Below are 54,709 nucleotides of genomic sequence, written 5' to 3' on the forward strand. Positions count from 1 at the left end.
GGCCCCCGGGAGGAATCCCGGGGGCCGGCGTCGTACAGGTACTGCGAGGAGCTGCTGATCCCGAGGGATCAGAAGTCCATGTCACCGCCCGGCATGCCGCCCGGAGCGGCCGCAGAGGCCTTCTCCGGCTTGTCGGCGATGACGGCCTCGGTGGTGAGGAAGAGCGCGGCGATGGACGCGGCGTTCTGCAGAGCGGAGCGCGTGACCTTCGCCGGGTCGATGATGCCCTCGGCGATCATGTCGACGTACTCGCCGGTCGCGGCGTTGAGGCCGTGACCGATCGGCAGGTTGCGCACCTTCTCGACGATGACGCCACCCTCGAGACCACCGTTGACGGCGATCTGCTTGAGCGGGGCCTCCAGCGCGAGCTTGACGGCGTTGGCTCCGGTGGCCTCGTCACCCGTCAGGTCGAGCTTCTCGAAGACGGCCGTGGCCTGCAGCAGCGCGACGCCACCACCGGCGACGATGCCCTCTTCGACAGCGGCCTTGGCGTTGCGCACCGCGTCCTCGATGCGGTGCTTGCGCTCCTTGAGCTCCACCTCGGTCGCGGCGCCGGCCTTGATGACGGCCACGCCGCCGGCCAGCTTCGCGAGGCGCTCCTGGAGCTTCTCGCGGTCGTAGTCCGAGTCGGAGTTCTCGATCTCGGCACGGATCTGCTTGACGCGGCCCTGGACCTGGTCGCTGTCACCCGCTCCGTCGACGATCGTGGTCTCGTCCTTGGTGATGACGACCTTGCGGGCCTTGCCGAGCAGGTCGACGCCGGCGCTCTCGAGCTTGAGACCGACCTCCTCGGAGATGACGGTGCCACCGGTGAGGATGGCGATGTCGCCGAGCATGGCCTTGCGGCGGTCACCGAAGCCCGGAGCCTTGACGGCGACGGACTTGAAGGTGCCACGGATCTTGTTGACGACCAGGGTCGACAGGGCCTCGCCCTCGACGTCCTCCGCGATGATCAGCAGCGGCTTGCCCGACTGCATGACCTTCTCGAGCAGCGGAAGGAGGTCCTTCACGTTGCTGATCTTGGAGTTGACGATGAGGATGTACGGGTCGTCGAACGACGTCTCCATACGCTCCATGTCGGTCGCGAAGTACGCCGAGATGTAGCCCTTGTCGAAGCGCATACCCTCCGTGAGCTCGAGCTCCAGACCGAAGGTCTGGGACTCCTCGACGGTGATGACGCCTTCCTTGCCGACCTTGTCCATCGCCTCGGCGATCTTGGCGCCGATCTCGGTGTCGGCAGCGGAGATGGAGGCCGTCGAAGCGATCTGCTCCTTGGTCTCCACGTCCTTCGCCTGCTCCAGCAGAGCGGCGGAGACGGCCTCGACGGCCTTCTCGATGCCACGCTTGAGAGCCATCGGGTTGGCACCCGCGGCGACGTTGCGCAGGCCCTCGCGGACGAGCGCCTGGGCGAGAACGGTTGCGGTGGTCGTACCGTCGCCGGCGACGTCGTCCGTCTTCTTGGCGACCTCCTTGACCAGCTCCGCACCGATCTTCTCGTACGGGTCCTCGAGCTCGATCTCCTTGGCGATGGAAACACCATCGTTGGTGATCGTGGGCGCGCCCCACTTCTTCTCGAGGACGACGTTTCGGCCCTTGGGGCCGAGGGTGACCTTGACGGCGTCGGCGAGCTGGTTCATCCCGCGCTCGAGACCGCGCCGTGCCTCCTCGTCGAACGCGATGATCTTGGCCATGTGAAGTGGTCCTCCCGGACAGGGGTGGATTTCTCCGGACCGAGAGGCGCCCGCGACGGACGGCCAGCGTGCTCAGCGGTTCCTTGCCCCACCGAGCCTGCGGGCCTCACCGGCCCGGTCCAAGTTTCTGTCACTCTCACCTGGAGAGTGCTAACGCCAATGATTAGCACTCGACCCCTGCGAGTGCAAGCGTCCCCCTCCAGATGTGGACAACCGCCGGGGGGCGCGCGGGACGCACGCAGGGCCCGTACCCCTCTTCGGAGGTACGGGCCCTGCGTGTGTGAGTAGTGTCGTTGGCCGACCGCGCCGAGCTCAGCCGACGGCGAGCTTGACCATGTCCGCCTGCGGCCCCTTCTGGCCCTGCGAGATTTCGAATTCAACTCGCTGACCCTCTTCGAGGGTGCGGTACCCGTCCATCTGGATCGCGCTGTAGTGGACGAAAACATCCGCACCACCGTCGACCGCGATGAAGCCGTACCCCTTCTCCGCGTTGAACCACTTGACGGTGCCCTGAGCCATGCCTAACTCCCCTATTACTGGCCCTTGCACAGGACCGCACTTCGCGGGCCCGGGTCAGAACTCACCCTCCGACAGGAGAGGGTGGCGTGCGCCGGAACGCGTCGACCGCGGCCGAATGTATCTGCCCAACTGCCCTCTGCAACAGGGCAATCGGACGAGAATTCTGGGCACAGCTGAACGCCCGGATAGGTGGAACTCGTGAGATTCCAGGGCAAGTCGGGCCTGACAAAGGCCACTTATGTCGCAAGGAGTTCACGTACTTTGGCTGCTTCTTATCGCGACCGGGCGCATTCTCATATGCGGGCGGCACAGGCAGCGGAGGGGACTTCCCCAACTGTACCGCGCTCAACCATGCAGAATTGCCCCCTCCGCTTCTCTTGCGGAGGGGGCAACAGTGCTCACGCTGTGAAGTCGTACAGGAGGCTCGGCCTCCGGCACGGGTGCTCGATGATCAGCCTCCGGCGACGGCCGGGATGATCGAGATGCCGGCGCCGTCGGGGGTCGCCGTCTGCAGGCCGCCCTCGAAGCGCACGTCGTCGTCGTTGACGTACACGTTCACGAAGCGGCGCAGCTTGCCCTGGTCGTCCAGGACGCGGGCGGCGATGCCCGGGTGGCTCTTCTCCAGGGACTCGATGACCTCGGAGAGGATCGTGCCCTCGGCCGGGACCTCGGCCTGACCGCCCGTGTAGGTGCGGAGGATGGTGGGGATGCGGACCTTGACGCTCATGGGGTGCCTTCCTTCGGTCTCGGGTGGTCAGCTGGCGGCGAGGCCCGCGTCGCGGAACGCGTCCAGGCTGGGCCGGATCGTGGCGGACAGGCCGGTCGTCGGGGCGACGGCGTCCAGTGTCTTCAGGCCGTCACCGGTGTTCAGGATGACGGTGGTCAGCGCCGGGTCGAGCAGACCGGCGTCGATCAGCTTCTTCGTCACACCGACCGTCACCCCGCCCGCGGTCTCCGCGAAGATGCCCTCGGTGCGGGCCAGCAGCTTGATCGCGTCGACGACCTGCTCGTCGTTGACGTCCTCGACGGCACCGCCGGTGCGCCGGGCGATGTCCAGGACGTACGGGCCGTCGGCCGGGTTGCCGATCGCGAGGGACTTGGCGATCGTGTTCGGCTTCTGCGGCCGCACGACGTCGTGCCCGGCCTTGAAGGCGGTGGAGACCGGGGAGCAGCCCTCGGCCTGGGCACCGAAGATCTTGTACGGCTTGTCCTCGACGAGACCGAGCTTGATCAGCTCCTGCAGGCCCTTGTCGATCTTCGTGAGCTGCGACCCGGACGCGATCGGGATGACGATCTGGTCGGGCAGCTGCCAGCCGAGCTGCTCGCAGATCTCGTACGCCAGGGTCTTGGAGCCCTCGCCGTAGTACGGGCGGAGGTTGACGTTGACGAAGCCCCAGCCCTCGCCGAGCGGGTCGCCGATGAGCTCCGAGCAGAAGCGGTTGACGTCGTCGTAGTTGCCCTCGATGCCGACCAGTTCGCCGCCGTACACCGCGGCCATGACGACCTTGCCCTGCTCCAGGTCGTGCGGGATGAACACGCACGAGCGGAAGCCGGCGCGGGCTGCCGCGGCACCCACCGCACCGGCGAGGTTGCCGGTGGAGGAGCAGGAGAGGGTGGTGAATCCGAAGGCGCGGGCGGCCTCGACGGCGATCGCGACGACACGGTCCTTGAAGGAGTGCGTCGGGTTGCCGGAGTCGTCCTTGACGTACAGGCCGCCGGTGACACCCAGCTCACGGGCGAGGTTGTCGGCCTTGACCAGCTTCGTGAAGCCGGGGTTGATGTTGGGCTTGCTCGCGACATCGGCCGGAACGGGCAGCAGCGGCGCGTAGCGCCAGATGTTGTCGGGGCCTTCGGCGATGCGCTTCTTGAGCTCTTCGGGGGAGCCGCTCGGCAGGTCGTACGCCACTTCGAGCGGCCCGAAACAGGACGCACAGGCGAAAATGGGACCGAGCTCGAAACGCTCGCCGCATTCGCGGCAGGAAAGTGCTGCGGCGGAACCCAGGTCCACGGCAGAAGAATCGGTGTTTGCTGCAACTGTCTGAACAGACATGATGGCGGAGCCCTTTCTCCTCATCTTCCTTGGGGCGTATTTCGCCACAAGACGGAATTGGCACCTTCCCTACCGTGACCTATCGGTCGGCAGGGGGGTTGCCGGGACTTCAACGGGCCGTTCCCTCAGTCCCTCTGGATGAGCGCTATGGCACCGGACCATCGATCCGGGCATTTATTCGCGGACCGACCCCGACATGCGAGGGTCATCCGCGTTGTTCAAGACTGTAACCGAAGCCCTGGACGATTGAGATAGTCGTCCGAACCGCGAGATGGATCACATACAGGGAGTATCGACCGTGCTGGAAGAGGTGGAACGCTGGCTGACCAGGCGTTCCTGGTCGGCCGACGACCGCCCGCTCGACCGCCTCACGGCCGCGCGTGCGAGGGATCCGCACCGCGCCCGGGTGAGCGTCGTACTGCCCGCCCTGAACGAGGAGGAGACGGTCGGCGCGATCGTCGAGGAGATCAGGCGCGAGCTGATGGAGAAGGTCCGGCTCGTCGACGAACTGGTGGTGATCGACTCCGGTTCCACCGACGCCACCGCCGCGGTGGCCCGCCGGGCGGGTGCCAGGGTGGTGCACCGGGACGCGATACTCCCCCGGATACCGGCCGTGCCCGGCAAGGGCGAGGTGCTGTGGCGGTCGCTGCTGGTGACCAGCGGCGAGATCGTCTGCTTCATCGACGCCGACCTCAAGGACTTCTCCGCGGACTTCGTCTCCGGGATCGTCGGCCCCCTGCTGACCGACCCCGAGGTCCAGTTCGTCAAGGCCATGTACGACCGCCCCCTGGGAGAAGCAGCAGGCCAGGGCGGCCGGGTCACCGAACTGGTGGCACGCCCGCTGCTCAATCTCCACTGGCCGCAGCTGGCCGGCTTCGTCCAGCCGCTGGGCGGCGAGTACGCCGTACGCCGCTCCCTGCTCGAACAGCTCCCCTTCCCCGTCGGTTACGGAGTGGAGCTGGGCCTGCTCGTCGACGCGCTGCACACGGTGGGCCTGGACGCGCTGGCGCAGGTGGACGTCGGCGTACGCAAGCACCGCCACCAGGACGGCCAGGCGCTCGGCCGGATGGCGGCGGCGATCTACCGCACCGCCCAGCTGCGGCTCTCCCGGGGGCATCTGGTGCGGCCCGTGCTCACCCAGTTCGACCGGGGCGAGAACGGCTTCGTACCGCGCACCCATACGGTGGACACCGAGGAGCGGCCGCCGATGCGCGAGATCGCCGAGTACGCGTCCCGCCACGCGGCGTGACGTTTCGCGGTGGGCTTTCGCGTTTGGCGGCTTCCCGAACGGGCTAGGTTCGGGTACATGGTCTCCGAGCACACTGCCAAGGTCCTCGTCGCGTCCAACCGCGGCCCCGTGTCCTACGCGCTGCGCGAGGACGGCACGCTCGACGCGAAGCGGGGCGGGGGCGGCGTCGTCTCCGGCCTGAGCGCCGTCGAGGACAAGCTGTGGGTGTGCGCGGCCCTCGGTGACGGCGACCGCGAGGCGGTCCGGCGGGGCGTGGCGGAGCCCGGCGTCCGCATGCTCGACATCGACGCCGGAGTCCACGACGACGCGTACAACGGCATCGCGAACTCGGTGCTCTGGTTCGTCCACCACATGCTCTACCAGACGCCGCTGGAGCCGGTCTTCGACGCGGAGTTCCGGCGGCAGTGGGCGTCCTTCGAGGCGTACAACCGTGCCTTCGCCGAGGCCCTTGCCGAGGAGGCGGGCGTGGGCGCGGCGGTCCTGGTCCAGGACTACCACCTGTCGCTGGTGCCCGGCATGCTCCGCGAACTCCGCCCCGACCTGCGGATCGGCCACTTCTCGCACACCCCGTGGGCCCCCGTCGACTACTTCCGGCTGCTGCCCGACGACATCGGCGAGCAGCTGCTGCGCGGCATCCTGGGCGCCGACCGGGCCGCGTTCCTGACCCGCCGCTGGGCGGACGCGTTCATCAGCTGCTGCACGGAGGTCCTTGGCGGCACCGGCCGCACCCGGATCGGGGTGCACGGGCTGGGTGCCGACGCGGACTTCCTGCGCCGCCGCTCCCACGAGGCGGACGTGGACGAGCGGATGGAGACGCTGCGGGAGCAGGTGGGTCCCGGCAGGCGGACGATCGTGCGGGTGGACCGCACCGAGCTCTCCAAGAACATCGTCCGCGGGCTGCACGCCTACCGCGCGTTGCTCCAGGAGCGCCCCGAATGGCGTGAGCGGGTGGTGCACGTGGCGTTCGCCTACCCCTCCCGGCAGGACCTCGCGGTCTACCGCGACTACACCGCCGAGGTGCAGCGGGTCGCCGACGGGATCAACGCGGAGTACGCCACGGAGGGCTGGACCCCGGTCGTCCTCCACGTCGACGACGACTTCGCCCGCTCGCTCGCGGCGTACCGGCTGGCGGACGTGGCGCTCGTCAACCCGATCCGCGACGGCATGAACCTCGTCGCGAAGGAGGTCCCGGTCGTCTCCGACAACGGCTGCGCGCTGGTGCTGTCGCGGGAGGCGGGGGCCTACGAGGAGCTCGGCGAGGACGCCCTCGTGGTCAACCCGTACGACGTGTCGGCCACGGCGGCGGCGTTGCACGAGGCGCTGACGATGGAGGACGACGAGCGGAGCGCGCGCACGAAGCGGCTGGCCGCCGCGGCGACCGCGCTGCCGCCGCAGCAGTGGTTCCTGGACCAGCTGGACGCGCTGCGGGGTTAGGCCTCCGGGCCCCGGGGCTTCCCCAGGGCCCGCGCCAGGGCTTCCAGCAGGCCCACCACGGCTGCCGGACCCGGCAGCAGCAGATCGGCACGCTCGGCGAGTTCGGGGACCTCGGTGCCGCTGCAGACCAGCAGGCCCGGGGTGCCGTCCGGCCCCTCGGCGCGGAGCTTCTCGACGGCCGCATAGGCGGCGAGGTCGCCCAGATCGTCCCCGGCGTACAGGACGGACTCGGCGTCGGCCTCCCGTACGTACTCCGCGAGTGCCACTCCCTTGTCCATGCCCGGCGGGCGCAACTCCAGGACGAGGCGGCCCGGTTCGACGATCAGCCCGTGCCGGGCGGCCAGGTGCCCGAGGGGTTCGCGCAGGGATTCGAACGCCGCCTGCGGGTCGTCGGCGCGCCTCGTGTGCACGGCGACGGCCTGCCCCTTCTCCTCGATCCAGGTGCCGTGCCAGGCACCGACCTCGTGCAGGACGCCGGGGAGTTCGGCGCGGACGGCGGCGACGCCGGGGTGCGGGGCCGGGGCGTGCACGGTGCCGGTGACGGCGTCCCAGCGTTCCGCGCCGTAGTGCCCGAGGACGACGAGGTGGTCGAGGCCCGGCACCCCGGCGAAGCCGCCGTACCGGACCGCGACGCCCGCGGGGCGGCCGGTGATCACGGCGACGGAGGCGACCTGCGGCGCGAGCGCGGCGAGGGCGGGTACGGCGCCGGGATGGGCGCGGGACTGCTCCGGGTCGGGCACGATGTCGGCGAGGGTGCCGTCGAAATCGAGCGCGATCACGGCGCGGTCGGGGCGCGCGAGGAGTGCGGCGAGGCCTTCACGGCCGGCCTGGGTGGACGGGGTCGGCAGGGGGTGGTCCGGGTTGCTGCCCATGCTCCGAGCGTATCGGTGACGGGGCGCTCGTGGTGGGGCCACGATCAACCCGGTCCGGCGGCGAGGACATCCGTCCGGCGGTGCCGTGGGCTCAGCGCCGTCCGCGTCTCGCGTCCCGGACCCTCCGCAGCCGGTTCACCGTCACCGGGTCCTCGGCGAGCGCCCGGCGGTCGTCGATCAGGGCGTTGAGGAGCTGGTAGTAGCGGACCGGCGAGATGCCGAGCTGTTCCCGGATCGCCCGTTCCTTCGCACCGGGTCCGGCCCAGGAGCGCCGCTCCAGGGCCAGCACCGCACGCCCCTCGTCGGGGAGCGGGTCGTCGGCGGCGGCGGTCATATCAACCAACCTACTCCGCGGCCTCCGCCCGACGCGCCTCCTCCGAGATCTGCCCGAGGATGCCCTCCGGGTTGCCGTTCGGCTCAACGGCCGAGCCGATCTTCTCCTTGATCGCCTCGCTGGCCGTCGCCCAGGACGTCTTGCCGAACGGGTACAGCTGGGAGTTCGGCAGCGCCTCCAGGAAGTCGTACAGCGCCTTGTACTTCTCGTCCGCCTCCATCACCGCGGACGCGCTGCCGGTCACGGGCAGCAGGTCGTACTGGTCGGCGAAGGCCAGCACGTTGTCGTCCGTGTACGCGAAGTCGAGGAACTTGCCTATCTCTTCGCGGTGGCCGTTCTCCTTGAAGCCCATCATCCAGTCGGCGACGCCCATCGAGCCCTTGGAGGGTCCGTCGACCCCGGGCAGCGGGACCATGCCGACGTCGATGCCCTTCTTCTCGGCCTCCTGCATCAGCGTCGGGTGCCCGTTGAGCATCCCGACCTGGCCCTTGGTGAAGGCGTCGAAGGCCGTGGCCCGGTCGAGCTTGCCGGGGGCGACGGGGCCGGTGAGGCCCTTGCCGACGAGGTTGTTCTTCAGCCACTGGAAGGTGGCGATGTTCTGCGGGGAGTCGATGCTGTACGAACCGACGTCGTCGGTGTAGCCGCCGCCGCCGCTGAGCATCCACATCATGGTCTCGGCCTGGGACTCCTCGGGGCCGAGCGGCAGGGCGAAGGGGTAGTTCACGTCGCGCTGCTTGAGCGCGGCGGCATCGCTCTGGATGTCGTCCCAGGTCTGCGGGGCGTCGATGCCCGCCTTCGCGAACAGCTCCTTGTTGTAGAAGAGCAGCCGGGTGCTGGCCACGAACGGCAGACCGTACAGCTCTCCGTCGACCTTGCCCGCGTCGCTGAGCGAGGGAAGGAAGTTGGCCGAGGTGCGGATGGCGAGCATCTCGTCGGCGTTGTACAGCTTGCCCGCGCTGGCGTAGTCGGCGTACGCGCCGATCTGCGCGATGTCGGGGGCGTCGCCGGCCTTCACCATGGCGGCGACCTCGCGGTCGACGTCCTTCCAGGAGAGGACGTTGACGTCGACCTTGATGCCGGGGTTGGCCTTCTCGAACTTCCCGGCGACGTCGTCCCAGTACTTCTCGGAGCTGTTCTCCGCGCCCGTGCCGTAGTCGGCCGCGACGAACTTCAGGGTGACCTCCCCCGAACCGCTCTCCGTGCCGCAGCCGGACAACGTTGCCGTCATGCCGAGTGCGGCCACCGCCGCGGTCAGACCCACCAAGCGCCGCTGCACAGACCTGTCCATCCCTCTGGGGTTCGCACCGATGACCGATCCGGCGATGAGCCGCGATCCTGCCTCACGTCCACTGCGGAGGTCTACACCACCGGAGTATCGATTCGGCAATCTATCCGACCCGTCTGGGCCGGTCGGAGGGGGGACGGACGGGTGCGCACACAGGTCATTTTGTATGGATGGTCAACAAACCACGATAGTGGACTAGACCTTTTAGGGGTCGCCGGGCGAAACTGTCTCCCGTGAGACACGTCATCGCCCTCGATGTGGGCGGCACAGGAATGAAGGCCGCACTGGTCGGGGCCGACGGCACCCTGCTCCACGAGGCGCGCCGGGCCACCGGCCGCGAGCGCGGGACCGAGGCAGTGGTCGAGACCATTCTCGGGTTCGCGGCGGAACTGCGCGCGCACGGCGAGGAGCGGTTCGGTACGCCCGCCGTCGCCGTCGGGGTCGCCGTGCCCGGGATCGTCGACGCCGAGCGCGGGATCGCGGTCTACTCCGCCAACCTGGGCTGGCGGGACATGCCGCTGCGGAAACTGCTCGGCGAGCGGCTCGGCGGCCTGCCCGTCGCGCTCGGTCACGACGTCAGGGCCGGCGGCCTCGCCGAGGGCCGGATCGGCGCGGGCAAGGGCGCGGACCGCTTCCTGTTCGTGCCGCTGGGCACCGGCATCGCCGGGGCCATCGGCATCGCGGGCACCATCGAGGCGGGTGCCCACGGATACGCGGGCGAGATCGGCCACATCGTGGTCCGGCCGGACGGCCCGGACTGCAACTGCGGCCAGCGCGGCTGTCTGGAGACCCTGGCCTCCGCATCCGCGGTGACCCGGGCCTGGGCCGCCGCGTCCGGGGACCCGGACGCCGACGCCGCGGACTGCGCGAAAGCGGTGGAGTCGGGCGATCCCGCCGCACAGCGCGTGTGGCAGAACGCCGTCGACGCGCTCGCCGCCGGACTGGTCACCGCGCTGACCCTGCTGGACCCCCGCACGCTCATCATCGGTGGCGGTCTGGCCGAGGCGGGGGAAACCTTGTTCACACCACTGCGTGCGGCTGTCGAGGAACGCGTCACGTTCCAGAAGCTGCCTCACATCGTCCCGGCGGCCCTCGGGGACACCGCCGGATGCCTGGGCGCAGGGCTGCTCGCCTGGGATCTTCTCTCCACGGAGGTATCCGCCTGATGGCCGGACGCGCAGACAGCACAGTTCTCGCAGGTGCCCGGGTGGTGCTTCCCACCGGCACGGTCGAGGACGGCCGGGTGATCGTCGAGGGCACCCGGATCGCCGGCAGTACGCCGGAGGGCGCCCGGACCGTCGACCTTTCGGGCCACTGGGTGGTCCCCGGTTTCGTGGACATGCACAACCACGGCGGCGGCGGCGCGTCCTTCGCCACCGGCACCGCCGAGGACGCCCTGACGGGAGCGCGCACCCACCGCGAGCACGGCACCACGACCGTCGTCGCCTCCACGGTCACCGGCGACATGGACTTCCTGGCCCGACAGGCCGGCATGCTCTCCGAGCTGGTGGAGCAGGGCGAGCTCGCCGGCATCCACTTCGAGGGGCCCTTCATCGCCCCCTGCCGCAAGGGCGCCCACAGCGAGGAGCTGCTCCGCCACCCCGACCCGGCCGAGGTCCGCAAGCTGCTCGACGCGGCACGCGGCACGGCCAAGATGGTCACCCTCGCCACCGAACTGCCGGGCGGCATCGAATCCGTACGGCTGCTCGCCGAGCACGGGGTCATCGCCGCCATCGGGCACACGGACGCGACGTACGAGCAGACCGTCGAGGCGATCGACGCGGGCGCCACCGTCGCCACGCACCTCTTCAACGCGATGCCGGCGCTCGGCCACCGCGCACCGGGTCCGATCGCCGCCCTCCTGGAGGACGAGCGGATCACCGTCGAGCTGATCAACGACGGTACGCATCTGCACCCCGCCGCCCTGGAGCTCGCCTACCACCGCGCGGGCGCCGACCGGGTCGCCCTGATCACGGACGCCATGGACGCGGCAGGCGTCGGCGACGGCCGCTACGTGCTCGGCCCGCTCGCCGTCGAGGTCAAGGACGGTGTCGCACGCCTGGTGGAGGGCGGCTCGATCGCGGGCTCCACGCTGACCCTGGACACGGCGTTCCGCAGGGCCGTCACCGTCGACAGGATCCCCGTCGAGGACGTCGTGCGCTCCATCTCCGCCAACCCGGCACGTCTGCTCGGCCTGTACGACAGGGTCGGCTCGCTCGACCCGGGCAAGGACGCCGACCTCGTGGTCCTGGACGCGGACTTCGCGCTCAAGGGCGTCATGCGCAGGGGCGAGTGGATCGTCGAGCCCCCTCTCGGATGAAGGCAGCCACGAGTGCGCCCGAGAGGGTGTCCCCGAGGACGTCCCCTGTTGACGCCCTGTTGAACACGTAACGAAGAGACGGCGGTTGGCCCGGAGGTCTGGGACGGCCGCCGTCTCTTTGACATGATCGCCGGGACGGCGCCGCGGAGGAGACGGCGCGCAGGGACGAACGACCAAGGAACCGGGGGCCGGTACAGGTGATACTGACCGTCACGCTGAACACGGCGCTCGACCTCACGTCCACCGTCCCCGCCCTCGTCCCGCACACCAGCCACCGCATCGGCGAGATGTCCGAACGCCCTGGCGGCAAGGGCCTCAACGTGGCCCGGGTGCTCTCCGCACTGGGACACGAAACGGTGGTCACGGGCTTCGCCGGAGGCACCACCGGAGCCGTCCTGCGCGACCTGCTCGCGGCACTCCCCCACCGCCCCACCGACGCGCTCGTCACCATCTCCGGGAACACCCGCCGCACCCTCGCCCTGGTCGACCTCTCCACCGGCGACACCACCCAGCTCAACGAGCCCGGACCGCACATAGGCGCCGACGAGTGGACCGCCTTCCTGCGGACGTACGGGGAACTGCTCCCGGGAGCGCAGGCGGTCGCCCTCTGCGGCAGCCTGCCGCCCGGCATACACGTCGGCGCGTACGCCGAACTGGTCCGCCTCGCCCGCGGCGCCGGCGTCCCCGTCCTCCTGGACACCGGCGGTGAGCCGCTGCGCCGCGGCATCGCGGCCCGGCCCGACCTCATCAAGCCGAACGCCGACGAGCTCGCCCAGCTCACCGGCGCACGCGAACCCCTGCGCGCGACGCATGACGCCCGCCGCCGCGGCGCGGCCGGGGTCGTCGCGTCACTGGGTGCGGACGGCCTGCTCGCCGTCACCCCCGAGGGCACCTGGCAGGCCGCACCCCCGTCCGCCGTGCGCGGCAATCCGACGGGTGCCGGCGACTCCGCCGTCGCCGGACTGCTGTCCGGCCTCGCGGACGGACTGAGCTGGCCGGACCGGCTGGCGAGGGCGGTCGCCCTGTCGACGGCGACCGTACTGGCCCCGGCGGCCGGTGAGTTCGACCGCGCGGCGTACGAGGACCTGCTGCCCCGCGTCACGGTCGAGCGGCACGCGCCCGCCGCCTGAACCCCGAACCACCCGGAAAACACCGCGTCCCGGCTCGCGAGGCGATGACCGGGACGGTGGTGGTTCTGCTGAACGGGCCTACTTGATGTGACCCGACTTCAGCGACAGCTGGTCGAGGTTGGCATCGCACTGGTCGCCCTCACGGCACGACAGCATGAGCGTGTTCGACCCCTTGTTGAGCTGCACCCACGCGTACGTGGTCGTCCAGCCCTTCTCCAGGTCGCCCTCCGCCGCCTTCGCGAAGTTCTTCATGTTGATGGAGCGGGGCTGCTCGGCGTTGACCGTGAGCGAGGTCTTGGCGTCCTTGCCCGGCACCCCGTACGTCACATAGAGCGTGTACGGGCCGCTCTCGGGCACATCGACCGTCCAGGTGGCCGACCGGCCGACCTCGTTGAGGCTGATGTACTGGCCGTTCGCACCCTTGGCGCCCTTGACCGTGTTGTCCAGGGCGGCCGTGCCGCCGAGGGACAGCGTCGCCGCGTCCTGCTTGGGCAGCTCGACGGGCTCCTGCGAGGGCTTCGCGGAGTCCTCGGTCTTCGGGGACTCCTCGACCTCACCGGCCGGACCCGCCGACGTGCCGGCCTGGTCCTTCTTGTCGTCGTCGCCCGTCATCAGGGCGGCGCCGATGCCGATGAGCACGACCGCGACCACGGCGACCGCCGCGATCAGCAGCGCCTTGGTGTTGGGGCCGCCCCGGCCCGGACCCGAGCCCCGGCCACCGCCGTGCGGCGGGACCTGCGAGGAGCCCGCGCCACCCGGGTAGGTCTCGGGGGCCGCGTACTGCGCGCTCGGCTGCCCGTACTGCTGCGGAGGCTGCTGCCCGTACTGCTGCGGGGCCTGCTGGCCGTACGCCTGCTGCGGCGGAACCTGCCCGTACTGTCGCTCGCCGACGGTCCGCACCTGGTTGTACGAGGTTCTGGGCACGCCGGGCTGTGCGGCCGGTCCGGGGTAGCCGTAGCCACCCTGACCACCCTGACCGGGCGGCTGGGCGCCTGCTGCCCGGCCGTCCTCGTACAGGTAGCCGAACGGATCGTCGTCCTCGGGCTTGCTCGCGCCGTTGTTCCCGGCCGTCATCCCTGGGTCACTCCTCACCATGTCGCCAGCCGTCGCCGACCGGCCGAGCCTACCCCGAACGGAGCACGCGCCGAATTGCCCTCGACCGACCGGGAAACCGGGGCGGGGTAAGGGGACTGCCGGGGCGTGAACGTCAGCCGGCTCGGCGGTGAACCTTCGATCGGGACCGCTTTTCCACATACATCCGCTGGTCGGCGGAGCGCAGGACCTCTTCCACGGTCATGCCGCACTCGGCCCAGCCGATACCGAAACTCGCCCCGACCCTGACTGCCCGGCCGTCCACCCGGATGGGCGGAATGATGGCGTTACGCAAGCGTACGGCCAGATCTGCGGCATCTGCAGCCCCCAGGCCGTCCGCGAGGACGACGAATTCGTCACCCCCGAGCCGGGCGACCGTGTCCCCGTCCCGTACGCAGGTGGTGAGCCGCCGTGCCACCTCGATGAGAACCGCGTCACCCGTGTGATGTCCGAAACGGTCGTTGATCGACTTGAAGCCGTCGAGGTCGCAGAAGAGCACCGCGAGGCCCTTCGCCCCGTCGTCGCGCTCCATGTCGGGCGCCACCGTGTGCACGTGGTGGTCGTACGGGCCGCCGCCGACCGCCACATCGCCCTCGTACCCGTCGGGGCGGTAGCCGTGCGTACGGGAGGCCTCGACGTCCCCGTACGCCGCGTCCAGTGCCTCGATCGCGGTCGAGGCGACCGAGTGGGGCCTCTCACAGAGCCGGGCACTCAGCCGGGAGCGCAGCTCGGCGCTGTTGGGCAGGCCGGTGAGGGCGTCGTGCGAGGCGCGGTGCGCGAGATTCAGCTCGTTGCGCTTGCGCTCCTCGATGTCCTCGACGTGGGTGAGCAGGAAGCGCGGGCCGTCGGCGGTGTCGGCGACGACCGAGTTGCGCAGGGAGACCCAGAGGTAGGTGCCGTCCCTGCGGCTGAGCCGCAGCTCCGCTCGCCCGCCCTCGGCGGAGGTCCGCAGGAGGGTGCCGATGTCCTCGGGGTGGACGAGGTCGGCGAAGGAGTAGCGGCGCAGTACGGAGGCGGGGCGGCCCAGGAGGCGGCAGAGCGCGTCGTTGGTGCGCAGCAGCCTGCCGTGCTGGTCACCGCCCATCTCGGCGATGGCCATGCCGCTCGGTGCGTACTCGAACGCCTGGCGGAAGGATTCCTCGCTGGCCCGCAGCGCCTGCTGTTCCCGTTCGAGCCTGACCAGGGCGCGCTGCATGTTTGCTCGGAGCCGGGCGTTGCTGATCGCAATGGCGGCCTGGGACGCGTACATCTGGAGGGCCTCGCGGCCCCATGCTCCGGGCCGGCGGCCGTTGCGGGGCCGGTCGACGGAGATGACGCCCAGGAGGTCCAGTCCGCCGCCGGAGGCGTACATGGGGGCGTAGAGGCGGTCCAGGGGGTGCCACTCGTCCTCGAAGCGGGGCTCGGGGCCCTCGGTGTGCCACTGCGGTACGTCGTCGTCGAGGAGGACCCAGCCCTCGGTGTGCGGTATGAACCGGAGTCCGTCCCAGGCCTCGCCCATGGACAGCCTGCGCTCCCAGGAGTCCCGGGAGCCGACACGGCCGGTGATCAGGGCTTCTGCGGCGGCGTTGCCGGCGAAGGCGGCGACGACGAGATCGCCGTCGGGCCGGACGAGGTTCACACAGCCCAGTTCGTAGCCGAGGCCGGCGACGATGCCGTCGGCCACGGTCTGCAGCGTGTCCGCCAGACTCCGCGCCGTATTGAGATCAGCGACGGCCTGGTGCAGCTGCCGCATGGTCGCAAGGCGGACGTACGGCTCCGACTCGGCCTCCATTGCTCGCACTCCCCGAGACCTCGACAGCAACTCCAGGTTTCATATCGACGTACTTGTTGCAGTGTCACGGCCACTGAATCACAGTGAGCTGTGCACCCGGTACACAGGGTCAACAAATATTGCTCTCTGTGACTCAAGTCACAACAGAATGATAAAAGGACCACGATCGCACCCCCAGGGGGCTCCTGTCCCTTCCTGAACGCAAATCCGCAGCGCCGCCGGCGGCGCCCGGGCCGGGACAGGTCCGGTGGTCCGGGAGTCCTAGGACCCGGCTGGTCCCCTGGACCGATGCGACCGCGCACCGTACGGCACTAGCGTGCCGGATGTGCTGCAGAAGACTCCCCCCGCCCCGCGCTCCGAAGCCGTCCCCCATGCTGAGGGGGTGAGCAACGACGAATTCCGCGCCGCCCTGGCCCGACTGGCCGCCGGCGTGGTGCTGATCACCGCCCAGGAACCGCCGCTCGACGAGCACGGCCGCGGCGAGGACGTGGGGATGACGGCGACCGCGTTCGTCTCGGTCTCGCTGGATCCGCCGCTGGTGATGGTGAGCCTGCGCAACGACTCGCGGATGGACGACCTGTTGGCCGAACAGCCGCTGTGGGCGGTGTCGGTGCTCGCGGAGAGCCAGCGGCAGATCGCCGGCCGGTTCGCCATGAAGGGCCGGATCAGCGACCGGCTGCTGTTCGCGGACATCCCGTACCTACGGGGAGAGGTGACGGGTGCGCCGCTCGTCGAAGGAGCGCTGGCGACGCTGGAGTGCCGTACGGAGCAGCGGGTTCCGGCAGGCGACCACACGCTCGTGATCGGCCGGGTGCTCACGGCCGGACTGCCGAACACGGACGGCGAACCGCTCGCGTACTTCAAGGGCCGCTACCGCCGACTGGGCTGACCGGCACGGCGGGACGCGGCGATCACCAGTCGCGGCCGGAGCGGCCCCGTTTCGTGTCGCCGCGCTGCTTCTTCTCGCGCAGCCGGCGCTCGTTGATGCCCCGCGGGATCTTCTTCTTGAGGCGCGGCCTCGGCGGCGGCGCCGTGGCCTCCGCCAGGAGCGCGGCGAGCCGCACGGCGGCCGTTTCGCGGTTGCGCCACTGGGAGCGGTGCTCGGAGGCGCGTACCGCCACGACCCCGCCCACCAGCTTGCCGGCCAGCCGTTCCAGCGCCCGCGCCTTCCACACCTCGGGGAGCGCCTCGGTCGCCGCGAGGTCGAAGCGGAGCTCCACCTGCGTGTCGCTGGTGTTGACGTGCTGCCCGCCGGGCCCCGAGGACCGCGAGAAACGCCACATGAGCTCGGCCTCCGGCAGGGAGACCGAACCGCGGATGACATAGGGCCCGGACATGACACCCATGTTCCCTGGCCCACAGCCTGTTCGTCACCTTCTTTTGCGGGCGTTCGGCCAGAAGTTCGGCAAAGAAAGTAAAGCGAGCAGGAACCTCGTGGTCTATTGCCTGCGTTATGACGTGTGACGGTAGCTTTCGTGATGGCACGAAGCCCGCACACGACGAAGGAAAGGGACTTCCCATGGCAGTAAGCCTGTCCAAGGGCGGCAACGTCTCCCTCACCAAGGAGGCACCGGGCCTGACCGCCGTCACGGTCGGCCTCGGCTGGGACGTCCGCACCACCACCGGCACCGACTTCGACCTCGACGCCTCGGCGATCGCGGTCAACACCGCCGGCAAGGTCTTCTCCGACGGCCACTTCGTCTTCTTCAACAACAAGGCGACGCCGGACCAGACCATCGTCCACACCGGTGACAACGTCACGGGCCAGGGCGAGGGTGACGACGAGCAGATCAACGTCAACCTGGCCGGCCTCCCGGCGGACATCGACAAGATCGTCTTCCCGGTCTCCATCTACGACGCCGAGACCCGCAGCCAGAACTTCGGCCAGGTCCGCAACGCGTTCATCCGCATCATCAACCAGGCCGGCGGCACCGAGCTCGCCCGCTACGACCTGAGCGAGGACGCCGCCACCGAGACCGCCATGGTCTTCGGCGAGCTCTACCGCAACGGCGCGGAGTGGAAGTTCCGCGCGGTGGGCCAGGGCTACGCGTCGGGCCTGCGCGGCATCGCCCAGGACTTCGGCGTCAACCTCTGACGTAGAACGCCCGTACACGGGAGCCCCCGGCCGAATCCTCGGCCGGGGGCTCCCGTGCGTCATGACGTCCCGAGGTCCACCACCCCGCCGCATAGCGGACACCAGCCCGCTCCAGTCGGACAAGAACTGGTCAAAAACTTGTGAGGCAATTGTCGGCACACGGTCAAAGTCGTCCATTCGATGGCACGCTCTCCGCTCGTAACCCCCACAGGAACGAGCAACGGAGAAGGCATGACCCCCCACATGAACACCCGTCGCGCCGCTGCCCTGACCGCAGTTGCCGCGATGGTCGTCGTCGGAGTGCAGACCGGTTCGGCCACGGCCGGCCCCAACACCCCCGACGACACCGCCTCTTCCACCCGTACGGCGCCCGCCGCCGCACTCGGCGTGAACACCGCCTCGCAGCGCAGCTCGGCCATCCGCGCCGCGCAGACCGACGCCACCGCGGCCGCCGAGTCCCTCGGCCTCGGCAGCCAGGAGAAACTGATCGTCCGTGACGTGATCAAGGACGCCCGCGGCACCGTGCACACCCGCTACGAGCGCACCTACGCCGGGCTCCCGGTCCTCGGCGGCGACCTCGTCACCCACACCGCGTCCGACGGCACCTCCAAGGGCGTGGACAAGGCCACCGAGGCCCGCATAGCCGTGCCCTCGACCCAGCCGAAGGTGAAGTCGGCGGCAAGCGCGCGCAAGGTCGTCTGGGCGGGCAGCGGCAAGCCCGTCCTCGCCTTCGAGACGGTCAGGTCCGGTGTGCAGAAGGACGGCACACCCAGCAGGGTCCACACCATCACGGACGCCACCACCGGCAAGAAGCTGCACAGCTACGAGGCCGTCGAGACCGGCACCGGCAACAGCCAGTACAGCGGCCAGGTCACCCTGACGACCACACCGGGCGGCTCGGGCTTCGAGCTCACCGACGGCGACCGCGGCGGCCACAAGACGTACGACCTCAACCAGGGCAGCAGCGGCACCGGGGACCTCGTCACCGACGCCGACGACACCTGGGGCGACGGCACCGGCAACGACCGCCAGACCGCGGCGGTCGACGCCCACTACGGCGCCGCGGCGACCTGGGACTTCTACAAGTCCGAGCTGGGGCGCTCCGGCATAGCCGGCGACGGCAAGGCCGCGTACTCCCGGGTCCACTACGGCAACGCGTACGTCAACGCGTTCTGGGACGACAGCTGCTTCTGCATGACGTACGGCGACGGGGCCGACAACAAGAGCGCCCTCACCGCGATCGACGTCGCCGGCCACGAGATGAGCCACGGCCTCACCGCCGCCACCGCCAACCTCGACTACTCCGGCGAGTCCGGCGGGCTCAACGAGGCGACCAGCGACATCTTCGGCACCTCCGTCGAGTTCTTCGCGGACAACAGCACCGACGCCGGGGACTACCTCATCGGCGAGAAGATCGACATCAACGGCGACGGCACCCCCCTGCGCTACATGGACAAGCCCAGCAAGGACGGCGGCTCGGCCGACTACTGGGACTCCGGCGTCGGCGACCTGGACGTCCACTACTCCTCCGGCGTCGCCAACCACTTCTTCTACCTGCTGGCCGAGGGCAGCGGCGCGAAGACCATCAACGGCGTCGACTACGACTCGCCGACCTCCGACGGCTCCACGGTCACCGGCATCGGCCGCCAGAAGGCCTACCAGATCTGGTACAAGGCCCTCTCCGTCTACATGACCTCGACCACCGACTACGCGGGCGCCCGCGTCGCGACACAGAAGGCCGCGACCGACCTGTTCGGGGCGGACAGCGCCGAACTCGCGGCCGTCGACGCCGCCTGGACCGGAGTCAACGTGAAGTAACCCGATCCGACGACACGGGAGCCGGTCAGCCTGGGGCGGGCCGGCTCCTGCCGTTGAGCCAGGTGTCCCACACCCCCGACAGATCCAGGCCGGACTCCTTCTCCACGTACGCGGTGAAGTCCTCCGTCGACGCGTTGCCGTGCCGGTGGGCCTTCAGCCAGCCCCTGACGAGACCGAAGAAGGCTTCGTCGTCGCCCATCCGCTGCCGGATCCGGTGGACGACCATCGCGCCGCGCCCGTACACCGGAGGCCCGGACAGTTCCGCGGCGGACGGCGGATCGCCCGGCGGGAAGGCCCAGTTCGCGTCGTTCTCGTACGCCGCGTCGAAGCTGTCCCGGACGGGAACGCCCTCGTGCTCCTCGTTCCAGAGCCACTCCGCGTACGTCGCGAAGCCCTCGTTGAGCCACATGTCCTGCCAGCTCTCCGGCGTCACCGAGTTTCCGAACCACTGGTGGGCCAGCTCGTGGACGAGCAGCCCGATGTCGGGCGGGCCGGGGAAGAACGGCCGGTTCTGGGTCTCCAGCGCGTAGTCGGAGTCCTTGCTCAGCCCGACGATCGCCCCGGCCGAGGCGAACGGATACGGGCCGAACGTCCGCTCCGCCCACCGGAGGACCTCCGGGATCCGGGCGAGCACAGCGGCGCTCGCACCCACCGCCGCCGGGTCGACGGCGGTGACCACCGGCATGCCGTCCCCGGTGGCCGACTCCTTCACCGCGTAGCGGCCGACCGCGACGGTCGCGAGATAGCTCGCCATGGGTTCACGGGTGCTCCAGTGGAACGTGGTGCGCCTCCCTGCCGTACGCCGGGACGCCAGTTCGCCGTTGGAGACAGCACTCCACCCCTCGGGCACGGTGACCCTGATGTCGTACGAGGCCTTGTCGCTCGGGTGGTGGTTCCCGGGGAACCAGGCCATGGAGCCGGTCGGCTCACCGAGCGCGACCGACCCGCGCCCGGTCCGCACCCAGCCCTCCTTCGCCCCGTCGCCATCGCTGAACGTCCGAGGGGCGCCGGAGTAGCGGACGACGGTACGGAACGTCCTGCCCCTGCGCAGGCGGTCCTCGACCTCGCTGTCCGGACGCAACGTCAGTTCGCTGCCCGCCCGGTTCACCGCCGCCGGCCTTCCTTCGACGGTCACCGACCCGACGTCGAGCCCCGCCAGATCCAGGTTGAACGCGCTGAGGTCCTGGGTCGCACGGGCGGTGATCTCCGCCGTACCGCGCAGCCGGCCCGAGCCCGCGTCGACGGCCAGGGTCAGGTCGTAGTGCGTCACGTCGTAGCCGCCGTTGCCGAGCCTGGGGAAGTACGGGTCGCGCAGCCCGGCCGCGCCGGGTGTGCCCCGCACCCCGCCGGTGTCCGTCGTGCAGGCGGTGGCGAGGGTCAGGAGGGCGAGCAGCAGGGTGGCGGGCGCCGCACTCCGTACCGGGGTTCGCTGATCCACACCGGTGATCCTATGTGTGGAATGTCGGGTTGATTTCGTGGAACGGCGGCTCAGAGGACGGCGATGCCCAGGGGGCGTTCGCCCGCGCCGATCCTGAACGGCTTTCCGGCCCCGTCCCCGGCCAGGTCGACGACCGTGATGCCGTTCCAGTAGCCGTCACGGGTGAAGCCGCCGGTCACGTACGCCGTGCGGCCGTCCCGCGACACGGCCACATCCTCGTGCGGCCCGTCCAGGGCGACGGTGCGTTCCCTGCCGTCGGGAGTCCGGACGGTGAGGGACGCTTCCTCGTCGTCCGCGGCGATCGGGCCGGTACCGACGACGAGAAGGGTCCCGTCGGGGGTGAGAGCCGCGCCGTGCTGGTGCGTGTCGGCGGTCATGCGCTCGGTCCGGACCTTGCCGGTACGCGGATCGAGAACAGCGAGCCGCTCGCCCTCGAACGGCAGCAGCAGCTTTCCGTCCGACGGGCGCACCACGGCGTAGTGCGGCTTCAGCCACGAACCGAGGCCTCCCTCGGTGCCGTACGGGGCGACCTCCATGCGCCGCGGCTCCAGGGTGCGGGTACCGACGGCCGTCACGTCGAACGAGTCGTGGCCGGTGGCGTACACCTCGCGGCCGTCGGCCGAGACGTCCACGTCGAAGGGCCGGCGGCCGACCGGGGCGGTGGCGGTGACCTTGCGGGTCGCGGTGTCGATGACCTCCAGCACCCCGTTACCGCCGGGGACGTTGACGCCGACGTAGACGTGCGCGCCGTCGGGCGCGAGGGCGATGCCCATGCCACCGCCCCGGTACTCACCTGTCGTGACCGGGCCCGATTCCGTTGCGTACGGGATGACGGCGAGACGGGTCCGCGTCGCCGTGTCGACGACCGCGACCCCCTCGGCGGTCGCCACCCAGGCCCGGCCGTCCTCGCCGACGGTCAGGCCGTACGGAGCGGTGCCGACCTCCACCGACCCGAGAGGGCCCGCGTCCCGGCCCGGACCCGGATCGACGAACGTCACGGTGTCACCGCCGAAGTCGGCGACGAGGAGGGTCCCGTGAGGTGCGCGCTCCCGCGCCCCGGGCAAGGCGCTCCGCGCCGTACCCGCTTCCGCTACGGGCGTGGGCAGAGGCGCGTCCGCGGAGGTCCGGTTGCCCGTCGCACAGCCCGCGAGCAGCAGGGCGGCAGCCACCGCAGGCACCGCCCTGCGGACGCTCACCGGGAGTTCCCGGTGCCGTGCGCGTCCCGGAGCAGCGCCACCATCTCCGTGAAGCCGCGACGCTCGGCGTGCTCCAGCGCGGTGACCCCGTCGCCGTCCGGCAGCCCCGGCGTCGCGCCCGCCGCCAGCAGCACCTCGACGATCTCCTGGTGCGCCCGTCCGCCGTCGCCGAGGATCACGGCCTCCAGCAGGGCCGTCCAGCCCAGCCGGTTGACGTGGTCGACGTCGATGTCGGTGGCACGGAGCACCTCCCGCACGTAGGCGACATGTCCGCGCTCGCTCGCCGGGATCAGCGAGATGCCGCCGAACCGGTTGCGGAGGGTCAGATCGGGGCCCGCCGGCAGCAGGACATGCAGCATCGCCACGCTGCCGGTGACCCCGGTGACCAGCCAGGGGCTGTCCTCGCGGCTGTCCTGCGCGTCGGGGGAGGCGCCCGCCTCGACCAGCAGCCGCGCCGCGTCGACATGGTCACCGAGAGCCGCCAGGAGCAGCGGGGTACGCAGCTCCTCGTCGCGGGCCTCGACACGGGCCCCCTCCGCGAGCGCGGCCCGCACTCCTTCGGTGTCGCCGGTACGGGCGGTGTCGAGCAGCCGGTGGTCGACGGCGTTCATCTGCTTCTCCTTGCGACGTACGGGAACGGGGGCGGCGGCTACTTCGCCAGGGCCGCGACGCCTGCGGCGGCGAACTTCTCGTCGAGGTCACCGCTCGGGGCCCCGGCCACGCCGATGCCCGCCACGGGGGCGCCCTTGACCTGTACGGGTGCGCCGCCCGCCAGGAACAGTGTGCCGGGGATGTCCTTCAGGTTCGGGGCCTGCTCCAGGCGCTCGGTCAGCTCGGAGGTGGGGGCGTTCCAGGACACGGCGGTGAACGCCTTCTTCACGGCGGACTCGGGGGACTGCGGGCCCGCGCCGTCGCCGCGCAGCGTCACCAGGGTGTTGCCGTTGCGGTCGACCACGGCGACCGAGACCCGCTGGTTCTCCTTCTTCGCGGCGTCGAGGGTGGCCTGGGCGGCCTTCGTCGCGGCGGCCACGGTCAGGTGGGTGGACTGCTGGAGGTTCCGGTCGGCGGTGTCGGCCTTGACCGCGGCGGCGGGCGCGGCGGCCGGGGCGGACGCGTTCGCGGACATCGCGCCGAAGGTTCCGGCGCTCAGGGCGGCGGCGGCAACGGCACCGGTCAGGACGCGGGTACGCAGAGACATCTTCTTCATCGTGGGCTCCTCGGTGATTCGGCTCGGCCTTGTGCCTGCTCCGGTATCGATCCTCCGGCCGGATCCGGGCCCGTACGGTCGGCGTACCGGCTCGACGCCGCACGCAGGTCGGCCGACGGCCCCATCAGCCGATCGGTTGATGCGGCTGTAGCCCGCCGGGGTCACCATGGGGATATCCGCGCAGGCCGGCACGGGTCGGCGCCCGGGTCATCGGTCGTACGGGGTCATCGGCAGGGAGCGCGAGGTACGAGGTGCAGGACCGAAGCGAGCCGGTACCCGCCGCGGACCTGTCCCCCGGGCCCGGCCAGGACCCCCTGGAAACCCGCCCGGCTGCGGACCGGACCGCCGAACGGGCCGCCGACCCCGATGCCCGGTGGCTGGCCCTCCTCACGCACGCCGCGTTCTTCCTGCTGCTCGGCGCCTCGCTCGCCCGCTTCCTGATGCGCCACCCCGGCGAGACCCGCACCCCGTGGATCATCGCGCTGTCGGTGACCCTCGCCGTGCTCTACGTCCTGGGCCCGGTGCTCGGCTCCCGGCCCACGTCCCGACGGCTGATCCGGCTCGGCGTCCTCGTCGTCGTCTGGATGGTGCTGGTCCTGCTCGCGCCGAGCTTCGCATGGTGCGCGGTACCGCTCTTCTACACCGGGCTGCGGATCCTGCCGCCCCGCGCCGCACTGGCCCTGGTCGCCCTGCTCACCGCGTTCGTCGTCGGCGCGCAACTGCGGCTGGCGGACGGCTTCGACCCGAATCTGGTGCTGGCCCCGCCCGCCGTGGCGGCCGTCGCCACCGCCGTCTTCGTCCATATGCAGCGCCAGGCCGTACTCCAGCAGGAACTGGCCTCCCGTCAGCGCGAGCTGATCGACGACCTGCTGCGCACCCGGCGCGAGCTCGCCGCCACCGAGCGCCGCGAGGGAACCCTCGCCGAACGCCAGCGGCTCTCCATGGAGATCCACGACACCCTCGCCCAGGGACTGTCGAGCCAGCAGATGCTGCTCCAGGCGGCGGACCGCTCCTGGGACACCGATCCGACGGCCGCCCGCCGCCATGTACGGACGGCGACCGGCATCGCGGAACGCAACCTGGCCGAGGCCCGCCGCTTCGTGCACGACCTGGCCCCCGCCGATCTGGCGGAGGGCGGCGGCCTCGAAGCGGCACTGCACGCCCTCGCCGCACGCGAGACGGCACAGTCGCACGGCCGGATCGCCGTCCGCTGCCATGTGGAGGGCACCCCGCTCGCCACACTGCCCGACCGGGTCCAGTCGGCGCTGCTGCGGATCGCGCAGGGAGCACTGGCCAACGTGAGCGAACATGCCGACGCGACCGCCGCGGGGCTGACCCTGACCCACCTCGACGACCGTGTCGTCCTCGACATCGCCGACAACGGCCGCGGCTTCCGCCCGGCCGAACCGGCACCCCGCCCGCCCGGTGGCGTGCGCGGCCACGGTCTGCCCGCCATGCGCGCCCGGGTCCAGCAGCTCGGCGGCACACTCACGATCGAGTCGGCGCCGGGCGAGGGAACGGTCCTGTCGGCCGTCGTCCCCCTGCCCACCCAAACCGCACCCACTCCAAAGGACCCCCGATGACGCCGCCCGACACCGCAGCCGTACGGATCCTCCTCTGCGACGACCACGCCGTCGTACGCGCCGGACTCCTCGCTCTCCTCGGCAGCGAACCGGACATCGAGGTCGTCGGCGAGGCAGGCAGCGGCGAGGAAGCCGTCGCCCTGGCCGCCCGGCTCACCCCGGACGTCGTCCTGATGGACCTCCAGCTCGGCCCGGGCATCGACGGCGTCGAAGCCACCCGCCGGATCGCCGGCACGGGAGGCACCCACGTCCTCGTCCTCACCACGTACGACACGGACGCCGACATCACCCGCGCCATCGAGGCGGGCGCCACCGGCTATCTGCTCAAGGCCGAACGCCCGGAGGAACTGTTCGCCGCGATCCGCTCGGCGGCACAGGGCCGCACCACCCTGTCCCCGCCCGTCGCCAGCCGCGTCATGGCCCAGATGCGCAAACCCCGCCCCACCCTGACCGAACGCGAACTCGACATCCTGGGCCAGCTCTCCCAGGGCCTCGGCAACCGGGACATCGCACGTGCCCTGTTCATCAGCGAGGCCACCGTCAAGACCCACCTGGGCCGGATCTACGAAAAACTCGGCGTCGACACCCGGGCGGGCGCCGTCTCCGTCGCCAAGGAGCAGCGGCTCCTGCCGTGAGGGCTTCCTCGCGCGCGAGGACAGGCCGGACCGGGCACGTCACCGGGCATGACACCATCGAACCGTGCTCGACATCGGCTACTCCCTCTCCCGGCGCTTCCCGGACCCCCCGCAGACCGACTACCGCCGGGCGGACGTCCGCGCCCTGCGGCACGACCTCTTCTCCGGCGACGTCTACCTCGCGGACACCAAGGCGGACCGCGAAGTATCCACAGCCTGGGGATGGGTGCCCGTACTCGACTTCGCCTGGGCCCTCTGCGACATCGTCGAACAGATCGACCGGGACCCCCGCGGCAACCGCTCGCACCGGCAGCAGTACGCCGAGCTCGACTTCACCGAATCGTCCGACCGCATGCTCTTCGAGCGCCGCTTCGGCTGGGTCGACGTCGAAGCCGACTGGATGCCGGGCGACGAGCCCCCGCTCACCTTCAGCCACTCCCTGCTGCGCCGCGAGGCCCGCGACTTCCTGCACGACCTGATCGCCGACCTGGCCGACATGCACGAAGGCCTCGCCGACAACCCCGTCGTCTGGGACCTGCAGGCCCGCTTCCCCCGCCTCTGAGGCCGAGGCCCTACGCCTCCACCCGCACCCCGATCTGCGCCGCGAACGCCGGAGCGAGCTCCATCAGCTGGGACGGGCTGATCACCGCCCCCGCCAGCCGCTCCACCCCCCGTGCGATATCGAGCTCGGCAACGGTCCGCAGGTCCACCGACTCCATCCGCACGGCACTGAAGTCGGCCCGCTTCAGCACACAGTCGCGGAACTCCACCCGCACCAGCTGCGCCTCCCCGAAGTCCGGCTCCGACAGCACACAGCCCTCGAACACCACGTCCTTCAGCCGTGCCTTGCGCAGATTCAGGTAATCGATCTTCCCGCCCCGCACCAGCACGCGCTCCAGCACCGCACCGTGCAGCTGCACCCCGCCCAGCCGCGCGTCCACGACCTCCACATCCCGCAGCGACGCCCCCGCGAGATCGGTGCCCACACCCCGTACACCCGTCAGCACCGAGTCGATGAACCGGGCCCGGACCAGCTCCGTACGGTCCAGGGCGCAATCCTGCAGCTCACAGTCCATGAAGCGCGCGCCGGGGCCCGAGGCGTCCGTCAGATCGACGCGCTCGAACCGCACGCCGTCGTAGTCCCCGTCCGGCTCCAGCCCCTCCCCCTCGTACGCCACGAGCGGAGGCAGTCTGACCTCCGGCCGCCGCGCCGCCGCCACGGTGTCCTTCGCGCCCGCACCCCTGCTGCTCCTGTTGCCTCTGCCTGCCATGCACCCCATCGTGACGCACACCACCGACAACGCCCGCGGCCCGATGTCACAGACCCGCCCCGCCGAACCGTCCCCTGCACAGCAGCGCCCACCGCAAGGAGACCCAGCATGCAGCGCATCCACATCGTCGGCGGCGGCCTCGCAGGACTCACCGCGGCCATCACCGCCGCCGAATCGCGCGTCCCTGTGACCCTCCACGAGGCCCACCACACCCTCGGCGGACGGGCCAGGACCGCCGAGGGCCGCTACCTCACCAACGAGGGCCCCCACGCCCTCTACCGCCGCGGACCGCACTGGACCTGGCTCGAGAAGCGCAAACTCCTCGGCCCGCTGGCCTCCGTACCGCCCCTCGATGGCACCCGCTTCTTCTTCCGCCGCAGCGGCGCCCTGCGCAGGACCCCGCCCCTCGCCCTGCTCCGCCTCGCCCGCCGCAGCGCCCCCGTCGACACCGACTTCCTCACCTGGGCCACCGGGCAGACAGGCGAGGAGGGCGCCCGCGCGGCCGCGCACTACATGGGCGTGGCGCTCTTCCACCACGACCCCGGATCGCTCTCCGCCGCCTTCGTGCAGGAACGGCTCCGGCGCGCCACCGCACTGCCGCCCGAAGCCCACTACCCCATCGGCGGCTGGGCGCAGCTCGTCGAACGGATGGCCTCACGCGCCTGGGACCTCGGCGTACGCATCGAAACGGCCCGGCGCATCGACTCCGGCGCCCTCGCCGGCCTCGCACGCAACGGTCCGGTGATCGTCGCCACCCACCTGGACGCCGCCCGCACCCTGCTGGACGACCCCACCCTGACCTGGGACAGCGGCAGGACCGCCCTGATCGACCTGGCCCTGCGGACCCGGCGCGGCGACCCGTTCATCATCTCCGACCTCGACGCCCCCGGCTGGATCGAACGGTTCACTGCCCAGGACCCCACCCTCGCCCCCGCAGGCGAACAGCTCATCCAGGCCCAGATTCCCCTCGCCCCCGGCACCCCGCGCTCCGACGCCGTACACCGCGCCGAGGAACTCCTCGACCTCGGCTTCCCCGGCTGGCGCGACCGCACCACCTGGCGGCGCGAGGCCCTCGCGGCCGGCCGCACCGGGGCCGTCGACAGACCCGGCACCACCTGGCGCGACCGCCCCGCCGTCGACCGCGGCGACGGAATCCTCCTCGCGGGCGACCAGGTCGCGGCCCCCGGGCTCCTCAGCGAAGTCGCGTTCAACAGCGGCATCGAAGCGGCGGTACTGGCCCTGGCACTCCTCGGAAAACCGGCACAGGAGACCCCGGCAGGACTTGACCTCAAGGGCGCTTGAGGTCGGAAGGTGGACCGGTCAGCCACCGTCCACCACCCCGGGGAACCCGCATGCACGCCATCCGCCTCCACGCCTTCGGCCCCGCCGAGAACCTCCGCCACGAACTGACCGACGACCCCGTACCCGCCCCCGGCCAGGTCCGGATCGCCGTCGCCGCAGCCGGCGTGCACCTCATCGACACCGCCCTGCGCGAAGGCATGACCGGCCCCTACCCGGCCCCCGCCGAACTGCCCACGATCCCCGGCCGCGAAGTCGCGGGCACCGTCGAGTCACTCGGCGAGGGCACCGACCCCGCCTGGCTCGGCCGCCACGTCGTCGCCCACCTCGGTACGGCCCCCGGGGGCTACGCCGAACTCGCCGTCGTGGACGCCGACAAGCTCCACCCGATCCCCGGAGGGCTCGACGCGGCCGAAGCCGTCGCCATGATCGGCACCGGCCGCACCACCCTGGGCATCCTGCAGTTCACCGAACTCGGCCCCGACTCCGTCGCCGTCGTCACCGCCGCGGCCGGCGGCATCGGCACCCTTCTCGTCCAGCACGTCAAGAACACGGGCGCCACCGTCATCGGCCTCGCCGGCGGACCCGCCAAGGTCGCCCGCGTCAAGGAGAACGGCGCCGACCTCGCCGTCGACTACACCCTCCCCGACTGGCCCCGCCAGGTCCGCACGCACCTCGACACCCTGGGCCGCCGCGCCACCGTCGTGTACGACTCCGTCGGCGGAGTCACCGCCCGCGCCGCCGTCGACCTGCTCGGCAGCGGCGGACAGCACATCGTCTTCGGCTGGTCGGGAGAAGGACTCCACGACGGCCGGCCCCTCGCCTTCACCGACGAGGACCTCGCCGCACGCGGCATCACGTCCCAGAACGTGCTCGGCCCCGCCATGATCCAGAAGGACGGCGGAATGCGCGTCCTGGAGACCCTGGCCCTCGCCGAGGCCGCGGCCGGCCGCCTCCGCCCCACCGTCCAGCGCTACCCGCTCGCCGAGGCGGCCGCCGCACACCGCGCCCTCGAGACGCGCGGCACGATGGGCAAGGTCGTCCTCATCCCCTGACCGGGGCCCGGCATCGGATCCGCTCAGGACGCGCCCAGCTCGGCCAGCGCCCCGTCCGTCAGCCGGTACACCGTCCACTCGTCCTGAGGACGCGCGCCCAGCGACTCGTAGAACGCGATGGACGGGGCATTCCAGTCCAGCACCGACCACTCCAGGCGCCCGTACCCGCGCTCCACACAGATCCGCGCCAGCTGGGCGAGCAACGCCTTCCCGTGCCCGCCCCCGCGCCGCTCCGGACGCACGTACAGATCCTCCAGATACACGCCGTGCACCCCGCGCCACGTCGAGAAGTTGAGGAACCACAGCGCGAACCCGACGACCTCGCCGTCCTCGTCCGACACCGCGATGTGGGCGTACGCGGCGGGCCGCTCCCCGAACAGCGCCTCACGCAACTGCTCCTCGGTGGCCTGCGCCTCGTCCAGCGCCTTCTCGTACTCGGCGAGCTCACGGACCATCGCGTGAATGACAGGAACATCGGCAGCGGTAGCGATACGAATCATGGACGCAGCCTAAAGACCCGCTCCGCCGCCCCGCAGGCCACCTCCAACTCCCCACGGGAACCCCGGCAGCGCCCCGGCCCGAGGACCCCGCACGACGAAACCCCCGCACGCGCAGTAACGTCCCTCCAGCGACTCGGCTGCACACGGACAAGCAGGGGAAACATGAGCACCGTCAGTACCGTCAACGGCGGCATTTCATTCTGGTACACGCACGAGGGCACCCCCGCCCCCCGCGAACCCCTGCCCGGCGACACCACCGCCGACATCTGCATCGTCGGCGGCGGCTACACCGGCCTCTGGACCGCCTACTACCTCAAGAAGGCCGTCCCCTTCCTCAACATCACCGTCCTGGAAGCCAAGTTCTGCGGCTACGGCGCCTCCGGCCGCAACGGCGGCTGGCTCTACAACGGCATCGCGGGCCGCGACCGCTACGCCCGGCGCCACGGCCACGACGCCGCCGTACGCCTGCAGAAGGCCATGAACGAGACCGTCGACGAGGTCATCCGCACCGCCGCCGACGAGAACATCGACGCCGACATCCACCACGGCGGCGTCCTCGAGATCGCCCGCACCCCGGCCCAGCTCGCCCGCCTCAAGGACTCCCACTCCGTCGAGATCGCCTTCGGCGAGACCGACCGCGTCCTGCGCGGCGCCCGCGAAACCGCCGAACGCATCCGTGTCACCGGAGCCGTCGGCTCCAGCTGGACCCCGCACGGCGCACGCCTGCACCCCGCCAAACTCGTCAAGGGCCTCGCCGACACCGTGGAGGCACTCGGCGTCACGATCCACGAATCCACACCCGTCACCGAGATCAAGCCCAAACACGCCGTCACCCCCTACGGCACGGTCCGCGCCCCGTACATCCTGCGCTGCACCGAAGGCTTCACCTCCGCGCTCAAGGGCCAGAGGCGCACCTGGCTCCCCATGAACTCCTCCATGATCGTCACCGAGCCCCTGCCCAAGTCCGTCTGGGACACCATCGGCTGGGAAGGCCGCGAGAACCTCGGCGACACGGCCCACGCCTACATGTACGCCCAGCGCACCGCGGACGACCGCATCGCGCTCGGCGGCCGGGGCGTCCCCTACCGCTACGGCTCCGCCACGGACAACGACGGCCGCACCCAGCCCGCCACCGTCGAAGCCCTGCGCGACCTGCTCGTCCGCTTCTTCCCCACCACGGCAGGCACCCGCATCGACCACGCCTGGTCCGGCGTACTCGGTGTCCCCCGCGACTGGTGCGCCACCGTCACCCTCGACCGCTCCACGGGCCTCGGCTGGGCCGGCGGCTACGTGGGCTCCGGCGTCGCCACCGCCAACCTCGCCGCCCGCACCCTGCGCGACCTCATCCAGCAGGACTCCGGCCAGGCGGGCCCCACCGACCTGACCGCCCTCCCCTGGGTCAACCACAAGGTCCGCCGCTGGGAACCCGAACCCTTCCGCTGGCTCGGCGTCCACACCCTGTACGCCGCCTACCGCGCCGCCGACCGCCGCGAGACGACGTCCCCGCACCCGGGCACGGACCGCATCGCGAAACTGGCGGACCGCATCTCGGGCCGGCACTGACACGCCGCCCGCACCCGGAAGACCCCGAACAGGACGTTCCCTAGGCCGATCAGGAGAAAGCGCGGCTCCGAACGGGTGACGGCGCGTATCCCCGTCCTCACCCCCCACCGCCATGGCAATTGACTGAGGGGCACCACACCACGGCGCCCTCCTCACGGGGCGCCTTCGCGCGACCTCGACGCCCGCGTGCCCTCCATGGCCGGCGCGGGCCATGAGAAGGGACCACCTTTATGCGGGTGCTGCGGAATATCGTCTGGAGTGCGATCGCCTCGCTGCTCCTCCTCGTCGGCATGTCACCGACGGCCGCCCACGCCGATACCGGCGACAAGGCCCGCCCCGGAGCCCACTGCCCGACGGACGACCGGGCACGATCGGTCAACGGAGCACCCACCACACCGCTGGAGCAGTACTACCTCGACGACTGGCGGCTCGGCCCCCAGGTCCTGCCGACGACCGGTGCCATCGGTGCGATGCTGCGCGGCTACCACCGCACGGGCCCGACCTCGGCGTACTGGTTCCTCGGCTGCTACTGGCAGACCAACCCGACGTCCGGCGAGTCCGGTTGGTGGTACCCGAACAACGACGGCTTCGTCCTCGACCGCGCGGGCAACCCGGTGAAGAAGACGCTGACCCTCCGCGTGGGGCAGCTGGTCGACCTCTTCGGCAGCGGACGCGGCACCTTCCTCGCCCCCGCCGGCACCCCGTACGCCAAGCGCGCCATCCCGCCGAGCAACCTCGTCAGGTACACGAACGACTATCCGTACAGCTACCACCTCTACCGGGTCACGGAAGCGATCACGGTGGAGGCCGGACGCATCCGGCCGTGGTTCGGCCAGCCCGGTCTGGGGATCCAGTACAAGACCGCCCAGCGGGTCTCGGAGCTTGTCACCGCCCAGAAGCTCGAAGCGCTGAACTGATCACGACCGCACTCCCCGGGCGGGTTCCGGCACGGCCGGGGCCCGCCCGGGCCTGTGCACGGAGGGGAACCGACGCCATGGACAGGACGGAACTCACCGAGCGGCTGCGCCGCGAGGGCGTCCCGGACGCGCTCTACGAGATCCCGGGCGTCCACGGCGTCCCCATGCAACTGGACGCCTACTACGTCCTGCGCCCGCAGGAGGACACGTGGCCGGTCCTATTGCGCGAGCGCGGACAGGACAGCGTCATCGCGCGCTTCGGGACCGAGGCGGAGGCGTGCCGCTACCTGTACGACACCCTCGTCGACGTTCCCCCACCCGTCCCAGGCGGCGCGGAACGGGTCGACCGGCTCCTGGCGGACGTGGAGGAGATCCAGCGCCGGGCCGAGGAGGACTTCGAACGGGCCCCCGGCCACGACGCGGACGAACCACCCGGCGCCTGAGCCTCTCGGCAGCCGGCCGGTCGCCACCGGATCCACCGAAACGGAGAAAGCCCAGCTCAGAGCGCATCTGAGCTGGGCTTTTCGTTGAGCCTCCTGTCGGATTCGAACCGACGACCTACGCATTACAAGTGCGTTGCTCTGGCCGGACTGAGCTAAGGAGGCAGCGGGAGCAGTGTAACCAACGCCGGGACCGGAACCTGCTCAATATTCGGGACCTGGGACTGCTGACAGATCCGAGAACGCCAGGTAGCGTCACACCAGGTTCACTCAAGTGGACCAGACCACTCCCTTACTCGGATCGTCCGGCACGTTCCTGCCGGTGGAGGAGAAGATTCAGCATGGCCAGTGTCACGTTCGACAAGGCGTCCCGCGTCTACCCCGGCTCCACGAAGCCGGCTGTGGACCAGCTCGAGATCGACATCGAAGACGGTGAGTTCCTCGTCCTCGTCGGTCCTTCCGGTTGTGGCAAGTCGACCTCCCTGCGCATGCTCGCGGGTCTCGAGGACGTCAACGGCGGTGCGATCCGCATCGGTGACCGCGATGTCACGCACCTGCCCCCGAAGGACCGGGACATCGCCATGGTGTTCCAGAACTACGCGCTCTACCCGCACATGTCCGTCGCGGACAACATGGGCTTCGCGCTGAAGATCGCCGGGATCAACAAGACGGAGATCCGGGCGAAGGTCGAAGAGGCCGCCAAGATGCTGGACCTCACCGAGTACCTGGACCGCAAGCCGAAGGCGCTCTCCGGTGGTCAGCGCCAGCGTGTGGCCATGGGCCGCGCGATCGTGCGTGAGCCCCAGGTCTTCCTCATGGACGAGCCGCTGTCGAACCTCGACGCCAAGCTCCGTGTGTCGACCCGTACGCAGATCGCCTCGCTGCAGCGCCGCCTCGGCATCACCACGGTGTACGTGACCCACGACCAGGTCGAGGCCCTCACCATGGGCGACCGAGTCGCGGTCCTCAAGGACGGTCTGCTCCAGCAGGTCGACTCGCCGCGCAACATGTACGACCGCCCGGCGAACCTCTTCGTGGCCGGCTTCATCGGCTCCCCGGCGATGAACCTCGTCGAGGTTCCGATCACCGACGGCGGCGTCAAGTTCGGCAACAGCGTCGTCCCGGTCTCCCGCGCGGCCCTCTCCGCCGCCGCGGACCGCGGTGACACGACCGTCACCGTCGGCATCCGCCCCGAGCACTTCGACATCGTCGAGCACGGTGGCGCCGCCGCCCAGAGCCTCGCCAAGGGTTCGGCCGACGCGCCGGCCGGTCTGGCCGTGTCGGTCAACGTGGTCGAGGAGCTCGGCGCCGACGGCTTCGTCTACGGTGCCGCGCAGGTCGGTGGCGAGCACAAGGACCTGGTCGTCCGTGTCGGCGGCCGCGCCGTTCCGGAGAAGGGCACGGAGCTGCACGTCGTGCCGCGCCCGGAAGAGCTGCACGTCTTCGCGACCTCGACCGGTGAGCGCCTCACCGACTGACGTCGTCCACGCCGCACGACGGCCCCGCGTCCCCGAGTTCCGGCTCGGGGGTGCGGGGCCGTTTGCGTGGCGTTGCGCGCCTGCGGGTTTCGCGCGCGAGCCGTTCCAAATATCCTGGCACGACGGTCATTTCACCCCGGTTCGTCAACCTGTGATTCGAAAGGCCACCTCGAACCATCCCCCGCAGGAGTGACGAAATGTCGCCAAGTCATCACTGACCGCTACGCTCGCCTGCGTGACCCACACCGCGCGCCGAATCGGCCGAACCCTCGCTCTCGTACTGCCCGTCGTCATGGTCCTCTCCGGGACTCTCGCGGTCACCCGCGTGCCGTGGTCGGCGCACAACACCGAGTCGCAGCTGCTGACGGCGGCTTCCGAGACCGTGTCCAAGCGTGCCAAGGCGCGTGCGCCGCAGGATGTCCTGCGGGACAAGCTGCTCGTGGAACTGCAGGAGAAGGACCCGGGTGTCGCACTGACCGAGCTCCAGCGCACGGTGGAGGCGCGCCCGTCGCTGGCCAGGCACTGCATGTCGATCGCGAAGGCGCTGGGCAAGGCCGCCGTCGACCAGTACGGCCCGACGCGTGCGCACCGCTTTTCCCGTCCGGTCTGCGACACGTCGTTCGCGTCGGGCGTCGCCCAGTTCAGCTGAGCCGGGTGTGCGCGGGCACGGCATATCGTGCCTGGCATGCAAACGTTTCCGACGCAGGCCGTGATCCTGGCGGGTGGCCAGGGCTCGCGGCTGCGCCCGTACACCGATGACCGTCCCAAGCCGATGGTCGAGATCCCGGGGACCGGGACCCCGATCATCGGCCATCAGCTTTCCTGGCTGGCCGCCGAGGGCGTCACCGACGCCGTGATCTCGTGCGGCCATCTTGCCGATGTGCTGCAGGAGTGGCTGGCCTCGGCCGATCTTCCGTTGCGTGTCACGACCGTCGTCGAGACCGAGCCTCTGGGCCGGGGCGGCGGTCTCAAGCATGCCGCGACGCGGCTGCCCGACCCGTCGGAGCCCTGGTACGCGACGAACGGCGACATCTGGACGCGTTTCTCGTTGCGGGAGATGGCGGCGTTCCACGCCGAGCGGGATGCCACCGCCACGCTCGCGCTGGCCCGTCCGCGGATTCCGTGGGGCGCGGTGGAGACGGACGCGTTCGGGCACATCACTGACTTCATCGAGTCTCCGCCGTCGCCGTACCTGATCAATGCGGGCGTGTACGTGTTCGCGCCCTCGTTCACGTCGCTGCTGCCGGACCGGGGCGACCACGAGCGGACGACGTTCCCGCGGCTGGCCCGCGAACGGCTGCTGGCCGGTTTCCCGTTGCCGCACGGGGCGTACTGGCGGGCGATCGACACCGCGAAGGACCTGACGGAGGCGGCGAAGGAACTGGGCGCCCACACGGGCGGCTGAGGCGGTACCGCGGACATGCACGAGGGCGGCCACCGGGTTTCCGGTGGCCGCCCTCGTGGTGTGCGGTGGGGCTGTCAGCCGAGCAGGCCGCCGATGGGGTTCTGGCCGGCGCCTCCGCCCCCGGTCGAGCCGCCGCCGTCCGAACCGCCGCCGCCCGAGCCGCCGCCCGTGGAGCCGCCGGAGCCGGAGCCGCCGGAGGAGGTGGGGCCGGCGCTGCTGGCCGGGGGCTGCTCCGGGGTCGTCTCCCGGGGCGCCTCCTGACCGGTGCCCTGGGTCTGGCTGGGCTGTCCGGTGTTCGCTCCGGTGGCCTGGCCGGACTCGCGGACGGAATCCGCTCCCGGGGTGGATTCCTCGGCCGTCGGACTGCTGGACCCGCTGGTCGGGGAGGGTTCGGGGCGGCGCCCCTCAGGGGTGCTCGAGGGCTTGCGCTTGCCGGTGGACTCCTCGGGGAGCGGGGATCCGGGGAGCTGGTTGTACGGGTTGCCGGGGCCGGGAACGGTGACGACCTCGGAGGAGCGGACCGCCCCGCCGAGCATGGAGCCGACGAGCAGGGTCATACCGACGACGACAGTGGCGACGACCGTGCCGCGGCGCAGGACACGACGGCGGAGGTCCCAGATGTCGGAGCGGGGGCCGAGCTTGCGCCAGGCTTCCCCGGCGAGGCGTCCGTCGAGGGAGTAGACGGGGGCGCCGGCGATGACGAGGGGGCTCCAGGCCGCCAGGAAGATGATGTCCGGTGCGTCGTAGGCGGCGACGCTGCGCCAGCTGACCGTCACGAGGAGGGCTGCCGAGAGCAGGGCTCCGAAGGTGGCGGCGACGCGCTGCCAGAGGCCGAGGACCGTGAGGACGCCGACGACGACCTGGAGGAAGGCGACGGAGAGTCCGGCGCCCACGGGGTGGGAGAGCGCGAAGTCGCGCAGCGGTTCGGCGAGGGCCCAGGGCTGCAGCGAGGTCAGCCACTTGACCATGGAGCCCCGGTCGCCGCCCTCGAAGTAGACGGGGTCGCAGAGCTTGCCCATGCCGGCGTAGATGGAGATGAAGCCGAGGAAGACGCGCAGGGGGAGCAGGACGACGCCGAGGTTCATGCGGCGGCCCGGGTAGTACGCGTGCCGGACGGTGTCGGCGGCGTGGCGCCGCTCCTGGGCTGTGTCGTCGGGTTCGTCGTCGAAGGGGTCGCGGGGGTCGTGCGGCCCCGTCTCGACGGGGTCGTAGGCGCCGACGGCCTGCCGCATGGGGGGCAGCAGCGGCCCGGTGCGGCCCGGTCCGGGCTGAGGTGCGATGAGTACGGGGTTGGGCTGCGTCTCGTCGAGGCGCGGGATGACCTGGGTGCCGAGGGCCGCGTCCTCGCCGGTTCCGGTGCCGCCGCCGGGCCTGGTGTCGAGGTGGCCCGCGGTGGAGTTCCGTACGGCCTGCAGGAGTCCGGTCGCTCCTGGGTCGCCCGGTTCCGACCTGCCGCTCCAGACGACGGGGGCCCGCCTGCGTCCGCCCGCACCGCTCATGGCGGGGATCCGGGGCTGTGCGGTGGCCAAGGGGCGCAGGCGCGTGCGCTGGCCCGGGGCGAGCTGCACCCGGAAGCTGGCGTGGTTGACGATGACCTGCGCGGGGTCGCTGTCCACCTTGGTCATGCTCAGGGCGGCGGGCTGTTCGTCGAACCGCGGCGTTCTGGTGTCCACACTCATCTAACCGAGTGATGTGTGATTAGGACACTGCCTTGACGTGGCCGAAGTGTCCGAGACCCGTCAAGATCCAGCCATTCCTTGCCACCCAGGAACTTTTGTTCACCTTCCGTACGTCAACCAGCCCAGCCATCATGTGCGTTATCCGTAGTGGACTGGGGAGTCATGGGCGGGCAGCAGCTTACTTTCAAGGATCTGACGCGGTATCCGGTGATGGCCCAGGCCCTGGACAACCAGTGGCTGCCCGGCGATCTGGCTGCGGCACGCCAGCGGAGGAACGCCTCGCCGGGCCGCTCCCCGGACGATGTGGACGCTTCGGCCGCCGAGTTGCGGCGCGCGTTGGTGAACAGCGGCACCCTGGTGGTCAATCGGGCGTACTTCATCAACAACGAGGCGGTCTCGGCCAATTTCGCACCGGATGCCGATCCGGCCGAACGCCAGGCTTTCGTCCGCCTGCTGAACGGGAAGGCGCTCGTGCCCTTCCTGTACTCCGAGCGTGACCCCGCCGCCGAGTTCGCCTGGACCCACGATCCGCAGGTGCACCGGTCCTGGGGGCGGCTGCTCGCCGACGAGGCGGAGCCGGACCTGGTCCGCTTCGACTGGGACGACGAAGCGAACCGGGAGGCGACGGACAAGGTCAACCACTTCTTCTCCAGCCAGCTGCTGACTCTCCAGCGGCTCCGCGAGGAGCCGTTGAGGAAGAACCTGGGCATTTCCCTCGCCCAGGCGCGGGCCATGAAGGAGGGCATCCTCACCGACATCCTTCTCTGGGCCGCGCGGCAGGACCTCTACTCGACGATCACGCGCGAGGCCGTGTACCGGGAGTTCCTGACCCGGCCGGGCACGCAGGTGCACGAGGGTCTGCTGCGGGAGGGCGACCACATCGTGCCCGCCAAGCAGCTGATCGACCTCCTGTACACACTGGGGGTTCCGAAGGCGAGCAGCATCACCGCTCTGACGCCTCCCGGCTCGCCGCCGCGTTCGGCGCTGCAGGAGCTGCGTGACGACGGCCGCAGCCAGAACGACGACCCGGAGCAGATCGGTCTCCTGCTGCGCGACCTGTTCGCCGACGCCCTGCACCGGGCCGTGGACGGCCCCAACTCCTACGGTTCGCTTTCGCTGTCCGACATCACGCGGCTGCGTACCACGGAGGAGTGGAACGGCTATGTGAACGCCCTGGACTCGTTCGTCCTGGGCAGTTTCAGGGACGGACGGGTACCCAGCCCCGAGGAGTTCCGTGCCGGTACGGGCGATGTCGCCAAGCTGCACCGCAGCATGCTGCGGACCGCGCGCAAGGTGAGCGGTACCCGTCAGGGTTTCCAGCGCGAGATGAAGGTGGCCCTGGTCCTCGAGTCCGCCGGTATCGCCCTGCAGGTGACTTCCGGGGAGGAGGTGTCGCTGCTGGCGGGTTCCCTGCAGATGGCGACGGCCGTCGCGGGTGCCCTGAGCGTCCGGCTGGAGTTCTTCGACCAGGGCGGCCGGGGCGCGCGCAAGGGTCTCGGGCATTCGCTGACATTGCCGTCGCTTCAGCTGGGCAATGTCAGAAGGGACTGGGAGAAGATCCTCAAGTCGTACGGGGGCCGGGTCGTGGAGACCGGGTCGGCGCCCCGCAGCGGCCAGGCGGATCAGCAGTCACCGCATGTGTGAGGCGTGAAAGGCACGGAGGGAGCACGGCAGATGGGTGTCGAGCGGTACGAACGGCTGCGTGCGGCGCGTCCGGAGCTGTTTGCGAACCAGCCCGGGGGTATCGAGATCCTCACGGAGCCGGACGCGGTCTCGGCGGCGGGCGGGGTGCTGTACGAGGACCGGTACGTCGTGCTGCTGCGCGATCCGGTGCGCTTCCCCGACGGCACCACGGGTACGTACATCCGCTCGATCAGCCCCACACCGGAGCAGGGGTGTGTGGTGCTTCCGCTCCTTGACGGCCAGGTGGTCCTGATCGAGCACTTCCGGCACGCCACGCGTTCCTGGCAGTGGGAGGTGCCGCGCGGTTTCGCGACGCCGGGCATGGAGCCCGGGGCGAACGCGGCGAAGGAACTGCGGGAGGAGATCGGCGCGGTGGCCCTGGAGATCGTCCCTCTGGGTGAACTTCACCCGGACACGGGGGTGACGGCCGACCGGGTGTCGCTCTTCGCGGCCCGGATCGAGGCGCTGGGGCCGCTGGACACGGCGGAGGGGATCCGCAGCTCCGTCACGGTGCCGTTCGCCGAGGCGGAGGCGATGGTGGCCGACGGGCGGATCACGGACGCCTTCACGATCGCCGTGCTGATGAGGGCAAGGCTGGCGGGCCTGACGGCGTGAGAGCCGTCAGACCCCGGGCCCGCCCTGACGGGGTCACGCGCGGCGGCGTGCGACCTCGTACAGGACGATGCCTGCGGCGACTCCGGCGTTCAGGGACTCGGCGCCGCCCGGCATCGAGATCCTGACCCGGTAGTCACAGGTCTCGCCGACGAGGCGGCCGAGGCCCTTGCCCTCGCTGCCGATGACGATGACGACGGGGCCTGCGAGGGCCTCGAGGTCCTCGACCGTGTGCTCGCCGTCCGCGGCGAGGCCGACGACGGTGATGCCGGCCTTCTGGTAGCCCTCCAGGGCGCGGGTCAGGTTGGTGACCCGGGAGACCGGGGTACGGGCGGCCGTGCCCGCGGAGGACTTCCAGGCACCGGCGGTCATACCGGCCGCGCGGCGCTCGGGGACGACGACGCCGTGGCCGCCGAACGCGTTGACCGAGCGGACGATCGCGCCGAGGTTGCGCGGGTCGGTGACGCCGTCGAGGGCGACGATCAGCGGCTCCTCGTTGTTGTCGTACGCGGCGGCGGTGAGGTCCTCGGGGTGCGCGTACTCGTACGGCGGGACCTGGAGGACGAGGCCCTGGTGGTTCAGGCCGTTCGTCATCCGGTCGAGCTCGGGGCGCGGGGCCTCCATGAGGTGGATGCCGCCGCGCTCGCCGGCGAGCTGGATGGCCTCGCGGACCCGCTCGTCGTTGTCGATGTACTGCTGCACGTAGAGGGTGGTCGCGGGGACGCCGTCGCGCAGGGCCTCGAAGACCGGGTTGCGGCCGACGACCATTTCCGACGTGCCCTTGGCTCCACCGCGGCGCGGGGCGGGGCGGCGGGCCGCGGCCTGCTTGGCCTGGGCGTTCGCCACCCGGTTCTTCTTGTGTCCCTTGCGGTCGGCGGCAGGCGGCGTCGGTCCCTTGCCTTCGAGACCGCGGCGTCGGTTACCGCCGCTGCCGACCTGCATGCCCTTCTTGTTGGACGTGCGGCGGTTCCTGCGCTGGCTGTTCCCGGCCATGACCTACCTGTTTCGTTGCTTCAGAAAAAGTGTCTCAAGTGAAAGTGTGCCGCCCGGATGGCCGGGCGGCACATTTGTGCTGCTCACGCATGGTGCGATGGGTGCCGCTCAGCGCGGGCCGAGGGTCCACCTGGGGCCGCTCGGGCTGTCCTCGATGACGAGGCCGGACTGGTTGAGCTGATCGCGGATGGCGTCGGCCGCCGGCCAGTCCTTGCGCTCGCGTGCCGACTGGCGCTGGTCCAGGACGAGGCGTACGAGGGTGTCCACGACTCCGTGGAGGTCCTCGCCGCGGTCGCTCTCGCCCGCCCAGTGCGGGTCGAGCGGGTCCAGGCCGAGGACTCCGAGCATGGCGCGCACCTCGGCGAGGCGGGCGACCGCTGCTTCCTTGTCGTCGGCGGCGAGGGCGGAGTTGCCCTGACGGACGGTGGTGTGGACGATCGCGAGCGCCTGCGGGACGCCCAGGTCGTCGTCCATCGCCTCGGCGAACGCGGGGGGCACCTCGGCGGCCGGGGCCACCTCGCCGCCCGCCTTCTCGACGACGCGCTGGACGAAGCCCTCGATCCGCGCGAACGCGGACTCGGCCTCGCGCAGTGCTTCCTCGCTGTACTCGATCATGGAGCGGTAGTGCGGGGTGCCGAGGTAGTAGCGCAGGACGATGGGGCGCCACTGCTTGACCATCTCGCTGACCAGCACGGAGTTGCCGAGCGACTTCGACATCTTCTCGCCGGCCAGGGTCACCCAGCCGTTGTGCACCCAGTACTTCGCGAAGTCGTCGCCGAAGGCCTTGGCCTGGGCGATCTCGTTCTCGTGGTGCGGGAAGATCAGGTCGATGCCGCCGCCGTGGATGTCGAAGGCGCTGCCGAGGTACTTGTGCGCCATCGCGGAGCACTCCAGGTGCCATCCGGGGCGGCCGCGGCCCCAGGGCGTCTCCCAGCTGGGCTCGCCCGGCTTGGTCGACTTCCACATGGCGAAGTCGCGCTGGTCGCGCTTGCCGGTCTCGCCCTCGCCGGACGGCTGGCGCAGGTCGTCCAGGTCCTGGTTGGAGAGCTCGAGATATCCCTCGTACGAGCGCACGTCGAAGTAGACGTTGCCGTCGGCCTCGTAGGCGTGGCCGCGCTCGATGAGGCCGCGCATCATCTCGACCATCTCGGTGATGTGGCCGGTGGCGCGCGGTTCGTACGTGGGCGGGAGGCAGCCCAGGGCGTCGTAGCCGTCGTTGAACGCGCGCTCGTTCTCGTAGCCGATGGACCACCACGGACGGCCCTGCTCGGCCGACTTCTTGATGATCTTGTCGTCGATGTCGGTGACATTCCGGATGAACGTCACGTCGTACCCGCGGTATTCGAACCAGCGGCGCATGATGTCGAAGTTCAGTCCGGACCTGATGTGCCCGATGTGCGGGGCGGCCTGGACAGTCGCGCCACAGAGGTAGATCGAGACACAGCCCGCTGTGAGCGGGACGAAGTCACGGATCTGCCGGGCGTTGGTGTCATGCAGGCGAATAGTCACCTCTCAAGGGTAGTGGGCCCGCACCAGTGCCCAGCGCCCCCTGTGGAAAACGTGTCACAACTAATCCGCGACCGTGCCCTCCGGCGCCGCCGGAAGCGGTCCGCGGAGCGGGTCGCGGGGTGCCTGGAGCGTGCCGGCGGCGGCGCTGCCCATGAGGACGGCGGGAGGCCCGGAAGCCCCGGTCAGCCGGTGCGGTAGACGAGGGCCGTCGCGATGCCCGCGATGCCTTCGCCCCGGCCGGTGAATCCGAGACCGTCGGAGGTCGCGGCGGACAGCGAGACAGGCGCGCCGACCGCGTCGGACAGCACCTTCTGGGCCTCGTCGCGACGCTTGCCGATCTTCGGGCGGAGGCCGACGACCTGCACGGCGACGTTCCCGATGCCGAAGCCCTCGGACCGCACGATCCGCGCCGCCTCCGTGAGGAGCGTGACGCCGGAGGCTCCCGACCACTCGGGCCGACCGGTGCCGAAGTGCTGTCCGAGGTCACCGAGCCCGGCCGCCGAGAACAGGGCGTTGCACGCGGCGTGCGCGACGACGTCGGCATCGGAGTGCCCGGCCAGGCCGGGTCCTTCGCCCTCCCAGAGGAGCCCCGCGCACCAGAGCTCACGGCCCTCCTCGAACGCGTGGATGTCCGTACCGATACCGACGAGCGGAATCAGGGGCACCGGCTGCTTCGCCGCTTCAGAATCCATCGTTCGCCCTCCGGCGTGCGAGAACGGCCTCGGCCAGGACGAGGTCCAGGGGCCTGGTCACCTTGAATGCCTCTTCGTGCCCGGGTACGACGACGACGGGCGCGCCGAGCTGCTCCACCATGCCCGCGTCGTCGGTCGCGCCGTCGCCGTCGACCGCCACGGCGCGGTGGGCCCGCACGAGCGTGTCCCGGTCGAAGCCCTGGGGCGTCTGGACGGCACGCAGCCTGGCGCGTACAGGGGTCGACAGGACCGGCTCGGGCTCGCCCGGCGTGCCGGGTTCGACCTCCTTGACGGTGTCGGCGAGCGGCAGGGCCGGTACGACGGCGGGAGCCCCGTCCCGTACGGCTTCGATGACCGCGTCCACGGTGTCGACGGGCACGAGGGGCCTGGCGGCGTCGTGGACGAGCACGACGGAGATGTCGTCGGGGAGCGCGTCGAGTCCGAGCTGCACGGACTCCTGGCGTGTCGCGCCGCCCGGGACGACCAGGTAGTCGGTGCGCTCGGGCAGGGCGTGCTCGTCGATGAGGTTCTTGACGTCGGGCGCGCCGTCCGGCGGTGCGACCACGACGACGAGCGTGACCGCCCGGGACGCGGCCATGGCCCGTACGGCGTGGATCAGCATGGGTGTCCCACCGAGGGTGCGGAGCGCCTTGGGGGCTCCGGGGCCGAGCCGGACGCCGCGGCCGGCTGCGGGAATCACCGCTGCGGTGCGGGAGGGGCGCGGTTCAGCAGGCGTCGGTGACATCGGTGACATCGGTTGTACTCCGAAGCTTCGGCAGGTTTGTTTCCACGGCCGACATGGGTATGGCCACAGCGAGCCGGGCGCGACGCCTTGACTTGACCGGGACCCCTTCCGTGACCCCTGGTCGGGCAAGCCGCAGCGGGGGCTCGTCTGTGGTTGAGGGGGATGGCGCCGGCAGCGGATCCGACGGGATCCGAACATGCCGCAGCGCCCGACGACTTACCGTGAAGGACGGTTCGTCAGCGGGCACCGCGGCACATTCTTGCGACCGGTGTGATCCGGTTCAGGACGCGAGGACCTCGTCGAGCAGAGCCTCGGCCTTGTCCTCGTTCGTGTTCTCCGCGAGAGCAAGCTCGCTCACCAGAATCTGGCGGGCCTTGGCGAGCATGCGCTTCTCACCTGCGGAGAGTCCGCGCTCACGCTCACGACGCCACAGGTCGCGAACGACTTCGGCGACCTTGATGACATCGCCGGAGGCGAGCTTCTCGAGATTTGCCTTGTAGCGTCGGGACCAGTTCGTCGGCTCTTCGGCGTACGGCGCGCGCAGCACCTCGAAGACCCGGTCCAGCCCTTCCTGCCCGACTACGTCACGCACACCGACGAACTCCGCATTGTCCGCCGGTACACGAACAGTCAAGTCGCCCTGGGCGACCTTGAGCACCAAGTAGGTCTTGTCCACGCCTTTGATCTGGCGAGTTTCGATAGCCTCGATCAGCGCGGCCCCGTGATGGGGATAGACCACGGTGTCGCCAACCTTGAACGTCATGTGACAGGTACCCCTTCCGTGGCTATCCAGAGTAACACGAGAACTGCTTCTCCTGAATGGCGTTTTCGCAGGTCAGGGCATATCTCGGGGCTTGACAACAGCAACACGAACGTGCTGCGGAAGGCTTCCGGAAGGCGATATTCGCAGGTCGGAGCAGGCGCGCGGGCGAGCCGAAACGCGCGCGTCACACGGACCGGAAGCCCTCCGGAAGTGACTGAACGTCCCGTTTTGCCGGATTCTGGAAGGCGATCTTTCCGCACGTCGTTCGGGCGTCGATCACCCGTACGAGCCTTTGAGTCGATGGTCAATGAAATTGATCAACGGCCGGCCGCCGGGTGGATTATGCGCAGGGAATGCGCCATCACCAGGGAAATTGATCACCGGCCGCCCGCGCCGCGATCACCCGGGTTTTGTGAACGCTGTGCGAAACGGCGTGATCGCCGCGCGATCGGGAGCCGCGCCCGTGCCGTACGGCCATAGGGGGCGGGTCGGGTGCGGGCCCGGGACGGTGGCTCGGTAACCTGAGCCCGCTGACACACACTTAGGGCGGCTTTACCCCGCTCGGCCTTCCTGTCCGCAGAGTCCGAAGTCCGCAGTCCGAACGTTCAAGGAGTTGCCGCCGCCGTGAGCCGCAGCCTTCGACACGGCGCCCTCGCCGCCACTGCCCTCGTGTTCTCCATCGCCTCGTTGTCCGCGTGCAGTGCGGGCAACAACGCGGAGACGCTCAAGGTCAGGCCGGACAACGCAGCCACCGCTGTCGACCACATCAAGATCCAGAACGCGAACGTCATCACTCAGCCCGGGCACGAGACTGAGGGTCCGGCCGCCGTCACCGCCACGCTGTTCAACAACGGCCCCGGCAGCGAGGTCCTGGAAGCGATCACGCTGCCCGGCACCAGCGCCACCGTGGAACTGCGCGCCGCCAAGGGCAAGGGCCCCGTCGTGATCCCGTCCGGCGGACGGGTCATCCTGGGCGGCAAGGGCAACGCCTCCGCCGTGATCGAGGACGGCACCCAGGCCGGACAGGACGGCGGCGTGCAGCAGGTCGTCTTCCAGTTCAGCGAGACCGGTGACATCGGGCTCGGCGCCATGATCGTCCCGTCGGCCGGCTTCTTCAAGGGCTTCGGCCCGAGCGCGGCGCCGTCGCCGAAGCCCACCCCGAAGCCTTCGGAGGACGCCTCCGAGACGCCGGGCGAGCCGACGGGCACCCCGTCGGGTTCGGCGTCGGAGGGGTCGGCCTCGGAGCCGGAGAGCGGCTCCGCCACGCCGACGGGCGAGGCGTCCGCCGACCACTGACCCACGCGTGAAAAAGGGGCGTCTCCGGCCGGGAGACGCCCCTTTTTCATGCGGCTGACCGTGCGGCCGGGGCTGCGACAGCCCGTGCGGCCGGACGGATGTCCGGCGTCAATGCGGCGCCGCCTCGTTCACCGGTTTACGGCTCGAACTTGTAGCCCAGCCCCCGCACCGTCACCAGGTACCGCGGCGCCCCCGGGTCCGGCTCGATCTTGGCGCGGAGCCGCTTCACGTGGACGTCGAGGGTCTTGGTGTCGCCCACGTAGTCCGCACCCCAGACCCGGTCGATCAGCTGCATGCGCGTCAGGACGCGGCCCGCGTTGCGCAGCAGCATCTCCAGGAGGTCGAACTCCTTCAGCGGGAGGTCGACCTTGCCGCCGGAGACGGTGACGACGTGACGGTCCACGTCCATCCGCACCGGACCGGCCTCCAGGGCGGCCGGGGTGACCTCCTCAGGCTCCCCGCGGCGGCGCAGGACCGCGCGGATGCGGGCCACCAGCTCCCGTGACGAGAAGGGCTTGGTCACATAGTCGTCGGCTCCTATTTCCAGGCCCACGACCTTGTCGATCTCGCTGTCCTTGGCGGTGACCATGATCACCGGAACGTTGGACTTCACCCGCAGCTGCCGGCAGACCTCCGTACCGGGCAGCCCGGGCAGCATCAGGTCCAGCAGGACGAGGTCGGCGCCGTTGCGCTCGAACTCGTCGAGACCGTCGGGTCCGGTGGCCGCGATGGCGACCTCGAAGCCTTCCTTGCGCAGCATGTAGGACAGGGCGTCGCTGAAGGATTCCTCATCCTCGACGACAAGCACTCGGGTCACGGAAGAGCCTCCGGGGCAGGAAATGGTTCAAAAGTGTCGGTCTCGTACGGCCCCTCGTCGTCGACGGAGTGACCGTTGACGATGAGCGGTCCGCCGGTGGTGCGCCCCCGTACGACGCCCGACTCGGGCAGTCGCAGGGTGAAGGTGGAGCCCTGGCCCTCAGAGCTCCAGACGGTGACCTCCCCGCCGTGCGAGGCGGCCACATGCTTGACGATGGCGAGGCCGAGACCGGTGCCACCAGTGGCCCGGGAGCGGGCCGGGTCGACGCGGTAGAACCGCTCGAACACCCGCTCGCGGTCCTTCTCGGAGATGCCGATGCCCTGGTCGGTCACGGCTATCTCGATCAGATCCCCGCCGGGTGCGACCAGCCGTCGGGCAGCGATGCCGACGCGGGTGCGGGCGGGGCTGTAGTTGACGGCATTCTCCACGAGATTGCCGAGCGCGGCAGCGAGCTGACCGCGGTTTCCCCAGACGAAGAGGTCCGCCGTACCGCCCGAGGCCATGGTGATCTGCTTGGAGCCCGCCTGCTGGCGGCACCGGTCGATGGCTTCGGCGACCAGTTCTTCCACCCGAACGGGTTCGGCGTCCTCGAGCGGATCGTCGTTCTGGACGCGGGAGAGGTCGATGAGCTCCTGTACGAGGTTGGTCAGCCGGGTCGCCTCGATCTGCATGCGCCCGGCGAACCGCTCCACCGCCTCCGGGTCGTCGGAAGCGTCCATGACCGCCTCGGAGAGCAGTGAGAGCGCGCCGACCGGGGTCTTGAGCTCATGGCTGACGTTGGCGACGAAGTCGCGCCGTACCGCTTCTATGCGACGGGCTTCGGTGAGGTCCTCGACCAGCAGCAGCACCAGCCGGGAACCCAGCGGAGCGACCCGGGCCGAGACGGCGAGCGCCTCGCCCCGCCCCGTACCGCGCCGTGGGAGGTCGAGCTCGACCTGTCGTATCTCGCCGTCGCGCCTGGTGTCCCTGGCCATGTGGAGCATGGCCTCGACCGACAGGCGCCCGCCCCTGACCAGGCCCAGCGCATACGCGGCGGAGCTGGCCTTGACGACGCTGTCGCTCTCGTCGAGCACGACGGCCGAGGAGCTGAGCACGGAGAGGACCGTGTCCACCCCGGGGGGCAGCGCGGCGTTGCTGTCGGGCCGCAGGGACGTACGCGTGGGCTGCTTCTGCTCGCGTTCGCTCCAGCGGAACGCCAGCATCGCGATGACACCGGTGCACAACCCGGCTATCGCGGCAGCTGCGGCGACTGCCGCGTTCACGTCCATGCTTCAAGGTTATGCGGGTCCGTCGGGTCTCTCCCAGCCATCCGGGTGCCTTCTCGAACACTCGTCGCCCAGAGTTCACCGAGGAGAAAGTGTCGGTTCACTTCGGGGGCCGGATCCCGACTCGTTGTGCCCCCACCGTGGGAGCGTGGGGGTCGGCCCAGAGACCCCGGCCAAGGATCTGGAGAGGGACTTCCATGCGCGACGCTTACCACGAGGAACTCGATTCGATCGGCGAAGGCCTGGTCGAGATGGCCCGTCTCGTCGGCTCGGCGATCGGCCGGGCGACGACGTCCATGCTCGACGCCGATCTCAAGCTCGCCGAGACGGTGATCGCCGCGGACCAGAAGGTCGACGACCTGCAGCACGATCTGGAGGCACGGGCCATCGCGCTGCTGGCACGCCAGCAGCCGGTCGCGACCGACCTGCGGATCGTGGTCACCTCGCTGCGGATGAGCGCGGACCTGGAGCGCTCGGGCGACCTCGCCCAGCACGTCGCCAAGCTGGCCCGGCTGCGCTTCCCGAATTCCGCCGTGCCGCACGACCTGCACGCCACCATCCTGGAAATGGGTCAGCTCGCACAGCGGCTGATGGCGAAGGCCGCCGAGGTCATCATCACGAAGGACGTCGACCTGGCGCTCCAGCTGGAGCAGGACGACGACGAGATGGACCTGCTGCACCGCACGCTGTTCCAGCACCTGATGGACGACCGCTGGAAGCACGGCATCGAGACGGCCGTCGATGTGACGCTGCTCGGCCGCTACTACGAGCGCTTCGCCGACCACGCCGTGTCGGTCGCCAAGCGCGTCGTCTACCTGGTGACGGGTGAGCACGCGGACGAAATCCAGACGTCCACGCCCGTGGAAGGGGCGTAGGGGCGCGGAGCGCGCGCGGTCGCACGTTTGTCTCCGCGCGCGTGCGCCGTTGATGCGCCCGCCGGGGTGGGCATGCAATGGGGGCGGGGGCGGCACGCCATGCCGTATGCCCCCGTCGTGCACAGCTGTCGTACGAGGGCTCACAGGCAGCTGTCGTACGCCGCCGAGTCGTACCCCCCGAGGAGGGACCATGGCCGATTCGCCCATGACCGAACCCCAGCAGGAGATCCCGACCGAAGTGGTGCAGCTGACCGTGCTCGGAGCCTGCGGATGCGGCTCGGGCTGCGGGTGCGGCTGCCAGTCCGGCGCGCCGTGCCAGTGCGGCGGCTGCTCCGGCTGACCGGGCAGATACGAGGGTGCCCCGCGGCGGACGCGTGTCCACCGCGGGGCATCGCCGCGTCCGCACCGCGCCGCGGTCTCCCGTCGGACGGCAGACCGCCGCCCCCCGGTCAGACCGCCGGCTCGGCGACCGCCCGCTCGGGAGCGAGGGGTGCCGCGGCCACCGGATCCGGCAGCTTCCGCATCAGCAGCCAGTAGCCGAACGCCGCCACGGTCCCCAGTACCGCGCAGGTCACCCACAGCCAGTCCGCGCCGTAGTGGTCGATCACGAAGCCGGACATCAGCGGGGCCACGAGCGCCGCAGCGGACCACGACAGCGTGTACATGCCCTGGTAGCGGCCCCGGCCGTGTGCCGGGGAGAGCTGGACGACGATGCCCGTCTGCGTCGGGGCGTTGACGATCTCGGCGAGGGTCCAGACGCACACCGTGAGCGCGTACACGCCGACCGACCCCGCGAAGGCCGTCAGCCCGAACCCGTACCCCGCGAGCACGGACGAGATGATCAGCAGACGACGTGGGTCGCGGTGCTGGATGAACCGGGTGACGGGAATCTGCAGGACCACGATCAGCACGCCGTTGACGGCGATGGCCGTGCCGAAGTCCGAACTGGAGAACCCGTCCGCGCCCATGGCCACCGGCAGCCCCAGATGCCCCTGCTGGAAGATCAGCGCGACCAGGAACGACAGCCCGACGACGCCCATGTAGCGCCCGTCGCGCAGGACCGTCATCAGCCGTACGTCGTCCGGGGCGCGGGTCCCCGCCACCCGGGGCGCCGCCTCGGGCCGGGATTCCGGCACCTTGAGGAAGACGACGACGGCGCAGACCAGCGTCATGGCCGCCTCGCCCAGGAAGCCGGCCAGATAGCTGTACTCGGCGATGAAACCGGCCGCCGCCGAGGAGATGGCGAAGCCCAGGTTGATGGCCCAGTAGTTGAGCGAGAACGCACGCACCCGGTCCTCGGGCCGGACGATGTCGGCCATCATCGCCTGCACGGCCGGCCGGGACGCGTTGCTGGCCATGCCCACCACGAAGGCCATGGCGGCGATCGCGGCCGGATGGACCATGAAGCCGAGGACGGCCACCGACGCCGCGGTCGAGAGCTGCGCGATCAACATCGTGGGCCGGCGTCCCAGCCGGTCCGTCATCACCCCGGCCCCGAGCGAGGAGACGACTCCGCCGAGCCCGTGGAGGGCGGCGACCAGACCGGCGTACGAGGCCGAGTAGCCCCGGTCCAGGGTCAGATAGAGCGCCATGAACGTGGCGACGAACGCACCCAGGCGGTTGACCAGCGTGCTGGTCCACAGCCACCAGAACTCCCTGGGGAGCCCGGCAACCGTCTCGTGTGCCGCCTTTCTGAGACCGGCGACGGACATAGGGCTCCCCCTGGGGACGTGCGAACGGATGCGGGCCGACAGTTGTAAGCGGCCCTATAGCAGTCCGAACATTACGAAGAGGGGGTCCCGAACCGCCACTCGATTGACGCGCGTCGTCAAACGACGCGGGCCCGCACTCCCCTTTGTCCGCCCTGTGACCGGGCGCGCGGAGGCCGCGCGGGTTCGATTACGCTCGGAGTCATGGCCGACGCACCGTACAAGCTGATCCTCCTCCGCCACGGCGAGAGCGAATGGAACGCCAAGAACCTGTTCACCGGCTGGGTGGACGTAGACCTCACCGACAAGGGCGAGAAGGAGGCGGTCCGCGGCGGTGAGCTGCTCAAGGACGCCGGCCTGCTCCCCGACGTCGTGCACACCTCCCTCCAGAAGCGCGCGATCCGCACCGCCCAGCTCGGGCTGGAAGCCGCGGACCGCCACTGGATCCCCGTCCACCGCTCCTGGCGCCTGAACGAACGCCACTACGGCGCCCTCCAGGGCAAGGACAAGGCCCAGACGCTCGCCGAGTTCGGCGAGGAGCAGTTCATGCTGTGGCGCCGCTCGTACGACACCCCGCCGCCCGCGCTCGAGGACGGCACCGAGTTCTCGCAGAGCGACGACCCGCGCTACGCCTCCATCCCCTCGGAGCTGCGCCCGCGCACGGAGTGCCTCAAGGACGTCGTCGACCGCATGCTGCCGTACTGGTACGACGGCATCGTCCCGGACCTCCTCGACGGCAAGACCGTCCTGGTCGCCGCCCACGGCAACAGCCTGCGCGGCCTGGTGAAGCACCTGGACGGCATCTCCGACGACGCCATCTCGGGCCTCAACATCCCGACCGGCATCCCGCTCGCGTACGAACTGGACGCCGACTTCCACCCGCTGAAGCCGGGCGGCACGTACCTCGACCCGGACGCGGCGAAGGCCGCCATCGAGGCCGTGAAGAACCAGGGCAAGAAGAAGTAGCCTGAGTGATCATGCCCCCGGCCTGCGCATACGGCGCGGAGCGGGGGCATTTTCACGGCCTGGGCCCCCTGTGGGACTTCAGCGCGACGACCCTTGCGGCGGTCGGAGGGCATGCCGAGAGCGGTCCCGGCTGTTCGGCAGGACTCACACGCGGCCGCTCTCAGCCGGCAGGCTGCGTGCCGGGCCTGCGGTCCGCCGGCAATGCGCAGGCCGGCGTGCCGCCGGGCAGACGGTCACGGTTGGTGGCGATGAGCCGGTAGAGACCGTGGGCGATCCAGCGCATCGGGGGCAGGGTCAGCAAGCCGCCCGCCCAGGCCCAGACACCACCGGCACGCAACAGGAGTTTGGCGACGGCCTGCGCGCCGCCGTACACCGTGCCGGCCGGCGAGACGTACAGCAGTTCGCGTTCCGCTCGCTGCTGGGTGACGCCGAGAGCTTCCAGATCCGCGAACTGCCACGGCGTGACCGTGCAGTTCGGTCGCAATCGCCGCATGAGGTAGTTCACCGAGGTCGTGCAGAAGGCGCAGTCACCGTCGTAGACCAGGACAGATCGATTCGGCATGGACTCATCCTGTCTGAACGAACTCCCCTGCGTCGGGAGGTGCGTGCCGCCGCGACCAGGCGCCGGGCATCACCAGCGGTCACGGAGTCTCCTGGTGCTGGTGGCCGACATCGCGCGCGAGGTCCAGCCCCAGGACGCGGTCGAGATGTGCGAAGGTCTCGAACTTGGCGCCGGCAGGCATGTCGGCGTTCCCCTCCACGCTGCGCAGCATGTCCAGGACGGCGGGGACGCCGAGATCGTCGGCGAGTGCGGCATGAGCCTGTCGCAACAGGTCGGCGGGGATCGGCCTGGACGGCTCCTGCGCCCAGTCGGCCACCAGTTGCCGCCAGTGCCGCAGTGTCCGCCGGGCCTGGGAGAGCGCGGCGCCGGTGATCGAGGCGGGCGTGCGGTAGGTATGGCCGAGCAGCAGCATCCTCAGAGCCAGCGGGTCGCTTCCCTCCGGGGCGGCTGCGTCCGGGGAGCCCGGGCCGCCCTCGTCCGGGGGTTCCGTACTGACCTCGCCGACATCGATCCGTACCCCGCCGAAGCTGTCTTGCTGGTCGGCGCCGTGTGCGAGCACGTGCACTTCTGCGGGAGCGCTCGGTGGCTGACTGGGATCGTGAGCACGGACGGTGGTGGGCGGGTGGATGCCGAGTACGCCCATGACCCGGTCGAGCGCCTGTACTTGTTCCTGTGGCAGGTCCGGTGCGGTGAGCGCCGTGAGGGTCTGCAGGCTGTGCAGTTCGGCGGTTCGCGCCAGTACGTCGCCGAGCAGCAGCACGCGCAGGTGCACCGGGCCGATCCCGTCGTCGATGACCGGGAGATGGACGCAGATGCGCATGAGGTGGCGGTGCGCGGAGGGAAACTCCACGAGGTGGCCCGTGCGGGCGTCGGCGATGCGCAGCATGCTGCGGAGGCTAGTCGTGGAAACCTCCGGGACGGAGGAAGCCGGCAGATGAAGTCTCAGAACCAGGCAGATCGAACAAACCCCCACCTGCGGGCCTTCCGCAGGTGGGGGCTTTTCGCCGCCCTGGGTCGTCAGATGATCGGGCCGGCCGCCCCTCAGTGCCTGAGGTGGTCCGGCTCCGGCTGTTCCCTCGTCTCTGCCCGCGCTCCGGCTTCGAGGAGGGCCGTGACTGCCGCCTCGGCGTCGTCCTGAGGCACGCCGACGAGAATCGCGGCCGGGACCTGCGTGGCCAGGATCTTGCTGCGCCAGAGGCTCAGCCCCGTCAGCCGGCGTACCGCCTGTGCGACATCCAGCACACGGACACCGGGGTCGGTGAGCACGACGTCATGGGCCACGTCGTCGCACACCAGCAGGAAGTAGTCGTCGGCCATGACCCTCCCCTTCTCCCGGGTTCGGAGCGTACGAGTCCTCAACCGGCTTGTCGCGCCGATTTCGGTGGACCCGAGGGTGACAACCACGGCCGTACGGGTGCGCTTCTCGCTCGACGGCATGACCTGCTCAGACGTTCCCTCTCGGGATCTGTTCGTTCCAGGTGCGGGAGAAGACCCGCCGCCCGTCCTCGTATCCGTCGAGCGTGGCGTCGACGTGGAAGGCGTCCCTGTCCGAGGTCAGCACGGTGCGGGTCTCTACCCGGACGTCCCAGTCGGGGCGGCCGAAGCGCATCTCCCAGGCCGATTCGCCGCGCACCGACCCGAAGTCCTCGCCGGTCCAGCTGTACTTCTCGCGGGCCCGCAGCCCGGTCTCCATGCCGGTGTCCTCGTACCGCTGGAGTCCACGGTCCTTCACGATGTCGAGCACCGACCGGTAGTCCACCAGGTCCCTGGTCACGGTCCACGCCTGCTCCGGCTCGCTCAGCCGGGTGACGGCGGGGGGCGCGCAGCCCTCGGGCTCGCCGAAGGGGCGCAGGGCCTTGTCCTCCGGTACGTCGTCGGGGCGCACCGGCAGGGTGAGGGTGCTGCCGTTCTCGTACACGCTGAGCAGCGCCGGTTCGGGGGCCGGCCAGACGAGCGGCCAGTACGAGGTGGACAGCGACAGCCGGATGCGGTGCCCGGGCGGGAACGCCTGCGCGACGCTGTGGAGCGGTACGCGCACCCGGTAGCGCCGGCCGGGTTCCAGCGCCTCCGGGGCTTCCTGGCTGTCGCGGTGGGTCAGGTTGAGCACGCCGTACGTCACTCGCGTCGAACGCCCGTCCGGCGCGACGTCGGAGAGCCTGACGTTGAGCTGGGCGACCGGCGCGTCCGCGGCCACCTCCACGTCGAGGACGGGAGCGCCGAGGATCTCCATGCGCTCGGCCAGCGGCTCGGTCTGGAGGACGAGTGAGCCGCCGTCCTCCTCACGCTGGTCGTAGGGCAGGTCCGGCGGGGCGTTGTACGAGGCCCACTTGCCGGCGAACTGCCCGACGGACAGTGGTGACTGGACCGTGTGGACACGGTCCTCGGTGCCGGTGTGAGCGTGTTCCTCCGGCTTCCCCAGGGCGCCGTCGCGCAGCGGGAGGACGGATTCACCGACGTTGGGCGAGGGCCAGGACGGCTCGCCGACCCATCGGCCGGGCCGTTCCTCGTAGGAGGTGGAGGGCGGGACGCTCTCCTGCATCCAGGCCCGGAGCATGGGGCCGTCCATGACGCCGTTGTCGATGCCCTTGAGCCAGTGGTCCCACCAGCGCACCACTTCCTGGAGGTACCCGATGGCCGGCCCCGGCTCGCCGAGGTGCGGAAGCTTGTGCGACCAGGGGCCGATCAAGCCCTTCCGGGGTACGTCGACGTGGCTCAGCAGCCGGGTCACGGCGTTGGAGTAGCCGTCCGCCCACCCGCTGGAGGCGAGGACCGGGCAGCGCAGGGCCGAGTAGTCCTCGCTCAGGCTGGCGTGGCGCCAGTAGCCGTCCCGCTGCTGGTGGCGCAGCCACTCAAGGACCCAGGGCCGTGCGGCGTCGAGCCGTTCCCGCCACATCTC

54 protein-coding genes, 1 tRNA gene and 1 riboswitch (1 of these 56 cut by a window edge) are annotated in these 54,709 nt (G+C 70.5%); of the genes, 25 read left to right on the forward strand and 30 right to left on the reverse strand.

Annotated elements, in window-relative coordinates; all coding sequences use genetic code 11:
- Positions 1-68 precede the first annotated feature (68 nt).
- From groL to thrC, 4 genes are all read right to left on the reverse strand, one after another.
- The gene (gene groL, locus ACFQ6X_RS29760) at positions 69-1,691 is read right to left on the reverse strand and encodes a chaperonin GroEL (RefSeq protein WP_329208626.1); all 1,623 of its coding nucleotides are present in this window, start codon (positions 1,689-1,691) and stop codon (positions 69-71) included.
- Between the two features lie 312 nt (positions 1,692-2,003).
- On the reverse strand, positions 2,004-2,210 hold the full coding sequence (locus ACFQ6X_RS29765; protein WP_003967346.1) for a cold-shock protein: 207 nt from the start codon (positions 2,208-2,210) through the stop codon (positions 2,004-2,006).
- Positions 2,211-2,661: 451 nt separating this feature from the next.
- Positions 2,662-2,937, reverse strand: a complete 276-nt coding sequence (locus tag ACFQ6X_RS29770) for a MoaD/ThiS family protein (RefSeq protein ID WP_383185925.1) — start codon at positions 2,935-2,937, stop codon at positions 2,662-2,664.
- Positions 2,938-2,964: 27 nt separating this feature from the next.
- Positions 2,965-4,260 carry a threonine synthase gene (gene thrC, locus ACFQ6X_RS29775; protein WP_383185926.1) on the reverse strand — a complete coding sequence of 432 codons (1,296 nt, stop codon included), beginning with the start codon at positions 4,258-4,260 and terminating at the stop codon, positions 2,965-2,967.
- A gap of 17 nt (positions 4,261-4,277) precedes the next feature.
- A riboswitch (SAM riboswitch) is annotated at positions 4,278-4,405 on the reverse strand.
- Positions 4,406-4,558: 153 nt separating this feature from the next.
- Here thrC and ACFQ6X_RS29780 point away from each other — a divergent pair.
- Both ACFQ6X_RS29780 and ACFQ6X_RS29785 read left to right on the forward strand, forming a co-directional pair.
- Complete coding sequence (locus ACFQ6X_RS29780) at positions 4,559-5,509, forward strand: glucosyl-3-phosphoglycerate synthase (protein WP_383185928.1); 951 nt, start codon at positions 4,559-4,561, stop codon at positions 5,507-5,509.
- Positions 5,510-5,566: 57 nt separating this feature from the next.
- Entirely contained in the window at positions 5,567-6,943 is a 1,377-nt protein-coding gene (locus ACFQ6X_RS29785; protein WP_383185930.1) for a trehalose-6-phosphate synthase, read from the forward strand.
- On the opposite strand, the gene otsB is transcribed toward ACFQ6X_RS29785, so the two are convergent.
- From otsB to ACFQ6X_RS29800, 3 genes are all read right to left on the reverse strand, one after another.
- On the reverse strand, positions 6,940-7,815 hold the full coding sequence (gene otsB / locus ACFQ6X_RS29790) for a trehalose-phosphatase (protein ID WP_383185932.1): 876 nt from the start codon (positions 7,813-7,815) through the stop codon (positions 6,940-6,942). The two genes, ACFQ6X_RS29785 and otsB, sit on opposite strands and share 4 nt — an antisense overlap.
- Before the next feature lie 91 nt (positions 7,816-7,906).
- Positions 7,907-8,149 carry a DUF3263 domain-containing protein gene (locus tag ACFQ6X_RS29795; protein WP_383185934.1) on the reverse strand — a complete coding sequence of 81 codons (243 nt, stop codon included), beginning with the start codon at positions 8,147-8,149 and terminating at the stop codon, positions 7,907-7,909.
- 10 nt (positions 8,150-8,159) lie between these two features.
- Entirely contained in the window at positions 8,160-9,437 is a 1,278-nt protein-coding gene (locus tag ACFQ6X_RS29800) for an ABC transporter substrate-binding protein (RefSeq protein WP_383185936.1), read from the reverse strand.
- 230 nt (positions 9,438-9,667) lie between these two features.
- Between ACFQ6X_RS29800 and ACFQ6X_RS29805 the strand changes: the two genes are divergently transcribed.
- The 3 genes from ACFQ6X_RS29805 to ACFQ6X_RS29815 all read left to right on the forward strand — a co-directional run bounded on the left by ACFQ6X_RS29805 (position 9,668) and on the right by ACFQ6X_RS29815 (position 12,884).
- The gene (locus ACFQ6X_RS29805; RefSeq protein WP_383185938.1) at positions 9,668-10,600 is read left to right on the forward strand and encodes an ROK family protein; all 933 of its coding nucleotides are present in this window, start codon (positions 9,668-9,670) and stop codon (positions 10,598-10,600) included.
- The gene (gene nagA / locus ACFQ6X_RS29810) at positions 10,600-11,754 is read left to right on the forward strand and encodes an N-acetylglucosamine-6-phosphate deacetylase (RefSeq protein ID WP_383185940.1); all 1,155 of its coding nucleotides are present in this window, start codon (positions 10,600-10,602) and stop codon (positions 11,752-11,754) included. The genes ACFQ6X_RS29805 and nagA overlap by 1 nt, the downstream gene beginning before the upstream one ends.
- 197 nt (positions 11,755-11,951) lie before the next feature.
- Positions 11,952-12,884, forward strand: coding sequence for a 1-phosphofructokinase family hexose kinase (locus ACFQ6X_RS29815; protein ID WP_383185942.1), 933 nt, complete (start codon positions 11,952-11,954; stop codon positions 12,882-12,884).
- A gap of 78 nt (positions 12,885-12,962) precedes the next feature.
- Here the strand turns inward: ACFQ6X_RS29815 and ACFQ6X_RS29820 are convergent, their stop codons facing one another.
- Positions 12,963-13,958 carry a carbohydrate-binding protein gene (locus ACFQ6X_RS29820; RefSeq protein ID WP_383185944.1) on the reverse strand — a complete coding sequence of 332 codons (996 nt, stop codon included), beginning with the start codon at positions 13,956-13,958 and terminating at the stop codon, positions 12,963-12,965.
- 133 nt (positions 13,959-14,091) lie between these two features.
- The gene (gene cdgB, locus ACFQ6X_RS29825; protein WP_383185946.1) at positions 14,092-15,747 is read right to left on the reverse strand and encodes a diguanylate cyclase CdgB; all 1,656 of its coding nucleotides are present in this window, start codon (positions 15,745-15,747) and stop codon (positions 14,092-14,094) included.
- 382 nt (positions 15,748-16,129) lie between these two features.
- On the opposite strand from cdgB, the gene ACFQ6X_RS29830 reads away from it, so the two are divergent.
- The gene (locus tag ACFQ6X_RS29830; protein ID WP_383185947.1) at positions 16,130-16,636 is read left to right on the forward strand and encodes a flavin reductase family protein; all 507 of its coding nucleotides are present in this window, start codon (positions 16,130-16,132) and stop codon (positions 16,634-16,636) included.
- A 22-nt stretch (positions 16,637-16,658) separates the two neighbouring features.
- Here the strand turns inward: ACFQ6X_RS29830 and arfB are convergent, their stop codons facing one another.
- Positions 16,659-17,093, reverse strand: a complete 435-nt coding sequence (gene arfB / locus ACFQ6X_RS29835; protein ID WP_329208640.1) for an alternative ribosome rescue aminoacyl-tRNA hydrolase ArfB — start codon at positions 17,091-17,093, stop codon at positions 16,659-16,661.
- A gap of 173 nt (positions 17,094-17,266) precedes the next feature.
- On the opposite strand from arfB, the gene ACFQ6X_RS29840 reads away from it, so the two are divergent.
- Both ACFQ6X_RS29840 and ACFQ6X_RS29845 read left to right on the forward strand, forming a co-directional pair.
- Positions 17,267-17,842, forward strand: coding sequence for a TerD family protein (locus ACFQ6X_RS29840; protein WP_328905060.1), 576 nt, complete (start codon positions 17,267-17,269; stop codon positions 17,840-17,842).
- Positions 17,843-18,073: 231 nt separating this feature from the next.
- Positions 18,074-19,660: a M4 family metallopeptidase gene (locus ACFQ6X_RS29845; protein ID WP_383185950.1), complete on the forward strand. Its 1,587-nt coding sequence runs from the start codon at positions 18,074-18,076 to the stop codon at positions 19,658-19,660.
- Positions 19,661-19,685: 25 nt separating this feature from the next.
- Here ACFQ6X_RS29845 and ACFQ6X_RS29850 read toward each other — a convergent pair whose 3' ends face one another.
- Genes ACFQ6X_RS29850 through ACFQ6X_RS29865 form a run of 4 tightly spaced genes read right to left on the reverse strand, consistent with a single transcriptional unit; the run spans position 19,686 to position 23,501 of the window.
- Complete coding sequence (locus ACFQ6X_RS29850; protein WP_383185952.1) at positions 19,686-21,098, reverse strand: M1 family metallopeptidase; 1,413 nt, start codon at positions 21,096-21,098, stop codon at positions 19,686-19,688.
- A gap of 50 nt (positions 21,099-21,148) precedes the next feature.
- Positions 21,149-22,294 carry a YncE family protein gene (locus ACFQ6X_RS29855; protein WP_383185954.1) on the reverse strand — a complete coding sequence of 382 codons (1,146 nt, stop codon included), beginning with the start codon at positions 22,292-22,294 and terminating at the stop codon, positions 21,149-21,151.
- Entirely contained in the window at positions 22,291-22,905 is a 615-nt protein-coding gene (locus ACFQ6X_RS29860) for an ankyrin repeat domain-containing protein (RefSeq protein WP_383185956.1), read from the reverse strand. Before ACFQ6X_RS29860 ends, ACFQ6X_RS29855 begins: the two co-directional genes overlap by 4 nt.
- Before the next feature lie 38 nt (positions 22,906-22,943).
- The gene (locus ACFQ6X_RS29865; RefSeq protein WP_383185958.1) at positions 22,944-23,501 is read right to left on the reverse strand and encodes a heme-binding protein; all 558 of its coding nucleotides are present in this window, start codon (positions 23,499-23,501) and stop codon (positions 22,944-22,946) included.
- A 314-nt stretch (positions 23,502-23,815) separates the two neighbouring features.
- Between ACFQ6X_RS29865 and ACFQ6X_RS29870 the strand changes: the two genes are divergently transcribed.
- The 3 genes from ACFQ6X_RS29870 (at position 23,816) to ACFQ6X_RS29880 (ending at position 26,281) form a co-directional block, all read left to right on the forward strand.
- Complete coding sequence (locus ACFQ6X_RS29870; protein ID WP_383186044.1) at positions 23,816-25,084, forward strand: sensor histidine kinase; 1,269 nt, start codon at positions 23,816-23,818, stop codon at positions 25,082-25,084.
- Positions 25,081-25,719: a response regulator gene (locus ACFQ6X_RS29875; protein ID WP_383185960.1), complete on the forward strand. Its 639-nt coding sequence runs from the start codon at positions 25,081-25,083 to the stop codon at positions 25,717-25,719. Before ACFQ6X_RS29870 ends, ACFQ6X_RS29875 begins: the two co-directional genes overlap by 4 nt.
- A gap of 64 nt (positions 25,720-25,783) precedes the next feature.
- Positions 25,784-26,281 (forward strand): hypothetical protein, encoded by a 498-nt coding sequence (locus ACFQ6X_RS29880; RefSeq protein ID WP_031093423.1) that lies wholly within the window; start codon positions 25,784-25,786, stop codon positions 26,279-26,281.
- Positions 26,282-26,291: 10 nt separating this feature from the next.
- Here the strand turns inward: ACFQ6X_RS29880 and ACFQ6X_RS29885 are convergent, their stop codons facing one another.
- A complete protein-coding gene (locus ACFQ6X_RS29885) occupies positions 26,292-26,999 on the reverse strand; it encodes a pentapeptide repeat-containing protein (protein ID WP_383185962.1) in 708 nt (235 codons plus the stop codon).
- Positions 27,000-27,098: 99 nt separating this feature from the next.
- Between ACFQ6X_RS29885 and ACFQ6X_RS29890 the strand changes: the two genes are divergently transcribed.
- Both ACFQ6X_RS29890 and ACFQ6X_RS29895 read left to right on the forward strand, forming a co-directional pair.
- On the forward strand, positions 27,099-28,292 hold the full coding sequence (locus tag ACFQ6X_RS29890) for an NAD(P)-binding protein (RefSeq protein WP_383185964.1): 1,194 nt from the start codon (positions 27,099-27,101) through the stop codon (positions 28,290-28,292).
- A 50-nt stretch (positions 28,293-28,342) separates the two neighbouring features.
- A complete protein-coding gene (locus tag ACFQ6X_RS29895; RefSeq protein WP_383185965.1) occupies positions 28,343-29,344 on the forward strand; it encodes a zinc-binding dehydrogenase in 1,002 nt (333 codons plus the stop codon).
- Between the two features lie 23 nt (positions 29,345-29,367).
- On the opposite strand, the gene ACFQ6X_RS29900 is transcribed toward ACFQ6X_RS29895, so the two are convergent.
- Positions 29,368-29,844 carry a GNAT family N-acetyltransferase gene (locus ACFQ6X_RS29900; protein WP_329208650.1) on the reverse strand — a complete coding sequence of 159 codons (477 nt, stop codon included), beginning with the start codon at positions 29,842-29,844 and terminating at the stop codon, positions 29,368-29,370.
- Positions 29,845-30,006: 162 nt separating this feature from the next.
- On the opposite strand from ACFQ6X_RS29900, the gene ACFQ6X_RS29905 reads away from it, so the two are divergent.
- From ACFQ6X_RS29905 to ACFQ6X_RS29915, 3 genes are all read left to right on the forward strand, one after another.
- The gene (locus ACFQ6X_RS29905) at positions 30,007-31,407 is read left to right on the forward strand and encodes an NAD(P)/FAD-dependent oxidoreductase (RefSeq protein ID WP_383185967.1); all 1,401 of its coding nucleotides are present in this window, start codon (positions 30,007-30,009) and stop codon (positions 31,405-31,407) included.
- Between the two features lie 230 nt (positions 31,408-31,637).
- Positions 31,638-32,324, forward strand: coding sequence for a TNT domain-containing protein (locus tag ACFQ6X_RS29910; RefSeq protein ID WP_383185969.1), 687 nt, complete (start codon positions 31,638-31,640; stop codon positions 32,322-32,324).
- A gap of 77 nt (positions 32,325-32,401) precedes the next feature.
- Entirely contained in the window at positions 32,402-32,767 is a 366-nt protein-coding gene (locus ACFQ6X_RS29915) for a hypothetical protein (RefSeq protein WP_383185971.1), read from the forward strand.
- Between the two features lie 87 nt (positions 32,768-32,854).
- Here ACFQ6X_RS29915 and ACFQ6X_RS29920 read toward each other — a convergent pair.
- Positions 32,855-32,929: transfer RNA gene (locus tag ACFQ6X_RS29920), tRNA-Thr, on the reverse strand.
- A 176-nt stretch (positions 32,930-33,105) separates the two neighbouring features.
- Between ACFQ6X_RS29920 and ACFQ6X_RS29925 the strand changes: the two genes are divergently transcribed.
- From ACFQ6X_RS29925 to ACFQ6X_RS29935, 3 genes are all read left to right on the forward strand, one after another.
- Positions 33,106-34,242 carry an ABC transporter ATP-binding protein gene (locus ACFQ6X_RS29925; RefSeq protein WP_383185973.1) on the forward strand — a complete coding sequence of 379 codons (1,137 nt, stop codon included), beginning with the start codon at positions 33,106-33,108 and terminating at the stop codon, positions 34,240-34,242.
- Between the two features lie 235 nt (positions 34,243-34,477).
- Complete coding sequence (locus tag ACFQ6X_RS29930) at positions 34,478-34,891, forward strand: hypothetical protein (RefSeq protein ID WP_383185975.1); 414 nt, start codon at positions 34,478-34,480, stop codon at positions 34,889-34,891.
- Positions 34,892-34,927: 36 nt separating this feature from the next.
- Entirely contained in the window at positions 34,928-35,647 is a 720-nt protein-coding gene (locus ACFQ6X_RS29935; protein ID WP_329208664.1) for a nucleotidyltransferase family protein, read from the forward strand.
- Between the two features lie 74 nt (positions 35,648-35,721).
- Here the strand turns inward: ACFQ6X_RS29935 and ACFQ6X_RS29940 are convergent, their stop codons facing one another.
- On the reverse strand, positions 35,722-37,326 hold the full coding sequence (locus tag ACFQ6X_RS29940) for a DoxX family membrane protein (RefSeq protein ID WP_383185978.1): 1,605 nt from the start codon (positions 37,324-37,326) through the stop codon (positions 35,722-35,724).
- A 162-nt stretch (positions 37,327-37,488) separates the two neighbouring features.
- Between ACFQ6X_RS29940 and ACFQ6X_RS29945 the strand changes: the two genes are divergently transcribed.
- Positions 37,489-38,970 (forward strand): hypothetical protein, encoded by a 1,482-nt coding sequence (locus ACFQ6X_RS29945; protein ID WP_383185980.1) that lies wholly within the window; start codon positions 37,489-37,491, stop codon positions 38,968-38,970.
- 30 nt (positions 38,971-39,000) lie between these two features.
- Positions 39,001-39,624 carry an NUDIX hydrolase gene (locus tag ACFQ6X_RS29950; RefSeq protein ID WP_383185982.1) on the forward strand — a complete coding sequence of 208 codons (624 nt, stop codon included), beginning with the start codon at positions 39,001-39,003 and terminating at the stop codon, positions 39,622-39,624.
- Positions 39,625-39,657: 33 nt separating this feature from the next.
- Here the strand turns inward: ACFQ6X_RS29950 and rlmB are convergent, their stop codons facing one another.
- The 5 genes from rlmB to ACFQ6X_RS29975 all read right to left on the reverse strand — a co-directional run bounded on the left by rlmB (position 39,658) and on the right by ACFQ6X_RS29975 (position 44,323).
- The gene (gene rlmB, locus ACFQ6X_RS29955; protein WP_383185984.1) at positions 39,658-40,614 is read right to left on the reverse strand and encodes a 23S rRNA (guanosine(2251)-2'-O)-methyltransferase RlmB; all 957 of its coding nucleotides are present in this window, start codon (positions 40,612-40,614) and stop codon (positions 39,658-39,660) included.
- Between the two features lie 108 nt (positions 40,615-40,722).
- The gene (cysS, locus tag ACFQ6X_RS29960) at positions 40,723-42,123 is read right to left on the reverse strand and encodes a cysteine--tRNA ligase (protein ID WP_383185986.1); all 1,401 of its coding nucleotides are present in this window, start codon (positions 42,121-42,123) and stop codon (positions 40,723-40,725) included.
- A gap of 182 nt (positions 42,124-42,305) precedes the next feature.
- On the reverse strand, positions 42,306-42,815 hold the full coding sequence (ispF, locus tag ACFQ6X_RS29965) for a 2-C-methyl-D-erythritol 2,4-cyclodiphosphate synthase (RefSeq protein WP_329208670.1): 510 nt from the start codon (positions 42,813-42,815) through the stop codon (positions 42,306-42,308).
- Positions 42,805-43,569 (reverse strand): 2-C-methyl-D-erythritol 4-phosphate cytidylyltransferase, encoded by a 765-nt coding sequence (gene ispD, locus ACFQ6X_RS29970; protein WP_383185988.1) that lies wholly within the window; start codon positions 43,567-43,569, stop codon positions 42,805-42,807. The genes ispF and ispD overlap by 11 nt, the downstream gene beginning before the upstream one ends.
- Before the next feature lie 271 nt (positions 43,570-43,840).
- Positions 43,841-44,323, reverse strand: a complete 483-nt coding sequence (locus ACFQ6X_RS29975; RefSeq protein WP_006380568.1) for a CarD family transcriptional regulator — start codon at positions 44,321-44,323, stop codon at positions 43,841-43,843.
- A 624-nt stretch (positions 44,324-44,947) separates the two neighbouring features.
- Between ACFQ6X_RS29975 and ACFQ6X_RS29980 the strand changes: the two genes are divergently transcribed.
- Entirely contained in the window at positions 44,948-45,619 is a 672-nt protein-coding gene (locus tag ACFQ6X_RS29980) for a DUF461 domain-containing protein (RefSeq protein WP_383185990.1), read from the forward strand.
- 136 nt (positions 45,620-45,755) lie between these two features.
- Here the strand turns inward: ACFQ6X_RS29980 and ACFQ6X_RS29985 are convergent, their stop codons facing one another.
- Both ACFQ6X_RS29985 and ACFQ6X_RS29990 read right to left on the reverse strand, forming a co-directional pair.
- Positions 45,756-46,436 carry a response regulator transcription factor gene (locus ACFQ6X_RS29985; protein WP_006377546.1) on the reverse strand — a complete coding sequence of 227 codons (681 nt, stop codon included), beginning with the start codon at positions 46,434-46,436 and terminating at the stop codon, positions 45,756-45,758.
- Complete coding sequence (locus ACFQ6X_RS29990) at positions 46,433-47,704, reverse strand: sensor histidine kinase (RefSeq protein WP_383185992.1); 1,272 nt, start codon at positions 47,702-47,704, stop codon at positions 46,433-46,435. The genes ACFQ6X_RS29985 and ACFQ6X_RS29990 overlap by 4 nt, the downstream gene beginning before the upstream one ends.
- 194 nt (positions 47,705-47,898) lie before the next feature.
- Here ACFQ6X_RS29990 and phoU point away from each other — a divergent pair, with 194 nt between their 5' ends.
- Together phoU and ACFQ6X_RS30000 are read left to right on the forward strand one after the other, a co-directional pair.
- Positions 47,899-48,576: a phosphate signaling complex protein PhoU gene (gene phoU, locus ACFQ6X_RS29995; protein WP_329208674.1), complete on the forward strand. Its 678-nt coding sequence runs from the start codon at positions 47,899-47,901 to the stop codon at positions 48,574-48,576.
- A 190-nt stretch (positions 48,577-48,766) separates the two neighbouring features.
- Positions 48,767-48,916 carry a hypothetical protein gene (locus tag ACFQ6X_RS30000; protein ID WP_383185995.1) on the forward strand — a complete coding sequence of 50 codons (150 nt, stop codon included), beginning with the start codon at positions 48,767-48,769 and terminating at the stop codon, positions 48,914-48,916.
- A gap of 109 nt (positions 48,917-49,025) precedes the next feature.
- On the opposite strand, the gene ACFQ6X_RS30005 is transcribed toward ACFQ6X_RS30000, so the two are convergent.
- Positions 49,026-50,288, reverse strand: a complete 1,263-nt coding sequence (locus tag ACFQ6X_RS30005; protein ID WP_383185997.1) for an MDR family MFS transporter — start codon at positions 50,286-50,288, stop codon at positions 49,026-49,028.
- A gap of 201 nt (positions 50,289-50,489) precedes the next feature.
- Between ACFQ6X_RS30005 and ACFQ6X_RS30010 the strand changes: the two genes are divergently transcribed.
- Positions 50,490-51,251 carry a phosphoglyceromutase gene (locus tag ACFQ6X_RS30010; protein ID WP_383185999.1) on the forward strand — a complete coding sequence of 254 codons (762 nt, stop codon included), beginning with the start codon at positions 50,490-50,492 and terminating at the stop codon, positions 51,249-51,251.
- A 160-nt stretch (positions 51,252-51,411) separates the two neighbouring features.
- Here ACFQ6X_RS30010 and ACFQ6X_RS30015 read toward each other — a convergent pair whose 3' ends face one another.
- The 4 genes from ACFQ6X_RS30015 to ACFQ6X_RS30030 form a co-directional block, all read right to left on the reverse strand.
- Positions 51,412-51,813, reverse strand: a complete 402-nt coding sequence (locus ACFQ6X_RS30015) for a thiol-disulfide oxidoreductase DCC family protein (RefSeq protein WP_383186001.1) — start codon at positions 51,811-51,813, stop codon at positions 51,412-51,414.
- Positions 51,814-51,892: 79 nt separating this feature from the next.
- Positions 51,893-52,699 carry a hypothetical protein gene (locus ACFQ6X_RS30020; RefSeq protein ID WP_383186003.1) on the reverse strand — a complete coding sequence of 269 codons (807 nt, stop codon included), beginning with the start codon at positions 52,697-52,699 and terminating at the stop codon, positions 51,893-51,895.
- 155 nt (positions 52,700-52,854) lie between these two features.
- Positions 52,855-53,130: a ribosomal protein L7/L12 gene (locus ACFQ6X_RS30025; RefSeq protein ID WP_383186005.1), complete on the reverse strand. Its 276-nt coding sequence runs from the start codon at positions 53,128-53,130 to the stop codon at positions 52,855-52,857.
- A gap of 127 nt (positions 53,131-53,257) precedes the next feature.
- Positions 53,258-54,709, reverse strand: the 3' portion of a protein-coding gene (locus tag ACFQ6X_RS30030) for a CocE/NonD family hydrolase (RefSeq protein ID WP_383186007.1). It continues 585 nt past the right edge of the window; only the last 1,452 of its 2,037 coding nucleotides appear in the window; the start codon falls outside the window, past its right edge — the gene reads right to left on this strand; the stop codon is at positions 53,258-53,260.

The sequence above is a fragment of the Streptomyces sp. NPDC056452 genome (assembly GCF_042796085.1).
Classification (GTDB): Bacteria; Actinomycetota; Actinomycetes; order Streptomycetales; family Streptomycetaceae; genus Streptomyces.

Bases quoted from the DNA above. Each gene is read 5' to 3' on its own strand.
- ACFQ6X_RS29935 (WP_329208664.1), top strand. From the start codon at position 34,928: ATGCAAACGTTTCCGACGCAGGCCGTGATCCTGGCGGGTGGCCAGGGC.
- ACFQ6X_RS30010 (WP_383185999.1), top strand. From the start codon at position 50,490: ATGGCCGACGCACCGTACAAGCTGATCCTCCTCCGCCACGGCGAGAGC.
- ACFQ6X_RS29945 (WP_383185980.1), top strand. From the start codon at position 37,489: ATGGGCGGGCAGCAGCTTACTTTCAAGGATCTGACGCGGTATCCGGTG.
- ACFQ6X_RS29885 (WP_383185962.1), bottom strand. From the start codon at position 26,999: ATGGGGTGCATGGCAGGCAGAGGCAACAGGAGCAGCAGGGGTGCGGGC.
- ACFQ6X_RS30020 (WP_383186003.1), bottom strand. From the start codon at position 52,699: ATGCTGCGCATCGCCGACGCCCGCACGGGCCACCTCGTGGAGTTTCCC.
- ACFQ6X_RS29915 (WP_383185971.1), top strand. From the start codon at position 32,402: ATGGACAGGACGGAACTCACCGAGCGGCTGCGCCGCGAGGGCGTCCCG.
- rlmB (WP_383185984.1), bottom strand. From the start codon at position 40,614: ATGGCCGGGAACAGCCAGCGCAGGAACCGCCGCACGTCCAACAAGAAG.
- phoU (WP_329208674.1), top strand. From the start codon at position 47,899: ATGCGCGACGCTTACCACGAGGAACTCGATTCGATCGGCGAAGGCCTG.
- ACFQ6X_RS29845 (WP_383185950.1), top strand. From the start codon at position 18,074: ATGACCCCCCACATGAACACCCGTCGCGCCGCTGCCCTGACCGCAGTT.
- ACFQ6X_RS29895 (WP_383185965.1), top strand. From the start codon at position 28,343: ATGCACGCCATCCGCCTCCACGCCTTCGGCCCCGCCGAGAACCTCCGC.
- ACFQ6X_RS30000 (WP_383185995.1), top strand. From the start codon at position 48,767: ATGGCCGATTCGCCCATGACCGAACCCCAGCAGGAGATCCCGACCGAA.
- groL (WP_329208626.1), bottom strand. From the start codon at position 1,691: ATGGCCAAGATCATCGCGTTCGACGAGGAGGCACGGCGCGGTCTCGAG.
- ispD (WP_383185988.1), bottom strand. From the start codon at position 43,569: ATGTCACCGATGTCACCGACGCCTGCTGAACCGCGCCCCTCCCGCACC.
- ACFQ6X_RS29865 (WP_383185958.1), bottom strand. From the start codon at position 23,501: ATGAAGAAGATGTCTCTGCGTACCCGCGTCCTGACCGGTGCCGTTGCC.
- ACFQ6X_RS29950 (WP_383185982.1), top strand. From the start codon at position 39,001: ATGGGTGTCGAGCGGTACGAACGGCTGCGTGCGGCGCGTCCGGAGCTG.
- ACFQ6X_RS29875 (WP_383185960.1), top strand. From the start codon at position 25,081: ATGACGCCGCCCGACACCGCAGCCGTACGGATCCTCCTCTGCGACGAC.
- ACFQ6X_RS29890 (WP_383185964.1), top strand. From the start codon at position 27,099: ATGCAGCGCATCCACATCGTCGGCGGCGGCCTCGCAGGACTCACCGCG.
- ACFQ6X_RS29785 (WP_383185930.1), top strand. From the start codon at position 5,567: ATGGTCTCCGAGCACACTGCCAAGGTCCTCGTCGCGTCCAACCGCGGC.
- ACFQ6X_RS29940 (WP_383185978.1), bottom strand. From the start codon at position 37,326: ATGAGTGTGGACACCAGAACGCCGCGGTTCGACGAACAGCCCGCCGCC.
- ACFQ6X_RS30005 (WP_383185997.1), bottom strand. From the start codon at position 50,288: ATGTCCGTCGCCGGTCTCAGAAAGGCGGCACACGAGACGGTTGCCGGG.
- ACFQ6X_RS29905 (WP_383185967.1), top strand. From the start codon at position 30,007: ATGAGCACCGTCAGTACCGTCAACGGCGGCATTTCATTCTGGTACACG.
- otsB (WP_383185932.1), bottom strand. From the start codon at position 7,815: ATGGGCAGCAACCCGGACCACCCCCTGCCGACCCCGTCCACCCAGGCC.
- ispF (WP_329208670.1), bottom strand. From the start codon at position 42,815: ATGGATTCTGAAGCGGCGAAGCAGCCGGTGCCCCTGATTCCGCTCGTC.
- ACFQ6X_RS29925 (WP_383185973.1), top strand. From the start codon at position 33,106: ATGGCCAGTGTCACGTTCGACAAGGCGTCCCGCGTCTACCCCGGCTCC.
- nagA (WP_383185940.1), top strand. From the start codon at position 10,600: ATGGCCGGACGCGCAGACAGCACAGTTCTCGCAGGTGCCCGGGTGGTG.
- ACFQ6X_RS29860 (WP_383185956.1), bottom strand. From the start codon at position 22,905: ATGAACGCCGTCGACCACCGGCTGCTCGACACCGCCCGTACCGGCGAC.
- ACFQ6X_RS29975 (WP_006380568.1), bottom strand. From the start codon at position 44,323: ATGACGTTCAAGGTTGGCGACACCGTGGTCTATCCCCATCACGGGGCC.
- ACFQ6X_RS29800 (WP_383185936.1), bottom strand. From the start codon at position 9,437: ATGGACAGGTCTGTGCAGCGGCGCTTGGTGGGTCTGACCGCGGCGGTG.
- ACFQ6X_RS29795 (WP_383185934.1), bottom strand. From the start codon at position 8,149: ATGACCGCCGCCGCCGACGACCCGCTCCCCGACGAGGGGCGTGCGGTG.
- ACFQ6X_RS30025 (WP_383186005.1), bottom strand. From the start codon at position 53,130: ATGGCCGACGACTACTTCCTGCTGGTGTGCGACGACGTGGCCCATGAC.
- ACFQ6X_RS29900 (WP_329208650.1), bottom strand. From the start codon at position 29,844: ATGATTCGTATCGCTACCGCTGCCGATGTTCCTGTCATTCACGCGATG.
- arfB (WP_329208640.1), bottom strand. From the start codon at position 17,093: ATGGGTGTCATGTCCGGGCCCTATGTCATCCGCGGTTCGGTCTCCCTG.
- ACFQ6X_RS29770 (WP_383185925.1), bottom strand. From the start codon at position 2,937: ATGAGCGTCAAGGTCCGCATCCCCACCATCCTCCGCACCTACACGGGC.
- thrC (WP_383185926.1), bottom strand. From the start codon at position 4,260: ATGTCTGTTCAGACAGTTGCAGCAAACACCGATTCTTCTGCCGTGGAC.
- cdgB (WP_383185946.1), bottom strand. From the start codon at position 15,747: ATGGAGGCCGAGTCGGAGCCGTACGTCCGCCTTGCGACCATGCGGCAG.
- ACFQ6X_RS29840 (WP_328905060.1), top strand. From the start codon at position 17,267: ATGGCAGTAAGCCTGTCCAAGGGCGGCAACGTCTCCCTCACCAAGGAG.
- ACFQ6X_RS29820 (WP_383185944.1), bottom strand. From the start codon at position 13,958: ATGACGGCCGGGAACAACGGCGCGAGCAAGCCCGAGGACGACGATCCG.
- ACFQ6X_RS29910 (WP_383185969.1), top strand. From the start codon at position 31,638: ATGCGGGTGCTGCGGAATATCGTCTGGAGTGCGATCGCCTCGCTGCTC.
- ACFQ6X_RS30015 (WP_383186001.1), bottom strand. From the start codon at position 51,813: ATGCCGAATCGATCTGTCCTGGTCTACGACGGTGACTGCGCCTTCTGC.
- ACFQ6X_RS29765 (WP_003967346.1), bottom strand. From the start codon at position 2,210: ATGGCTCAGGGCACCGTCAAGTGGTTCAACGCGGAGAAGGGGTACGGC.
- ACFQ6X_RS29990 (WP_383185992.1), bottom strand. From the start codon at position 47,704: ATGGACGTGAACGCGGCAGTCGCCGCAGCTGCCGCGATAGCCGGGTTG.